Source organism: Pseudoalteromonas rubra, from assembly GCF_001482385.1.
In the GTDB taxonomy this organism is placed as follows: Bacteria; Pseudomonadota; Gammaproteobacteria; order Enterobacterales; family Alteromonadaceae; genus Pseudoalteromonas; species Pseudoalteromonas ardens.
Window position 1 is genome coordinate 115,343 of sequence record NZ_CP013611.1, and the last position, 57,671, is coordinate 173,013.

Here is a 57,671-nt window from a genome sequence, read left to right on the forward strand (position 1 = left end):
TCAGGCTGGCACGAGAGTGAATTGTGAACTCACCCACAAATGGCATCATCCAGCCACTGTCGCTCGATAACACGCCGCTTAATTGAGGCACTTTGCTGAAATCGGGTAGCAGATAGTCAGGCAGTACATTGTCGCCCACAGAATGGAGTGGCAGGTTGACCCCAATCTGACGCGTGTAGGAGACATCCAGCATCGCCTGTTCGGTGTGTCGGTTGGCCAGAGTTAACTCATGCTGGCCTGGCGTAATATTAATCGACACATCCGCAGCTTGCTTGGGGTACCCCCAGATCTCACGACCCGCCTTAATAGCAATGGGATTGTCGAGCATCAAGTGTTGATTGTACAGCGCATAGTTATGTGGTTTTCCAGCCGCTTGTTGCTCTGCGTTTGCTGTTGCCAACGCAGCGAGCACTTTACCAGTGAAATCCAGTTGTGCACTGGCAAGGGTCATATCTCCTGGGCAGGGTAAATCCGGATCAGTGCTGCCGCGGCGTTTAACATAAAAGCTTGATATCGTCTCGTTATACGCACCCGCAGGGCTGGTGGTGATTTTTTGTGTATACAGTGCACCTATGCCTTTTGAGGCGCTTCCTTCACAATGCAGCCTGACAGGCTCCCATTGCCAGTTCCATAAAAAGAACTTTGCAACATTGGCATCAATTAAGCCGACGACAGCACTGGTAGCTTCGCCTTTAACGTGAAAAGGCATGCTAACAGGGGTGCCATCAGACAGATAAGTGGTACTGGTCACCGGGTAGGTTTCACTGAGATCAGCGCCATAGCTGGTGTTGCTCATTGCCAGCATGGCACTGAGCAGAAGGGGTTTTATGTTCATTTATGATCCTTGTTTAGTTAGGGTTTTCCTTGCATGGAAATAGCCAATGCGGATTAGTTTAATTGTTAGGGCGCAAAAGCGGGACTAGGCTAACACGCTTTGGTGAAAAGTAAATGGAAGAGGGAAGCCAGAGGGTGGCACTGTGCAAAAAGTATAAGAGTGTAAATCAGCTATTCTCTCTTTTTTCGCAATATTGTACACTGCGCGACCATTTAAATGGGCTGGCCGAGCATAACGATCTGTTGTGTAGTTAGTTGCGTAATCAGGCTCGCTCCTGAGTCAATATAAAGAAGGTAGTTATGATCCCTTTCGTGGTGTTGATCACCGTGCTGGTGTGTTTTGTCGGCTATGGCCTTTGGCCGCTAGCCACTTCTGTGTTGGGGTACCTGATATCTGAGCAGGCGTCGGAAGCCATGATTCTGATGTTGTTCTGGTTAACTATGGTGTTTATCCAGTTTGTGGCGATGTGGTACATCGCAAAGAAAAAGCCTATCGGACGTAAGTTCTTTTTTTATACCGTGTGGATTTGTGTCTTTGTGCAGGGCGCCGACTTGCTGCTTGCAGCCGAGGACGAGATGCCCCTATGGGCGCTGGCGGATGTGTTTATCTATCCTGCGTTAGCGATGTGGGTGTTGTACGCCAGTGACGCAAAACAGTATTTTGAACAGTAAAACCTAATACACAGAGTAATAGTATGAGTAAATGTGGTAAATGTGGTAAATGTGACAGCGATATTTCTTTTATGTCGGTATTGAATACCCCGAATCCATTCAAGTTAAAATGTGGTAGCTGCAAAGCACCGATTGCGTTGAGTCTGGTGAGTGCGGGGCCTGTTGCGGGTATCCTGCTGGCAGTGATCAGTGCCATTTTGTGGCACTTCTACGGGTCAGAAGGTTACTGGGTCAAGGTCGTTTTACCGACCGTCCTGGCAGCAGAAGGCCTTTACTTTGCGGCCATACGTTTAGGGTTGGTGAAAGTCAAACCAGAAAAAGTAGAGTAAACAACGGGAGCCAGTGGCTCCCGTTTCATTTTTACCTTAGCTTAATTCAATCTTATAAGTCGGAACAGCATGAAGATGTTTGCTCAGGCGTCCGAGTATCAGCCACCAGGCAAACAAGGCCGCTAGCATCAGGACTATCCACATCATTGCCGACGCCCCGGCCGTGTCAAGTTGCCCGATTTGATAGACCAGTGTCGCCAGAATATAGGCAATGGAGGTTGTCCAGCCAATGACAACCCACATCCACACACTGCCCGATTCACGCTTAATGGCTCCCAATACCGCCACGCACGGGGTATAAAGTAAGATCAGTATCAGATAGGCAAACGCACCGAGCTGGCCATCGAATTGAGCAGCCATAGCACTGAGTAACTCGTTCCCTGCGTCGCCGCCCTCTTCAACGGCACTCAGACCCAGTGGATCGCCCAGGTTGTTGAGTAAGTCAACAGAATTGTTCCATAAGGTCATGACCGCTTCATTTGTAGCATCTTTGAGAGACCACTCACCGGTGCGTTCCTGCGCGCCCACATATAAGGCATCCATGGTGCCCACAATAGCCTCTTTGGCGAACAGGCCAGTGACTATCCCAACCGTTGCTGGCCAGTTATCTTCTGCGATACCCAGCGGTGCGAACACAGGTGTCACAACCTGCGCGGCTCTAGACAGTAAAGACGCCTCGCTGTTTTCATGACCAAAGCTGCCATCTGTGCCGATGGAATTGATCATGCTCAGCAGAGTAACCACAAATACGATGGTTTTCCCGGCACGGGTAATAAAGCTACGCAAACGCTGCCAGGTGGTCATAACCAGGTTACGCCAGACGGGCAGATGATAGGCTGGCATTTCAACAAAAGAGGGGACTTTTTCTTGTTTAAACACGCGTTTTCTGAACAGGTAACCTGTACCCACAGCCACCAGAATGCCAAACACATACAAGGCAAATACGATGTTGGCACCGTTCATCGGGAAAAATGCCGCAGCAAATAAGGCGTACACGGTTAATCGTGCGCCACAAGACATAAAGGGCGCCATGATCACTGTGAGCAGGCGATCCGACTCGCGGCTCATGGTGCGGGCACTCATGACCGCTGGGACGTTACAGCCGAAGCCTACGATCAGAGGGACGAACGCGTTGCCGGGCAATCCGATGGAGGACATCAGACGGTCGATCACAAAGGCGGCACGTGACAGATAACCACTGTCTTCAAGAATCGACAAACAAAAATACAAGACGGCGATAACAGGGATAAAGGTCGCAACCAGCTGTAAGCCTGCGCCAAAGCCGTCCCCTAACAGGACGCCCAACCACTGAGGGGCACCAATGTTGGCCAGCAGCAGCTTAGTCCCGTCAATAAAAATAGCGCCTACAAGAATGTCGAAAAAATCAATAAAGACGGCGCCGAAGTTGACCGCTATCGTGAACATCAGGTACATCATAAAAAGGAAAATCGGCACCCCAAGCCAGCGGTTTAGCACCAGTTTATCAAGCGAGGTGGTGAAGTCAGAGCGTGTTTGCGACATGATACTGACGCCATTGCTGAGCGTTTTGACGTTTTGGAAGCGCCTAACAGTGTCTTCAATGCTGGGATCAGGTTTAGGTGCTTGTTGATTGCGCTTTTGCGGGGGCTTGCCTGTGCAGTGTTCACTCAGTGCATCTGTCAGATGAATGAGCCCCTGACCGGTCGAGCCGACCATGGCGATGACAGGTACACCAAGACGCTGTGCTAACAGGTCCAGATCCAGCTCCTTGCCTTGCTGATGTGCCACATCGGTCATGTTTGCAACCACGATAAGGGGAGTACTCGTTTCCTGCATTTGTGTCGTCAGAACCAGATTACGTTCGAGGTTAGCGCTGTCGATCACGTTGATGATCAGGTCGGCATCCTGAGCAAGAATATAGTCAATGGCAATTTGTTCGTCCTGACCCGGGTCAATTTGGGTCATGCTGTACAGGCCTGGTAAATCAATCAACTCAACTTGCTGATTGTGTAAACTTAGCTCGCCACTTTTGCGCTCTACAGTGACGCCGGGCCAGTTGCCGACTTTTTGTCTGGCACCCGTAAGGCGGTTAAACAGGGTGGTTTTACCACAGTTGGGGTTGCCAACGAGGGCGATTCTCACGTTATCTTACTCCTTGAAATTAGCGGCTTAGCTGGATAAAACGCGCATCAGCTTTACGGATACTGATATAGGTATTGCCAACTTGGGTCTGAATGGGGCAGCCCAGCGGCGCGACATTTAAGACGGTGATCACCTCTCCGGGGATCAGGCCCAGTGCCATTATGCGGCTGATCAGGGCTGCATCTGGATGATTAATGCCTGCGATAATCGCTGAATCGTTTGGTTGTAAATCTGCAAGTGTCATAGGGCGTAATACAAACCTAGATAGGAATTATTTATTATTAGCTTGGCATGGTACCGCAACTTAAATGTCATAAACAAGCGAGTGCGGCAAAAGATATGCGTAATTTATTAGGTTGATAAATCTATATATTTTATATGGTTACGTGTATTAAGTGAATGTCACCAGAGTGTTGAAGGGCACTTCATACTCTTTGCACATTGTTTGCCATCTGTTTGCACATTGTCTCGCTTTGCTGATGATCACTGGCCTAACAGAAACGGAGACAGGCATTGGGATTAAAGAGCACAATAAAACAACCCGGCACACTGAATATACTGACTGCGATTATCACTGCCACGCTGCTTGGTGCATGCAGCTCTGGAGGTTCAGAGACGACCACGGGCACCAGTCAGAGTACTCAATCAAGCGTGGTTGATGAGACAAACACCAGCCAGTCAAATGCACATGCTGATACGGCTTCGGATAATTCGGACTCAGACACAGACAACGCCGACGGCGACACGGACTCGACGGCAGGTGAGGGTGATGCAGCGCCTGATCCTGGGGATGAAGATGAGGATGACGATGAGGGGATTCGGATACAGAACCTGACGATGATGAGGGCGACAGTGAGGAAACACCGGATAATCCGGACCAAACCGATACGCTAACGATGGTCTCAACCTGACAATTGACATCGCCAACTATGTGCTGAATTCGCCCGCGGTGGTGGAAAATGCACAACAGCTGCTGACAGGTCATGCCCATTTGTTCATCAATGGTGAGAAAAAAATGCGTGTATATGGTCAATACGTCCACTTGCCTGCCAGCTGGTTTAAGGCCGGTGTCAACCAGGTTGCGGTTTCTTTAAACAGCCATCAACATGAGAACTGGACCTGGCAAGGCAATACCGTGATGGGGTCGGTGTTTGTCGACCTGGCTGAGCCTCAGCTGGTATTGCATCAATTTTCTTCGCAGCCGTTGCTCAGCCACCATCACCATTGATACCCAACGTTGGCCACACAACTGTGGTCAGCGTTTAAAAGGTTTCTTTGAGTAAGTTAAGCATGTCCTCAACCGACAGCTTGCTGGCCTGTTCGTTGCCAGCCAGCAATTGGTCAGCCAGATCTCGCTTGTGTTGGTGCAGTGCGACGATTTTTTCTTCTATGGTGTTCTTGGCTATAAGGCGATAAATGGTCACCGGACGCTGCTGGCCCATTCGATGGGCCCGATCTGATGCCTGTGCTTCAACCGCCGGATTCCACCAGGGATCCATATGGATCACATAGTCTGCTGCGGTGAGATTCAAACCTGACCCACCGGCTTTGAGGCTGATCAAAAACACTTCGCCATTACCATGCTGAAAGGCATTGACGCGTTCCTGACGTTGTGCAGCCGGAGTACTGCCATCCAGGTACTGATATGGCACGTTACTTTGCTCTAGGAGATTTTTAATAATCTGTAGGTGACCCACGAATTGGCTAAAAATCAGTGCTTTATGATTGTTTTGCCGTAATTCATTAAGCAGCTCACTGAGCGCTTCCAGCTTGCTGCTTGGCAAAGTGCTTTCAGCCATGACCAATTGTGGGTGGCAGCAGGCCTGGCGTAACTTGGTGAGTTCTGCCAGCATTTTGATGCGTTGCTCTGCCGCCGAGCTGGTGCTGGAAGATTCCATGATCTGGTCAATGGCATGCTGTCGCAGCGCTTCATAAAAAGTCATTTCGTCCTCACTAAGCGAAACGGTGAGGTTAATTTCCGTTTTCTCTGGCAGTTCTGTGAGAACCTGGCTTTTCAGGCGACGCAGAATAAAGGGTTTCACCAATTGTTTGAGGCTTTGACGTGCTTTATGTGCCGCCAACTTGTCTTGCTCGGCATTTTCCATTGGCTGAGCAAAGCGCGTATTAAAGCGCTTCAGGTTGCCCAGTAAGCCCGGGTTGACGAAACGGAACAGCGACCACAGTTCGGTCAGATTGTTTTCTATTGGCGTACCTGTTGTGATCATTTTAAACTCGCCTTTCAGTGCACAAGCGGCCACGGTGCGTTTAGCCAGCGGGTTTTTAAGCGCTTGCGCTTCATCGGCGATAATGGTGTGCCAGTGTTTTGCTTTAAGCAGCTCAGCCTGGCGTTGCAGCAGGCCATAACTGATCACCACACAATCAAACGGGCCAGCCTGAGTTAGTAGCTGCTCGCGCTCTTGCGCACTACTGTGATCGCTGAACAAGGTCATGTTTAATGCCGGTGCAAATTTGCTCGCTTCCTGTTGCCAGTTAAAACACACAGAGGTCGGTGCGATGATAAGCGCAGGCCCTTCACTGGCACGTGCTAAGATCACAGCCAGCGCCTGTAGTGTTTTACCCAATCCCATGTCATCAGCCAGGCAAGCGCCGCCGCCCCAGTGGGCTAGTCGCATTGCCCAGTCAAACCCCGCCAACTGATAATCGCGCAATTGCGCCTGTAAGGTCGCAGGCACAGTGAGTGTCAGCGCATTGGCCTGGTACATTTTTTTGCTTTGCTCTTCCCAGGCGGGCAGGGTTTTCATACGCATGCCTGTTGTCGCTTCTGCGACCTGACCACTGGCAAGCGGATGAAACTGGCCCTGATCAGTTACGGTATCAAGCTGAGCGAGTTGATTGCGTAAGTCTTGGGACAGTGCCAGGATTTGTTCACCGTCGAGGCTGACAAAGCGGCCATGGCTGGTGGCCATCAGGCTCAGCAACTTTTTCAACTCTACGACTTGTGTATCATCGATCTGAAGTTCACCCGTGACGTCAAACCACTGATTTTGCTTACTCATCGCCAGGGCCAGATGTTGGGGTTCAAGGGTTTTGCTGAGGCGGAACTTCTTTCCGCGTTGCCAGCGCAGCCTTAAGGTGAAGCCCGGTATATCGGATGCAACACACCTTTCAATTTGCTCAAGCGCCTCGAGCGCCATTTCCAGGTCGTCCAGTTGCAAACGATTATCAGACATCGCCAGAAATGCCGGACAGTGTTCATCCAGTAACTCCAGCCAGCGTTGTTCCTGTGCTAAATCACGTTGGGTGGCCACCCGTTTATGCTCAATTTCTGTCGTCAGGTTGGTGCTGCCAATGCCCGGGTGCAACATGGGACCTTTATCGCCAAAGGGCATACTCACACAGTGAAACTCCAGGCCACCCTGATAGGGCGTGATGTTAATCACCAGTTCGTTGGCAGGTTTGACTGTGGTCAATCCGGTTTCAACGCCGTCCAGGTCGGATTGTATGTTCAGTAATGGCGCGATGGCAGTGATACTCTCAAGCAGTTTGGGCTTGGCGGCTCTGGGCACAATAAGACCACTTTCCCCGATGATCTCTGCAACCTGCAGATGCTGACGAGCGAACAGGGTAAACCCATAGCGATAGTCCTGAAGCGGGAAAAAGGCGTATTCATTCTGCCTTGCACGCTCTTCGAGTTGCAAGCGATAGTCTATGCCTTGTGGCAGGTTGGGTATCGACATCATCAGCTCATCGCCGTTGTCACGGATCTGAAGCTCGGCCGGGTATTCTGTCAGTTCTATTTCGCGACTGAAATCTTCGCCCAGATAGAGATTATGGGCACCAGATGCGGCACTCAGGGCGTTTGCTCCTTCCAGTTCAAAGGTGCGTCCACCATAATAGCCATGGTTTTCATACACCCGAATAGCTGCAATAATTTCTTTATCTTTATCGCTTAGGTAATCAAAGCTCTCGCGCTCATCGACCAGACGCTTCAGGGCCACATTACGGCCTTTACTCCAACCTTGCTTCCCCAGTTTTTGCTCTCTGGGCTTGAGTGAGAGTTCAAACCGAGATTGCTCAAGTTGCCAGACAAGCCGGTGGGTTTGCGACGATTTATCTGCGCTGGATGGTGGCGTGGACGCCAGGCTTTGCAGTTTTTCCAGTGCCAGCTCCCAGTCACTTTTTTGTTCTACCAGTTTGGCAAAATTAACGACCAGACGTTGTGGCAGTGGAGGCACAGGCGCCTGATGGAGCACCAGCAGATCGGCCCCCATACAGGCAAACAAAGGTTGCTGTATTGCACTGAAGGTATTGCAGGCCTCACTGAGACGCGTAAGTTGTTGGGCCTGTAACTTCCCCCCGGTCCAGTGCGTAGCCAGAGCAGTCAGTATTTGTAGCAGTGCATAGTCATAAGGCTTCGCTTCACCAAATGCTTCATACTCTTGATATTGATTAACGAATGTTTGACCACTACTAAGGCATTCTGCAAGATATTCAACCAGGCTCAAAAGGACATAATTTAACCCAGGCGCTTTTTTGTCAGCGGACTCTGCCTGCACCAGTTGACGCACCGATTTAAACAGCTGAGGCTGTCCCTTACTGGCCTGCACCAGCGTCGTCAATTTATGAAACAAGCCGGGCAGGCCAGCCAGATATTGCTGCTTACGCCGGGCAAGTTTGTTTTTAGCGACCATTGCCTGTTCAAATAATGCGTAAGCGCTTTGTTGTTCGCCGGAGCACATTGCAACCATGGCACGTAACTGAAGTGCATAGCAGCTGCTATCATTGCCCAACATGGCGACACTCTGATCCAGTTGCGCCCGATAAAGATATTGTTCGGCCAGCAAACAATGGAGCGTTTGATTATCTGTCTGACGTTCGCAAAGCTGTTTAATAAGCTGAAATGCTGCAAAATTGTTCTGACAGTCACTTTTTAAGCTGTGGATTAACGTCGAGCATGCCTGATACAGCAATTGCGATGGCAGTTCAGAAAGATGTTCAATGTCTGCCGGAAAGAACAGAGTATTGACCAGTACCTGATTGGTGTGGTGGTCAAGGTGTTGTGGATTTTTATGAAATGACAGTAAAGCGGTGGCTTTATCGTATTGACCCAAGATAAGCAAATCACGGATAAAGCGTTGCTCATCAGAGAAATCGCGCTCCCACTCATATAAATTGACCACAGGCACGACTTGTTCGGCGCAATTAAGTGTGCTGATAAAGCGATCCTGGCGAAGTGCATTGTGGCACAGTGAAATCTCGATCAGTGGCTGAACCCGGAGGCCTTTTTGGTTACTGATTAATAGCCCGGCTTCGACCAGTGCAGTTCTCTGTTCGGCCAGCATACCCTGACTGAGTGCGGGAATGTCGTGGATCTGGGCTTCAACCAGCAATTTCAGTAAGCGTTTTAACCTACTTATCGCAACCGGCTTACCAATCAGCGCCAGTACTTCCAGCATGATTTGTTGTTCAATGGGCAACTGTGCGTAGCGTGTCAGGAGTTCGGTGATGTGTGTCTGGCTGAAAGGAGTAAAGTGCATGCTGATAGACCGTTTCGGGCCTTGCTCCGCGAGTTATTATTCATTGCGGAGCAAAGTAGCAGAAGCGAGGTGTGTGCTCAAGTTAAACTATTCTGTTGGCAGGGTGTAATACAGTTGTGGGCCGGTATTACCCGGCTCAGACGGGCAGCATACAAAGCCGGCTTTTTCCAGCACTCTAATAGAAGCCGGGTTGTCTGCTGCAACGCCCGCATTAAGTGTTACATTGGGCTGAACTGTGCGCAGATGCACCACTAAACCCTGTAGCAGCTCACTGGCATAACCTCGTCCCTAGTGCGCTTCGCCTATCAGGTAGCCAAGCTGAACTATATTTTCGGTGACATACAGCATAACCAGGCCCAGAATATGTGTCTGTTTGTCTTGTACCAGTAGCAGCTCACAGTGCGTCAGTTTGTCCGTCATCCAGTCGGTTAGTTGGGCAGCATTGTGCGGACATTGTTGCCAGTCATCGGGCAAAAAATGTAGTGTGCCTGGTGTCAGCAAGTTGAGTAGCTGATGTGAGTGTGCTGCACTGAGTGTCGGTGTTGCAGGTATTATTGCTAATCTTGCCGTACTGAACTTATGCTTTGTCATGGGTGTGCTCCGGTGATGACTTTGCCTGTGTTTCAGACAAGCCAGTTTTAAATGACATGGTTAATTCGTGACCCTTGATGGCCGGTAATGCAAGCGCCTTTAGTGCCAGACTGCTAACCATGATCAACAGGGCCGTGACCAGGGCATCGAGACTCATACTGAGCACCGTGCCGGTCGCGCCAAATGTTGCTGTCAGAGACGACAGTTCAGGTAAAGTATAGATACCAGTAAGCTGCTGCAGTAGCAGGGCTATCCAGAACCCAAAGCAATATGGACAGCGCCATGCCGTGTATAGATAGCCCAAGGGGGCAGGTAAACGTGCCACTAAAGTCTTAAACCAGGTGCCCCAGTCGGGTAATTTTTCCCATAAAAGCACGTGGATCGACAGCCCCATTAAAACGAGTGAAAAAGTCATAGGTCTCTCCTATAAATCGGTGTATTGTTTTGTCGATGTCTATTATTCTCAATAAAGCCGTGCCACGTTATTGTCTGTTTTTTGAATTAATCGGCTTATTTTAAGATTGTGAGTGAAATAAAATGACCAATCATGTTGCCGCCTGTGGCCAGATGAAAGTAGCGACACTGGAACAGGAGCCTCACGGCACGCACAGCGAAAGTGTGTTGAGCTTTATTCGCTCAGGCTCGCTGGATATGTTACATGGCGAGACGTTTACAGCCACACAGGGCATGTTTGTACTGGTACCCGGCGGCATGCCTCATACTTTGTTGTCCGGGTCTGATTTGCATGTGCACTGGATGAGTTTTTGCCCGGACTGTCTGGGGCTCACGCCCGAATCCAGCTTGTTGCAGCCCTTTCAGCAGGTGCGTTTAGGTGCTTTACCCGCACTGGCGCTATCTGGGGAGCGCGTCGATTTTGTGCAGACTTTGTATCAGGAGTTTGAAGCCGCATTGCAGCATGCTTTGCCGCTTGACGTGATGAAGAGTTTTGTTTTTTTGCTGTTGCATGAGGTGTCCCTGGCACAACAGCCGGTAAGCTGGCGCGCAGGTATGCACCCTAAAGTCGTCGCAGCGCTTTCCTATATTGAAAGTCAGGGCTTAAAGCCGGTTTCTTTGCAGGATGTGGCGAGAACGGTATTTGTTAGCGCCCCTTATCTGGCGACCTTGTTCAAACGCGAAACAGGCTACTCCGTAGGGCAGTGGCTCACCAAAAAACGCCTGGGTGAGGCCTGTAATCGTTTGCTGCACACACATACACCGATTGCAGCGTTAGTTGAAGAGCTAGGTTGGTCAGATACAACGCACTTTATCCGCCAGTTTAAAGCGGCTTATGGCGTCACGCCTGCACTGTGGCGCAGACAGCACACTCAGGTGGCACAAACTCGTTAATAATCTGTGCTACCGGAGTTGCTAAATTCAGTGATGTTTGGGGCGTTAAATCGTTGATCTGAAGTTTCTAATCCCTTTCTCAGAGCAAGGGGACATGATAAGTTAGTCGTATAATGTTAACGGGTATTTATTTGCGTGCCTGCTATAATTGCAATCAAGGCCGAAAAAACCGGTCTATGTCGAGCCGAAGAATCACTGTAATAGGTAATATACTTTGTTTAAGGAAATTGAAGACCTGAGCGAGAGTCTGGTACTGATTGTTGAAGACTCAATGCTGACACAAAAAGTCATCTCTTGCTTTTTAGAGGGGATTTGTTCGGTCCATATGGTGACATCCGGAGAAAAAGCCATAGAGTTTTGCCGTGCTACACCGCCGGATCTGATCCTGATGGATTGGGTACTGGAGGGGATGTCTGGGGTAGAGGCTTGTAAACAGTTGCAGGAAATGGAAGGTCTGTCTGATATCCCTATCATTTTTGTGACCTCCAACATCAGTGAGCAACAGCAGGACTTGTGCTGGGATGCGGGCGCGGTTGATTTTATTCCTAAGCCTATCGTGGCAAAGACCCTGATGAACAGAGTTAAAACCCACCTTAAATACAAACAGCAAGCGGATACACTCAAGCGCTACTCATACTACGACGGGCTAACAAAAGTGTTTAACCGGCGCTTTTTTGATATGGAAGGAGCACGTCAGTTTAAGCAGAGCATTCGCCAACAGCATACCTGCTCTGTGGTGATGCTGGATATCGATCACTTCAAGAAATTCAATGACCGCTATGGCCATCTTAGTGGGGATGACGCCCTCAAAGCCGTTGCCAGTGCAATAGATGGGCAGATACGTAGACCAATGGATGGGGTATATCGCTATGGCGGCGAGGAGTTTGCTATTTTATTGCCAGACACAGAACCTGACGGGGCGAAGCAGCTGGCTAACGAGTTTGTTGATGCAGTAAAAGCATTGGCCATTGTGCATGAAGACTCGGAATTTGGTGTCGTTACGATTAGTGCGGGTGTTGCAAGTAATGATAGCGGAGAGCATTACCAGGATTTAGCTGAGCTGATTACGGCGGCAGACCAGGCTTTATACAACGCAAAGCATCAGGGTCGTAATCAGGCGTGTGTGGCAGAAAAAAAGGGCGCTTAGGCCCTTTTTTAATCATTCCACCCGAAGGTTGTTTAACCTGCCATGTTAAACAGCAGTGCCGAGACGGCTAAAATGCCGACCAGTAGAATAAAGTAGGTGCCAACATGATGGCGGTACTTCTGTAGTGCCGGTACTTTGAAAATGGCGATGGTTGGCATGATAAACAGGATCATGGCAATGATCGGTCCGGAAATGGCACCCATCATATCCAGAATACTCGGGTTCATCACAGCGCACACCCAGATGGCGATAAACATCAGGCCCACACCCAGTTTATCAATCAAGCCTGCCGACAGAGACGATTGCTTGCTGAGCAGACCATTGAAGCTCTCGCGAGCGCCCAGAAAGTGTCCAAGGAATGAAGATGTAATGGCAATGAAGGCGACCAGCGGACCCAGCATGGCAATAAATGGGTTGTCGTACACATTAGCAAGGTAAGACAGAACAGAAACGTTGGCCTCTTTGGCTTCGAGCATTTGCTCTGGGCTCAGGGACAGTACACACGAAAAGACAAATAACAGCACAAAAACGATCAGCATCAGTGAGGTATTACGCAAGATTGCTTCTGCTTTGTGTGTCGCACGGTTTGCATAATGGCGGCGTTGCGCATTGGCAAAACTGGAGATAGCGGCTGCATGGCTAAATGAAAAGACAATAATTGGCACGGATAGCCAGAGTGTTTCGCTCAGGCCTGCCATATCCGGTGTTGCCACAACCGGTGCTTGCCAGTGTGGGATCAGATAGAGTGACAGCATCAGCAAGATCCCAACTAACGGATAGACCAGCAGTGCAAAGGCCCGCAGCAGTAATTTTTCTCCGCCCATCATAATCGCAATCATGCCTGCAACCAGGAGTCCGGAAAGGAGTACCCGAGGTGGAGATGCCTGGTCCAACTGGTTAACCATGAAGCTGTCCACTGTATTGGTGAGGCCCACACCATAAATTAACAGAATAGGGAAGATAGAAAAGAAATACAGTAAGGAAATCAAGCGGCCAGCGGTGGCGCCAAAATGCTCCTCAACGACATCGGTAAAGTCACTGTCACTGTGTTTAGAAGACAACACAAAACGTGCCAGTCCTCGATGAGCCAGGTAGGTCATTGGAAAGGCCAGTACAGCCATGATCACCAAGGGCCAGAACCCGCCGATACCGATATTAATAGGCAGAAACAAAATACCGGCGCCCACTGCGGTACCAAACAGGCTAAGTACCCAATTGGTATCGTGTTGTGTCCAGCGTCCCCGACTGCTTTGGGTACTCTCTTTGGCGAATGCCTCTGTCGAGAGCCCTTCTGGGGTATTACTCATACTTGTTGTCCTATGATTAGAATTATATGCGCGCGGATAATATAAAAAATGCGGCACATATGCATGCTTTCGTCGGTAATCAATATAAAAGTGAATGAATATTCGACAGTGTTGTGTGTAATTTAATCATTTAACCATATGCGCTGTAGAAATCTCATCATGGCATTTGACTTCGTGACTATAAAAGGTACGATTAAGCTCAGAAAATAAGCTAGTATCATATCGAAGAACATAGTATTTTAGTCTCTATATCATGCCCGGTCTTAATATATCGACATGCGTCGTGTCGTGAAGCTGACAGGGTAAGCAAGGTAATATCACGTTATGGAAATAATTAATCTTGACCCGCATCACCCGGAAGTGTCGCAGTTACTGAGAGACATTGACGAGCTGATGAATACACTCTACCCACCGAGCAGTAATCAGCTGATCCCGGCAGATGAGCTGGCTGCGTCGGACGTCTATTTTGTCGGTGCCCGCACAGAGTCTGCGTTGATGGGGTGTGGTGCCCTTGTGCCAAAAACGGATGAGGCAGACTGCCTGACACCTTATGCTGAGCTAAAGCGGGTTTATGTGCAACCACCGTATCGGGGTCTGGGCGTGTCGCGGCACATTATGCAAACTTTGATTGACCATGCACGCGAGGTTGGCTTCAGCGTATTGCGGCTTGAAACCGGGATCCGGCAAACTGAAGCAATTGGGCTATATACGTCATTGGGGTTTGTACAGCGTGAAGCATTTGGCAGCTACGAGCCCGACCCTTTGAGTGTTTATATGGAATTAGCGCTGTCATAAAGAGGCCATATCTTTGCGGGCGACGCTTGGCATTTTTGCTATAATCCCGCCATCTATTTTTTGAGTTGTACAAAAAACATGTCTTTTGAATCTCTTGCCTTAGCACCTGCCTTGTTAGAAGGGTTACAGGTACTTGACTTTACTGAGCCAACAGCCATTCAGGCGCAAAGCATTCCCGTGATCCTGGCGGGGCACGATTTGCTGGCGTGCGCGCAGACCGGCACAGGTAAAACAGCCGCATTTATGCTTCCTATTATGACCCAATTACTCAGTCAGCCGGGCTCAGGTGTTCGCGCTCTGATCCTCGCGCCGACCCGAGAGTTGGCTCAGCAAGTGGCGCAGCACGCCAATACCTATGCCGCTCATTGTGAGCTGAAAACGGTGTGTTTGCATGGTGGAGCAAATATTGGGCCTCAGGAAAAAGCGCTACGTGAAGGGGCTGACATAGTGGTCGCCACGCCTGGCCGTTTGCTCGATCATTTAATCAAAGGCACATTGGAATTGTCAGCAGTTGAGTATTTGGTGTTCGATGAGGCCGATCGTATGCTGGATATGGGCTTTATGGGTGAAATACGTCGTATTATGCGCAAAATGCCACCTACACGGCAAACCTTGTTGTTTTCTGCTACCGTTGATGAAGCCGTTTTTAATCAGGTAAAAGACTGGCTGAAGGATCCAAAACGGATTGGCATTGAGGCTCAGAATCAGGCTGCCGCAAAGGTTGAACAGATCTTTTATGCCGTAGATGAAGAGCGTAAACGGGAACTGATTGCTCATCTGATCGGCAAACAAAACTGGCATCAGGTGTTGATTTTCACCCGCACAAAGAAGCAAGCTGATGACTATGCCAAGGAGCTAAATAAAGACGGCCTTAAAACTCAGGCTATCCATGGTGACAAATCTCAGGGGGCGCGAAACAAGGCGCTGGCGCAATTTAAGGATGGTGAAATTCGTGTCTTAGTTGCTACTGATGTCGCAGCACGTGGCATTGATATTCAACAATTGAATTATGTAATTAATGCTGAGTTGCCTTATGTAGCAGAAGATTATGTGCACCGTATTGGCCGAACCGGCCGGGCTGGTGAAGCCGGGACTGCTATTTCTTTGGTGAGTATTGATGAGCAATGGTTACTGGAAGAGATTGAAGTGTTGTTGGATGAGCGTCTTACGCCGCAATGGTTGAGCGGCTATGAGCCAGATCTCACCCGCGAGCCTAAAAATGACCGTCAAAATTCGGCCAAATCTCGTCGTCAGCGCGATAAAAAGCGCGTGCTGGGTCAGCGTGGTAAGCGCAGACGTTAACGCACTTAGTGGCTTCTAACAACCTATTGATAGGTCAGGTGATGACGAAAGTACAATGGCAGATTCATCAGGGGAGTATTGAACAGGTACTTTCTGTAGAGCAGCAGATCCCGGAATTTTCTCAGCCCAAGACGCAAGCAGATATCTTTGTGAGATTATCAGGGCGCACTTACCTGGCGCTGATAGCCAGTTGTGAAGGTCAGCCTGTTGCATATAAGCTGGGTTATGAGCAGGCCCCACAGCTGTTTTATAGCTGGATTGGGGCCGTCATGCCGGCCTACCGGGGCAGAGGGCTGGCGCGAGCGTTATTGCTGGAGCAGGAGCGTTGGTGCCGTGAGCAGGGATTCAGGCATATTGAAGTAAAAACGATGAACCGCTTTAAAACCATGTTGCAGATGCTTGTCAGTCACGACTACCATATCGCGGAACTGACACAGCCAGCAGCGCCGTCGCAGACTTTACTGGATATGCAGATCCGGTTTCGCAAGGCGCTTTAACGTAAACGTGTGTCAAAGTAATGATTGACGCCCAGGGCTAAAAAGATAATCGCGCTGCCAAGTCCCAGACTGACTAAATCGGCGGTGCGATTCCAGATCAGGATATTCACCAGGATCCCGGCAGGGATCAGCACATTGTTCATGACTGCCAGTGCTCCTACTGAAACTAGGGTGACGCCTTTATTCCAGATAAAATAACCAAGGGCAGAGGCAATGAGACCTAAATAAATTAAGATCCCCCATTGTAGCTGCGTCGAAGGGAGCCGGTTCAAATCACCAAAAAGAGCAAAACTTAACGAGGACACGGCCAGCGCGCCGATAAAGAAAAAGCCAAAGCACTGATGGTGGACTAAGGCATGTTGCTCAGCCAGTCGTTTATATAAAACCTGCCCCAGTGCAAAACACAGATTGGCACCCTGAACTACCATAAAGCCAAGCCAGAAGTCCGGGTTAGGCGTTGTCAGACGAATGACGACAGCGCCCAGTGTTGCGATTAATGCGACCAGCAAATAGCGTGCATTAAAGCGCTTTGCGAACAGGTCATTAAGTAAAGTGATGTATACCGGTGTCATAACAGTAAACAACAGGACTTCCGGTACAGTTAAAAACACAAAGGCATGGTAATAGAAACCATACATAGCTCCAATCTGTATTGCACCTATTGTCATTAACCGGAACATCACAGGGCGGGCTGTTTGCTGCCAGCGAATGAATGGCAGGAAAACCAGGGTTGCCAGCGCAATACGACTCAGGGCGGCGAACCAAAGGTCAACCGAACCGGCGAGATAAACGCCTATCAGGCTGAATGAAAACGCCCACAGCAGGGTGACAAAAATCAGATGATGCATATCAGGTCAGTCAAAATGGTGTGCAAGGATAGTGGCGATGATACCTCAGAGTGGTTTGATTTAACTAACAAAATAACAGGTGTATTGAAGGCTCAGTCGTTGCTATTTGCCGAACTTTGCTGAGCGGATGAGCGAAAACAAACGACGGAAAGCTAAGCATCGAAAATGTCGAATGAAAGGTGCGTTATAATATGATTTTATTTTATAACGGCCGAGTTAAAATGGTCTTGTTTTCACATTTATCCCTTCATGATTACCCATGATGTGTGTTGAGGCCGCTTTATGCGGCCTTTTTTTTGCCTGAATTTTCTGCTGTATTGGGCCCAAAGCATGAGGTTTTGTTGCGGGTCGTCTTTTCTCTTCACTGCCTTTTTCAGCAGCACAATATAACTCCATAAAAACAATAAGGGCATCGATGACAAAGGTATTGCCAGTAAGGCCACTAGATTAGGGAGTAAGCAAATAGGAGTAAGGAAAGTGACTCATCGAAAATACCGAGCTAAAGAAACGTTTTAATATGGTTTTATTTTATAACGGCCGAGTTACAATGATCTTGTTTTCACATTTATCCCTTCATGATTACCCATGATGTGTGTTAAGGCCGCTTTAATGCGGCCTTTTTTTTGCCTGCGTTTTCTGTTCAGCTGCGCCTAACCTGCCTACCCTTAAGATGACGTTTTTCTGCGGGCGGCGATTCAATTGCCTGCTTCTAACTGTAAAAGGAAAAAGGTATGCGTACAATTCCATTGCTGATGTCGGTTGTTTTGTCTGTGTTACTGAGCGCTTGTGCGTCTATGGGGCCAGGTGATGCTGTCCAAAAGCGTTCCGAAATTCAGAAGATGAAACGAGATACTTTAACCAAGCTCTATAGTAAAAAACCGGATGTTCGCGCCCAGCTGAGCAATGCGCCCGGATATGCGGTGTTTTCTAATGCGAATCTGAATATTATTTTTGTTGCCGCAGGCACAGGCTATGGTGTCGTAGAAAATAACAACACAGGCCAGTCAACTTATATGAATATGGCTGAAGGCGGTGTCGGACTGGGTCTGGGTGCAAAGGATTATCGTATCGTGATGGTGTTTCATACTCAGGCGGCGATGAAACAATTTGTGGAGTCGGGCTGGACGTTTGGCGGAAATGCCGATGCCGCGGCAAGGGCTGCTGATAAAGGGGCCTCTATTGAAGGCGAAGTCTACTATGGGGATGTGACAGTGTATACATTTACCGAAAGTGGCCTCGCGTTGCAGGCGACAGTGAAAGGAACGAAATTCTGGCAAGATAAGGAATTAAACTAATTTCACTTGCCCCTGGCAACGACACTTAGCCGGCCTGTTGGGCCGGCTGAAAAATCTACTTACCATTTGTCACATCTTTGTGCCTGTTTTCATTCACTCCCTTCACGTTACACTCCTGATAAATGACAGCCAAAGGATGCGTTATGATTTTAGTGATTGGAGCAAGCGGGGCGACGGGCAGGCTGGTTGTTGAGCAGCTGATGTTGGCACGGGGGCAAGTCAGAGTCCTTGTCCGGCAAAGCAGTGCACAACTGGAAACGTTCAAAGCTAACCCGCAACTGGATGTCAGGGTAGGCAATATTGCCGAGTTGAGCACCCAGGAACTCGAAGCGTTAGTGTCGGGCGTGAAAACGGTTATTTGTTGTCTGGGACATCGGGCAACGTTTCAGGGTATTTATGGCCACCCCCGCCGTCTGGTGCGTGATGCAGTGCAAAGTGTGTGTGAGGCAATTGAGAATAAGAGTGACGGGAGCCCTGTTAAATTTATCTTGATGAACAGTACTGGGTGCACCAGCGAGTCTTTGCATGAGCGGCCACCTCTGGCACATCGTGCCGTGGTGGCGTTATTACGTTTATGCCTGCCACCTCATCCTGACAATGAGGCTGCTGCGAAGTTTTTACGTGCCTGCTCCCCCGCAAAGGAAGGGGTTGAGTGGGTCGTGGTTAGGCCAGATTCGTTGACAAATGATGCTCAGGTCACAGCTTATGACGCTCATCCATCTCCAATACGTGACGCCATTTTTGATGCGGGAAAAACAAGCCGGATCAATGTTGCTCACTTTATGTGTCAGTTAGCGCTTGACCCGGCACTGTGGCAGCAATGGCAGGGCTGCTCTCCTGTACTGTATAATCAGGACCAGGGTTAATATTCAACCGTGGTTTTGTAGTCATACCTGAAGCCGATAGAAATGGAGTCGAAGTCATCGCCATTGACGAACGACTTGTTAAGGTACTCAAGGTGAATTCTGAGTACTCTAATTGGGCTCCACTCTAATGTCAGGTTATAGCCATCAAAGCCGCCTGCGGCCGGGTCTGAATCCTGGTATCCGTCATCAAAATCAAAGTAGCCTGCTTTCAGTTTGTAGGCTTTGGCCAGTTGGTAAGCAAAGGATAAATCGAAGGTGTGCCCACTGCGGTCTGCACCTGCGGCATCTCTGTTGTAATCCTTATCCTGATAAGCGACGGCGGCATAGAAGCGAGGTGTAAATTGATAGGCCAGCGAGGTTGCCCAGAGACTGTTATCTCCAAGCTGGACATCATCGGCATAAATGTCGTTTTGCTGGTAGGTGACAGCAGCATGCAAATCGTTAGCATCATAACTTAGACCTACATTGACCAAATCATCTGAATTACTACCTGACTCGCCATTAAACTGTGCCACCGCAACAAAAGTAAAAGGCCCAGGTGTAAGCCGGTAACTAATCAGGTTGTCAACAAAGAAGAGGCTCTCAGGGTCATACGCGAACGGACTGTTGCCATGATTGAAGATATCAACATACTCGGCAATGAATAGATATTGTGCCGGCCGTTGCTTACCAATGCCAAAGCGGCCGACAGGTGTGTTCAGCGCGGTGTAGGCCCGTCGGGAGCGACCAAAGTTGCCTTCATTAGCAACGTCAATACTCCACTCTCCATGCAGCTCTGCGCTCCAGTCTTTGTCAAATTCGTGGGTAACTTTGAGTCCGGCATGGGACAGGGCGTCACGCACGTCCCAATTATCCTCACCATTGGTCTCCAGGCGACCGTATGTCGGGCGCATGGTCGCATATACGTCCAGTTTGCGCTTTTCTTCAGTCGGCGCTGATTTAGCTGAACTGGCAGAGGAAGCGGCTTTTGCATCTGCACCAGCTGCTTTGTTGGGTGTTGGTTTAGCATTTTGTGTTGTTTGAGTGGCGGGTGGGTTTTGCCTTTCAAATCGGGCCTTGAGTGCTTTGAGCTGAGCTTCGAGCGCTTCGATGTCAGCCATCGTGACAGCGCGTTCGGTGTTAGCATGAGCACAGGTGAGCGGCACACAAAGTGCAACCAGGATGGCTTTAGCCACAGAAGAGATCGCGTTATTCATAGCAAATTACCAAATTTGTTGCGTTAGTTGCGATAACTGGAATTATAGACAACACTTTGATAAAGGGTGGTTTTATTTGGCCTAAATAATATGAAGATTCGCAGCAAATTCTCTTTGGCATCGGCGTTACTCATTTTTATGATCATTTTGGTGATCAGTACGACAACCTATGGGCTGGTCAATGCCTCTATGCAAAAGAAAACCACTGCGTATGTTAGTGATTCCGCACAATTGCTGGCATTGGGTATTGATAATTGGTTGGCAGAAAAAGCTGCTTTAATTCGATTACTGCGCAGTCAGATTGAAGCTGACTTTAGCCCTGAACAGTTTCAAAAGGGGCTGGAATCCCCCTATTTTAAAGACGCTTTTTTATTGTCATTTGGTACCTTAAGCACAGAGAGAGTTTTGCGTTCAAACAACCCCAACAGGCAAAACCCGCCAGATGTGGATTTTAGGGAACGAGGCTGGTACCGCCTGGCCAGAGACAAAGGGAAAACAGTGTTTACCAGCCCTTATACCGACGCAGCAACCGGTGAATTGTTGCTTTCAGTGGTTGCGCCTATTAACTCAGGAGGGCAATTTCGCGGCTCTATAGGGGGAGATCTTAGCTTAGATACAATAGCTAAAAGTGTGAATGCGGTGAACTTTGATGGAACAGGCTATGCGTTTTTAGTTGACAGTAAAGGGATTATTGTCTCTCACCAAAACGCCAAACTGAATGGCAAGCCGCTCAGTAGTTTGTCGCCACAACTGAATAAATCAGCTGAAAAAACATTATTAGAAGTGACGGTAAAAGGGGAAGCTAAGCTGCTCTATTTTTACCCATTATCGCAGCAGTACGGGACCGATTGGTATTTGGCCGTGTTGCTGGATGAAGCGCTGGTTTTCAGTGATTTAAGAGCGCTTTCAATGAGCACATTGATGTTGGCAGTGGTGGCCATATTGCTCGGAGCCTTTTTGAGTCGGGCTTTGGCGATTCAGTTACTGAGACCGTTGAAAGACCTTAATGATGCCATTACCAACATTGCGTCGGGTAGTGGTGATCTTACTCAGCGAGTGCGAATAAAACACGAAGATGAATGCGGTAAGGTCGCGCAGGAATTCAATCAATTTCTGGGGTCATTACATAGCCTGGTGACAGATGTGAAGCAACGTGCTGATCTGGTGGTTGCAAGTTGTGACGAAGCGAGTACGCTGGCGAATCAGTCCAGCTCGCAGCTCACTGAGCAGGTACAACTGATTGAAGGGTTGGCTGCGGCAATGCATGAGATGAGCACGACTTCCAGCGAGATTGCAGGCAGTGCCCAGAATGCCGCGACATCGATTACCTCTGTCAATGAGAGGGCGGCTGAAGGGCAACAAGTGTTTCAGAAAACCCGTGGCGAAATAAGTGCGCTGGCCGATGAGATTAATATCTCGCACGAAATGAGTACACAGCTTGCGGAATACAGTCAGAGCATTGAAAATATTTTGTCTGTTATTAATGGTATTGCTGAGCAAACCAATCTCTTGGCGCTGAATGCCGCCATTGAAGCTGCCCGGGCAGGCGAGCAGGGTCGGGGCTTTGCGGTGGTTGCCGACGAAGTACGTTCTTTGGCAACCAAAACGCAAGAATCAACAACTGAAATTAAATCAATGATTGAACAGATCCAGGCATCGTCTATTCAGGTCCAAAGTGCGATGGGCAGCAGTCGTGATAAAACGTTGCTGTGTGTTGAGCAGACTGAGCAGGCTACAGGCATGTTGAATGAGATTTCAGAAGCGGTGAAAGACATTATGGACCGCAACATCCAGATAGCAACAGCGATTGAAGAGCAAAGCGTAGTGATTGAGGAAATCAACAAAAACACCTCCAATATCAATGATATTAGCGTCGAAGTGGGGAGCTTTTCCGTTCGCCAGTTTGAGTCAAGTAAAGTGCTGACACAACATGCTCATGAACAAGAAGGGTTATTATCGAAATTCACGCTTTAGCTACGCTGCGGCAAGTTGTACACTTGCCGCATAGCAAACCGAATTAATGAGCCAGTTTTGGATAATAAGAAAAATATATGGGTGGACGCAGATGCATGCCCTGTGGTGATCCGTGAAATCTTGTTTCGTGCCGCGGTCAGAACCCAAATCCCAGTGACATTCGTCGCCAATCAATATATTAAAACGCCGCCTTCTCCTTATATCAATAAGCTACAGGTGAGTAGTGGCTTTGATGTGGCTGACAATGAGATCGTGCGCCGCATGTGCGCCGGCGATCTGGTGATCACCAGTGACATTCCATTGGCTGCCGAAGCCATTGAAAAAGGCGGGCTGGCACTGAGCACACGGGGTGAGGAGTTTACAAGAGAAAACATTCGATCGCGGCTAAATATTCGCGATTTTATGGATACCATGCGCAGTAGTGGCATGGTCAGTGGTGGTCCCCCGCCCTTAGGGCAAGCTGAAAAACAACAGTTCGCCAACAGCTTAGACCGCTGGCTACAGCAAAATAAAGTCTAATCTCAGGCACCGCGCTATGGTGCCTCTCCTTTGCTTTAATACCATTTCACTTATTACCTGTTCAATTTGAAGGAGCAAATATGACGCTAACGGTGTTAAAAATTTCTCATTTAGAACCTAATACCTTAGACATAGGCTCACAAATTTTTGCCTTGTTATCGACGATATTTTCTCGCCTCAAAATGGAACACTTAATTAAGCAAATTGGTATAAAGTGACATCCCTTTGGATTATAAACAAGCTGATACTCGGCAACCTTGATTGCGCGTTGAAAATACCATCGGTTAAAAGCCACTAAGTAACCGGCGTTTGACAACGTATTACAAATGCCCAGGGAATACGCAGATGACAGTAACGCTGCTTAACGAATGCGTTTTGTCTGTAATACTGAATTGGAGAAACCATGATAAGAATAATGACACAAAACGACTTTCAACATTTCTGGCTAACTTTTAAAGAAGTCATTGAGCAACAAGAGACTTATGCATTTGACCCGGATATGTCACAACAGCAAGCTTATGCGCTGTGGTGTCAAAAAGTAGACAATGCGTATGCCATGGTCGAAGGGGATGAGATCCTGGGAAGTTACTACCTCAAGGCCAATGCCATGGGGCCTGGCAACCATATTTGCAATTGCGGCTATATGGTTGCCCCCCAGGCAAGAGGCAAAGGCGTTGCTCGTACATTGTGTGAACATTCGCAAAGTGAAGCAATAAAGCTGGGTTATCGTGCGATGCAGTTTAATTCTGTGGTTGCCAGTAATCAGGTGGCGGTACAGTTGTGGCAAAGGTTGGGTTATCAGATTATTGGTACTATTCCAAAGGCTTACCGTCATCCCAGTTTGGGTCTTGTTGACAGTCATATTATGTATAAATGGCTCCAGTAACAATAATAATGTTATTTCATATCAATATGATAGGCTGAGGTGGGGCATTGACATCTACGCCTTGCCAGCATATATTGCTGGCAACTTAATCGACAGTCAGAGGGTAAGTTGCGCTTAATTCAGGGTCTGCTCACATTAATAATGGTATTACTGATTGGTATACAATCGGTGACTGCTGTGATCGATCCCGGCAACTTTCATCAGCCCACCAAAGCACATTTGCAAACCAATCATGTCCATGAAGAACGATATCCGGCCTCACAAAGCGTGATCTTTGACGAGCAGGGTCATGTGATTTCTGACTGTCATCATTGTGGCCATTGCAGCGGTAGCCATACAATCTGGATGTCAGTTCGCTTGTCTCCGATTTCTGGATTGATAAAACCCGATATCCCTTTTTCACCTGCAGATACTCGGGTTCGCCGGCGTATTGAATCTCAGTTTAAACCTCCCATCGCTTAACTCTGTTTCCTCCAAACTTTTTTAGTTCTTGTTATTTTTCCGTTTGACGGATCGCTTCTGCATGCCTGTTTTTATGCAATTCAGGACAGTGCGATTGGTCATGTCGATTTTTGCCTGAAACAGACAGGCAGTGGAGTGTGGTACGTCACACACCACAAATGAAGAGGTTTACACCATCATGAACAAGCGTATTTTGAGTTATGCAGCAGGGCTTTTACTGATCTCACTGAAAGCCAGTGCCATCTCGAGCACAGAATCAGGTCATAATCATGAGCCTGATGTTTCTTTCCAGGATGAATCATCTCATCAGCAAAGCGTGTTGCTCAGTCAAGCTCAACAGTCACAAGTCAACCTTCAGCTGGTGACACTACAGGCTCAATATGAGCAAACTCCGGTCTATGCGCCGGGCGAGCTTAAAGCAAACCGTTACACCAGTTATATGGTGACGCCGCGGGTTGATTCCGTGGTAGAGCGCCGCCATGCGAGTTTAGGTCAGATTGTCAGGCCCGGGGATAAATTGGTCACATTATTTAGTCAGGATATGGCCCAGGCGCAGGCGGACTATATGATTGCTGCCAGTGAGTGGAAGCGGGTTGCACGATTGACCGATGCAAGCTTGAGCGAAAATCAGCAACTGGTCGCCAGAGCTGAGTATAAAGCGGCGCTGGGTACGTTACTGGCGATGGGCATGAGTCATTCTGCTGTTGACCGCTTAGAGACGGGGCAAACTCGTTCTTTGGGTACTTATACTCTGTCTGCCCAACGTGAAGGGATTGTGCTGGAGGACGGCTTTGTGCAGGGGCAGCGCTTTGGTTCAGGTGAAGCCATTATGAAACTCGGTGACGAATCGACATTGTGGGTTGAAGTCAGATTAGCCGCAACGCAGCAGCGTTTGATTAATACCGATACACCCGTTGAGATTGAGCATAATCAGCGCAGATACCCGGCAAAGGTGATCCAGCAGGGACATACATTGGACCCATTAACGCGCACGCGGGTGGTTCGGCTTGAGGTTGATAATCGTGACGATACATTACATGCCGGTATGTTTGTCAGTGCGTACTTTTTGTTTTCGACGGCTCAGCCCGTTATTACCGTACCTGAATCTGCGTTGGTGCGCGATGTGGATGGCGGGTGGCAAGTGTTTGTGGAACATGATCAGGGTGAATACGTTGCCACCCCTGTAAAACGGGTTGCACCGACAAAAGGCGGAGTGATTATTGAGCCTATGCCGCTATTCGAGGGGGCAAAGGCGATTCGTTCTGGCACCAAGGTGGTGGCTCAGGGGGCATTCTTTATTGCGTCAGAAATGGCAAAAAGTGGCTTTGATCCACATAACCACTGAGGGCGAACAGGATGTTAGAGAAAATCATAAATGGTGCAATCGCGCACCGTGTTGTGGTGCTGTTTGCAACACTGCTAGTCTTGATCGTGTCAATTTGGCAAGTACCGCGTTTGAATCTTGACGCTTTTCCGGACGTGACCAATATCCAGGTGACAGTGAATACTGAAGCCCCTGGACTCGCGGCACAAGAAGTAGAGCAGCTCATCACGTATCCCATTGAAGCACTTATGTACGCGCTGCCGGATGTTGAGCAAGTGCGTTCTATCTCCAAAACCGGGTTGTCCGGGGTGACAGTTGTCTTTAAAGAAGGGACTGATATCTATTTTGCAAGACAATTGGTGTTTGAACGACTGCAGACAGCCCGTTCACTGATCCCGGATTCAGTCGGGATGCCGGATATGGGTCCTAATACCTCTGGGCTGGGACAAGTCTATCAATATTTGCTGGTGGCAGACCCCGATTCGGGAGTCGACGAAATGACGCTACGGAGTATCAACGACTGGCTGGTCAAACTTCTGTTGATGCCGATAGAGGGGGTGACTGAAGTGTTGTCATTTGGCGGCCAGGTTAAACAATATCAGGTGGACTTGGACCCTACGCGTTTGCTGGCATACAAATTAACCCAGTCGCAGGTACAGCGTGCCTTATCGGACAATAACCGTAATGCAGGCGGCTGGTATCTTGACCGTGCTCAGGAGCAGCTCGTGATCCGAGGTGTGGGTTGGTTTAGCAGTGGCGCACCGGGCTTAGAGCAAATTCGTCAGGTACCCATTAAGACGATTGATGGCACCGTAGTGAGAGTGGCTGACGTCGCTCAGGTCAAACTTGGCGGTGAGATACGTCAGGGGGCGGTCACTCTGACCTTGCGAGATGCTTCTGGGCAGGCAACTTCCCGGGGAGAGGTTGTCAGTGGTATTGTACTGAAACGGATGGGTGCAAACACGAAAGCGACGATCGACGGGATAAAAAGCAAAGTCGCACAGATCAATCGGGCGTTGCCACCGGGGGTCGAATTTGTGCCCATTTATGATCAAAGTATGCTGATTGATAAGGCCATTACTACGGTGGCTGATGCCTTGCTGCTAGCGTTCGTATTTATTGCTGTGGTGCTTTTGCTGTTCCTGCTCAATCTGAGAGCTGCCGTACTGGTGATACTCTCTGTGCCCGTTGCCATTATTCTGGCTCTGGGTTTAATGTCTTTGATGGGGATGCCTGCAAATCTGATGTCTTTGGGCGGGCTGGCTGTGGCCATTGGCATGCTGGTCGATGGCTCAGTGGTGATGGTTGAGCGGATCTTACAACAACAGGCAGCCCGAGGGGCAACGAACACCAGCACAGAGTCTTTTTCTGAGCTTGTTAGTCTGGCCGCGAAAGATGTCGCACGACCTATCTTTTTTGCATCTGTCATCATCTTATTGGTCTTTTTGCCGCTGTTTTCTTTTGAAGGGGTTGAGGCCAAACTGTTCACGCCAATGGCCAGTAGTATTATGCTGGCTGTGGTTTGTGCTGTTGTGATTGCCTTGTTGGTAATACCAGTTTTGGCTTGTTATCTGTTGAATAGCCATAAGCCGACACAGCGTCACGCTGTTTTAGAAAAAGCAGAAGGGATTTACCGGCAATCTTTAGAACTTGCGCAGCGAAACAGCAAAGCGCTACTAGTGGGAGTTTCGGCTCTGTTTGCCATGGCTGTGTATACATTGACGCAAATTGGTAGTGAATTTGTCCCTGAACTTGAAGAAGGGACGCTCAACTTGCGCGTAACACTGGCACCGTCTGCCAGTCTCGAAACCAGCTTATCCATTGCACCTCTGCTGGAAGAAACAATACTGGGCTTTGAGGAAGTGACTTATGCACTGAGCCGCATAGGTCGCCCGGAGGTTGGCGGTGATCCTGAACCGGTGAATAACATTGAGATCTATATCGGGCTCCGGCCAGTTGAACAGTGGAAAAATGCCAGCACTCGGGTTGAATTACAAGCTAAGATTGCGTCGGCCTTATCTGTCCACCCCGGCTTATTGCTGAATTTCTCTCAGCCGATAGCAACTCGGGTGGATGAATTGTTGTCAGGCGTTAAAGCTCAGCTGGCAATTAAATTACTTGGACCTGAGTTGCCGGTACTGATGCAAAAGGGGGAAGAGCTTGAACGTCTGGTAAGAGCCTTACCCGGTACCACGGATGTCGCTTTAGAGCAGCAAAGTGGTGAAGCTCAGCTGGTGATAACGCCTAACCGGGACGCTTTATCCCGCGTCGGGCTTTCTGTAAACGATGTTATGGACCTTGTTAGCAGTGGTTTAGGGGGCAATGTAGCTGGGCAAATAGTCAGGGGTAACGAAAGATACGATATCTACGTCAGGCTGGCCGAGTCGTTCAGACGCAATCCAGGGGCAATCGAGTCGTTGATGCTGATGTCTCCAAGCGGCGCCTGGGTTAGCTTAAATGAGGTGGCAAAGGTTGAGTTTGCTTCTGGTCCGGTACAGATCCGTCGTGATGATGTACAGCGCCGGATCGTTGTACAAGCCAATGTAACTGGCAAAGACATGGGCAGCGTAGTAGCCGATATAAAAGCCAAAATTGACAGCACACTGTCGCTACCACCCGGTTATAGCATTGAATTTGGTGGGCAGTTTGAAAGTCAGCAACGTGCACAGCAGCGATTGGCAATTGTGATCCCTGGCGCTCTGATGCTGATGGCGGTATTGTTAATGCTGACCTTTAGATCGCTTTCGCAGGCGGCGCTTGTCCTGAGCTGCATTCCTTTGGGGGTCATTGGTGGCGTCTTTTCGCTTTATCTGTCCGGGCAGTACCTGTCTGTACCTGCGTCGGTTGGCTTTATCACCTTGTTTGGTGTTGCTGTACTGAACGCAGTGGTATTGGTAGAGAGTATTAATCAGCGGATTGCTGCGGGAGTGGAGATAACCACGGCAATCAAAGAGGGAGCGACTTCGCGATTGCGCCCTGTATTAATGACTGCACTTACCTCTGCATTGGGTCTGATCCCGATCTTGCTTTCGACTGGTGTGGGGTCTGAGATCCAAAAGCCGCTGGCCAGCGTGGTGATAGGTGGACTATTTACCTCAACCTTGCTGACTTTGTTTGTGTTGCCCATTTTATTTGAGCGATTCTGTGCACAACGCCTTGCAAGGCGTCAGACTTAGCAACGAAAATACCAACAAAGCCGGGGGGTAAACCCGGCTTTCTTACTGCATCATTCAGATTTTGTGGCTTTTTTATTGAGCAGATAAACTGCGCACAGTGCACAGGCACCACCGACAGCTACGCCCAAACTAAGTTGCTCTGCAAAGTACCAAGCAGAAAGCCCCATTGCCGTCACGGGGACCACAAAGACAAAAGAGCTGGAACGATTAGGCCCCAGCTTTTGGGTTGCCAGGAAGAACACGCTAGTAGCAATACTGACTACGACAATCGATAAAAAGAGTAAATGGTGCCAGTAATATGTAGGGTATTGTGATGCACTGCTAAACGGATCATGCTGGTAGGCAAATAAATAGCTTAGTAAAGAGGCCCAGACATACATCAGTGTGCTGAAAGTAATGAAATCAGCGTAACGGGTTCCGCGCTGACTGATTAAAGTAAGAAACGCCCAGGTAAGTGAAGCGAGTATAAAGTAGGCGTTGCCTGAAGCCAGTATCTGATCCAGGTTAAAATGCCATACTTCTATCATTAACAGCCCGCCGCCTAAACCGAGTGCGAGTCCAATCCTCTGACGTTTGTTGATCGCCTGACCCAATAAAACGGCACTCAGAATAAAGGTAAATACGGGATTAGAAGTGGTGACCAGCATCCCGCCTTTACCGGGCAGGCCATCCGCCAGACCCATAAAAAACAGCTGGTTGTAAGCTGCGAGCAAAATACCTGCGGGCAAGGACCAGAGCAGGGCGCGTACGCTGTAATTCAGTTGGAGTAGCTTCAATTTGTGCAATATCCACATGATTGGCGGCATGCTTATGGCTGCAAGGAACAGTCGATAGAACACGGTAACCTGAGCTGGGGCGATATCAGCGATGATTTTTCCTGAGATCCAACTCATTCCCCAAAAAAGCATGGCTGACACGAGCGCCAGGACGATTGGTGCATCATTGGGCTGATCGTTGCAAGTTGTTGTCGACATGGTCTTCCTTTTGTTTAAGGTCATACGGCAGGAGGCGGTAGCGTATCAAATTTAACTAATGGTCAGTATATGTATTGCGAACATTCCTCTATATTTCTGAGCTGCAAGATTTTATTTATACACTTTGTAGATTCAGAAAACCTTAAGTTGAGCATTTAACCTGAAAAGATAGGATGTACTATACGGCCGTTATATCTAACGGCAGCATATATCAGGTTGATTTTAATTTGGTGTGTTTTATTGCCAGCACACAGTTTTACAAACTTGAATTTGGATCGGCATGCTATAGAGCAAGTAGCTAAAAGTTACTTGATTGCGCAAATCGAAGTGAGTCCAAAATTGATGGTATAAATAGCCGATGATGAGTTGGTAAAAAGAACCAACTGGCAGGGCAAAACGGATGGGGAATTTGTCATGTCCATGGATAAGGCTGGGTTGGTTAAGCTTGCAGCAGAATACAACGTGTCAGGTGAGCGTTTCGCAAAGCAGCCAAAGATGGAAATGAATGTGCTGGATCTTGATGAATGAATAGCCACTGTAAAGCTGACGACAGATGAATGGGTTGATTATATGCATTTATATAAAAATGCGTCGGGGGAGTGGCAGATCCTGAATGTATTGTGGCAGTTCCACCAAGTTGCAAGGCACCGTAGTGGTGGGTAACGTGCAAGAAGTCAAACTGTAATGGCCCGTAATTGCTTTTATCTGACAGAAATCTATAGTTTGCACATAGATTATTCAGTCAGGGAACGCCGCCGTGATTACCAATGTTGCAGTTACATACGAAAACAAAACATCAAAGCCAATTTTTGCCTTTTTATGTCAAAAAGGAGAGATCAAAGCGCTCACTTTAACGCAGATCTTTCCTGGCTCGACCTACAAGTTGTCTGTCGAATTTGAGGATCTAAATGATCTGGAAGTTGGGTTCGGTGACTCTTGGTCTAACCCTAAACTGGTCATGCCATTGACCGCTGTTACCGGGTGCAGTGAATTTCAGGTGTGCCTCGACGACAATAATATGATGGAAATTGAGCAATCGGGTGTTTCAGTAAAAAAGCACAAACGCTACTTTTATGATGCGGTTTGCGTATAACTTCAAATAGAGAGTTTGTTTTGTCGTTATAGATCACTTCTTAGTGTAAATCCTTCAGCATTTCTCTAGGGATTAATCGTTTTACAGATTCAACCGGGTTAACAAAGGGGATTAATTAATGCAGGCGTTTGCTTAATTTGATTCTGTTTTGTGTTAATTTTAATCATGTTGGTTTTATTTTGTTCGGTTGGGTGGCTTTTTTCACTTTTTCTCAAAAAAATGGTTGTGCTGAGTTTCGATTTCCCTATAATGCGCATCCACCGATACGGAGCGAAACGCTGAAAAGCAACGAGCTAGCGAGTTGGGAGTCAAATAAAGCTAGGTTGTTTTGAAATATATATCAAGCACAATCAAGTGTTGACATAAAATGGGAAGTGATTAGAATGCGCAACCCTCAGCGCTAACAGCGCAGCGACATTAAGTCGCACCGTTCTTTAAAAATATGAAGCAATCATCTGTGTGGGCACTCGTACAGATTGAGTTCTAACAGCGAATTTCAGTTTACTGAATGACGCACAAAAATTTAGAGTCTCAATTGAGCTGAGTGACCAACGGAATAAACATAGTTTATTCAGCACAGTCAATTCGATATCTCATCTTTTATAGGTGAGAAATCAAAATCAGAATTCAATGAGCACGAAACTTAGGTTTCAAAAAACTTTTAATTGAAGAGTTTGATCATGGCTCAGATTGAACGCTGGCGGCAGGCCTAACACATGCAAGTCGAGCGGTAACATTTCTAGCTTGCTAGAAGATGACGAGCGGCGGACGGGTGAGTAATGCTTGGGAACATGCCTTTAGGTGGGGGGCAACCATTGGAAACGATGGCTAATACCGCATAATGTCTACGGACCAAAGGGGGCTTCGGCTCTCGCCTTTAGATTGGCCCAAGTGGGATTAGCTAGTTGGTAAGGTAACGGCTTACCAAGGCGACGATCCCTAGCTGGTTTGAGAGGATGATCAGCCACACTGGAACTGAGACACGGTCCAGACTCCTACGGGAGGCAGCAGTGGGGAATATTGCACAATGGGCGCAAGCCTGATGCAGCCATGCCGCGTGTGTGAAGAAGGCCTTCGGGTTGTAAAGCACTTTCAGTCAGGAGGAAAGGTTAGTAGTTAATACCTGCTAGCTGTGACGTTACTGACAGAAGAAGCACCGGCTAACTCCGTGCCAGCAGCCGCGGTAATACGGAGGGTGCGAGCGTTAATCGGAATTACTGGGCGTAAAGCGTACGCAGGCGGTTTGTTAAGCGAGATGTGAAAGCCCCGGGCTTAACCTGGGAACTGCATTTCGAACTGGCAAACTAGAGTGTGATAGAGGGTGGTAGAATTTCAGGTGTAGCGGTGAAATGCGTAGAGATCTGAAGGAATACCGATGGCGAAGGCAGCCACCTGGGTCAACACTGACGCTCATGTACGAAAGCGTGGGGAGCAAACAGGATTAGATACCCTGGTAGTCCACGCCGTAAACGATGTCTACTAGGAGCTGGGGTCTTCGGACAACTTTTCCAAAGCTAACGCATTAAGTAGACCGCCTGGGGAGTACGGCCGCAAGGTTAAAACTCAAATGAATTGACGGGGGCCCGCACAAGCGGTGGAGCATGTGGTTTAATTCGATGCAACGCGAAGAACCTTACCTACACTTGACATACAGAGAACTTACCAGAGATGGTTTGGTGCCTTCGGGAACTCTGATACAGGTGCTGCATGGCTGTCGTCAGCTCGTGTTGTGAGATGTTGGGTTAAGTCCCGCAACGAGCGCAACCCTTATCCTTAGTTGCCAGCGATTCGGTCGGGAACTCTAAGGAGACTGCCGGTGATAAACCGGAGGAAGGTGGGGACGACGTCAAGTCATCATGGCCCTTACGTGTAGGGCTACACACGTGCTACAATGGCATATACAGAGTGCTGCGAACTAGCGATAGTAAGCGAATCACTTAAAGTATGTCGTAGTCCGGATTGGAGTCTGCAACTCGACTCCATGAAGTCGGAATCGCTAGTAATCGCGGATCAGAATGCCGCGGTGAATACGTTCCCGGGCCTTGTACACACCGCCCGTCACACCATGGGAGTGGGTTGCTCCAGAAGTGGATAGCTTAACCTTCGGGAGGGCGTTCACCACGGAGTGATTCATGACTGGGGTGAAGTCGTAACAAGGTAGCCCTAGGGGAACCTGGGGCTGGATCACCTCCTTATCGACTTAGAACTAATTTGTTCGAAGTGTCCACACAGATGATTGTTGATTAGAATTAGAGAACACAAACATTGTTTGGGTCTGTAGCTCAGCTGGTTAGAGCGCACGCCTGATAAGCGTGAGGTCGGTAGTTCAAGTCTACTCAGACCCACCACTTCTTCCCGATGCTGCGTTATTAAGCTCGTCGTTTAGAAACTACTAAACGTCCTCACTTAATGCCTTGCCTCGAAAAGAAGCTCGGTTCAGAACAATGTTATTCCTAGTAATGTGGGGCTATAGCTCAGCTGGGAGAGCGCCTGCCTTGCACGCAGGAGGTCAGCAGTTCGATCCTGCTTAGCTCCACCACTTTACTACCTACTCCTCATAGATAAACACTCTTACCAACGACTTGGTACTCTGAGAGTTTTTAACTCTGAGAAGTAATTCTCTTGCTCTTTAAAAATTTGGAAAGCTGATATTAAATTCTCTGAATGACAATGAAAATTGTTGTTCTATAGAGTTTTCGAAAGAAAAATGCCGATAAATTCGAAAGAATTTATTAGCGTCTACTTTAGTATTACTTAACTTCTGGCGAAGTTAAAACTGTCTTTGACACTACAATTCAAAACTATTTTGGGTTGTATGGTTAAGTGACTAAGCGTACACGGTGGATGCCTTGGCAGTTGGAGGCGATGAAGGACGTACTAACTTGCGATAAGCCTAGTTGAGCCAGTAAGAGGCGCTTGAGACTAGGATTTCCGAATGGGGAAACCCGGCCCTTTGGGTCATCATGCAGTGAATACATAGCTGTATGAAGCGAACGCGGAGAACTGAAACATCTAAGTACCCGTAGGAAAAGAAATCAACCGAGATTCCGAAAGTAGCGGCGAGCGAAATCGGATTAGCCCTTAAGCTTTAATGTAGTTAGTGGAACATTCTGGAAAGTATGACGATACAGGGTGACAGTCCCGTACACGACAACTTATTTAAAGTGAAATCGAGTAGGTCGGAGCACGTGAAACTTTGACTGAATATGGGGGGACCATCCTCCAAGGCTAAATACTCCCAACTGACCGATAGTGAACCAGTACCGTGAGGGAAAGGCGAAAAGAACCCCTGTGAGGGGAGTGAAATAGAACCTGAAACCGTGTACGTACAAGCAGTAGGAGCCCCTCGAGGGTGACTGCGTACCTTTTGTATAATGGGTCAGCGACTTATATTCTGTAGCAAGGTTAACCATTTAGGGGAGCCGTAGCGAAAGCGAGTCTTAACTGGGCGCTTAAGTTGCAGGGTATAGACCCGAAACCCGGTGATCTAGCCATGGGCAGGTTGAAGGTCAGGTAACACTGACTGGAGGACCGAACCCACTAACGTTGAAAAGTTAGGGGATGACCTGTGGCTAGGAGTGAAAGGCTAATCAAACCGGGAGATAGCTGGTTCTCCCCGAAATCTATTTAGGTAGAGCCTCGGACGAATACTTACGGGGGTAGAGCACTGTTAAGGCTAGGGGGTCATCCCGACTTACCAACCCTTTGCAAACTCCGAATACCGTAAAGTACTATCCGGGAGACACACGGTGGGTGCTAACGTCCATCGTGGAGAGGGAAACAACCCAGACCGTCAGCTAAGGTCCCAAAGTGTATGTTAAGTGGGAAACGATGTGGGAAGGCTAAAACAGCTAGGAGGTTGGCTTAGAAGCAGCCATCCTTTAAAGAAAGCGTAATAGCTCACTAGTCGAGTCGGCCTGCGCGGAAGATGTAACGGGGCTAAACATACCACCGAAGCTACGGCTGCGAACTTAGTTCGCGGGGTAGGGGAGCGTTCTGTAAGTGGCTGAAGGTGTGCCGGGAGGCATGCTGGACATATCAGAAGTGCGAATGCTGACATGAGTAACGATAATGCGGGTGAAAAACCCGCACGCCGGAAGACCAAGGGTTCCTATCCCATGTTAATCAGGGTAGGGTGAGTCGACCCCTAAGGCGAGGCTGAAGAGCGTAGTCGATGGGAAACGGGTTAATATTCCCGTACTTGGTATAAATGCGATGGGGGGACGGAGCAGGCTAGGCAAGCATGGCGTTGGTTGTCCATGTGAAAGGCTGTAGGCTGGTGACTTAGGAAAATCCGGGTCGCTAAGGCTGAGAGTCGAGACGAGCCACTACGGTGGTGAAGTTGTTGATGCCCTACTTCCAGGAAAAGCCTCTAAGCTTCAGTTTATATCGAATCGTACCCTAAACCGACACAGGTGGTCAGGTAGAGAATACTAAGGCGCTTGAGAGAACTCGGGTGAAGGAACTAGGCAAAATTGTACCGTAACTTCGGGAGAAGGTACGCTCTTACTTGTGAAGACTTCGCGTCGTAAGCAGGCGAGAGCCGCAGTGACCAGGTGGCTGGGACTGTTTATTAAAAACACAGCACTGTGCAAAATCGTAAGATGACGTATACGGTGTGACACCTGCCCGGTGCCGGAAGGTTAATTGATGGGGTTAGCTTAGGCGAAGCTCTTGATCGAAGCCCCGGTAAACGGCGGCCGTAACTATAACGGTCCTAAGGTAGCGAAATTCCTTGTCGGGTAAGTTCCGACCTGCACGAATGGTGTAACCATGGCCACGCTGTCTCCACCCGAGACTCAGTGAAATTGAAATCGCAGTGAAGATGCTGTGTACCCGCGGCTAGACGGAAAGACCCCGTGAACCTTTACTACAGCTTGGCACTGAACATTGACCCTACATGTGTAGGATAGGTGGGAGGCTTTGAAGCGCAGTCGCTAGATTGCGTGGAGCCGTCCTTGAAATACCACCCTTGTAGTGTTGATGTTCTAACTTAGGTCCCTGATCGGGATTGAGGACAGTGCCTGGTGGGTAGTTTGACTGGGGCGGTCTCCTCCCAAAGAGTAACGGAGGAGCACGAAGGTTGGCTAAGTACGGTCGGACATCGTACGGTTAGTGTAATGGTAGAAGCCAGCTTAACTGCGAGACAGACACGTCGAGCAGGTACGAAAGTAGGTCATAGTGATCCGGTGGTTCTGAATGGAAGGGCCATCGCTCAACGGATAAAAGGTACTCCGGGGATAACAGGCTGATACCGCCCAAGAGTTCATATCGACGGCGGTGTTTGGCACCTCGATGTCGGCTCATCACATCCTGGGGCTGAAGTCGGTCCCAAGGGTATGGCTGTTCGCCATTTAAAGTGGTACGCGAGCTGGGTTTAGAACGTCGTGAGACAGTTCGGTCCCTATCTGCCGTGGGCGTTTGAGAATTGAGAGGGGCTGCTCCTAGTACGAGAGGACCGGAGTGGACGAACCGCTGGTGTTCGGGTTGTCATGCCAATGGCATTGCCCGGTAGCTACGTTCGGAATCGATAACCGCTGAAAGCATCTAAGCGGGAAGCGAGCCTCGAGATGAGTTCTCACTTTAACTATAAGTTAACTGAAGGGCCGTTGAAGACTACAACGTTGATAGGCGAGATGTGGAAGTGGTGTGAGCCATTGAGCTAACTCGTACTAATTACCCGTGAGGCTTAACCATACAACGCCAAAGTGGTTTTGTTTGTTAGAAGTTAAGAAATAAAGTAGACGATAAAAATTTAATACGCTTTTCCAGATTTTAGTGAGATGTTGATAAACATCTTGCACACAGAATTTCCTGGTGAACATAGCATTTTGGAACCACCTGACCCCATGCCGAACTCAGTAGTGAAACGAAATAGCGCCGATGATAGTGTGGGGTTTCCCATGTGAAAGTAGGACATCGCCAGGGCCTAATAAAAGAAAGCCCGATTCGAAAGAGTCGGGCTTTTTTGCGTTTGAAATTTTAAAAAGCGTCGATGAAGCTGTAGATAGAGTAGCGTTGTCTATTCATCCATGAAGTTGGTATCTAGCAACCTTTGGACACACTTTCTTGTGGAGGGCTCTTTTTTGCTATGTGCGATTTAAAAGCGTGCCGAGGAAGCTGTAGCTGCAGATAGAATAGCATCACATTGTCTATTCATTCATGAAGCTGGGTTGGATGTTGGAATAGGTCTGCGTTCTCTAAAAAGGCTCATTTCACCTTGCGCAAAGTAAATGTACTCGCGTTGCTCGCTGTCATTGTACTTTACACTTAATTCATCCATGAATCTCATCGACATTCGTACTTCCATGTACGTCAAACCCGTTGCAGCAATGCAGCGGGTTTTTTGCTATGTGCGATTTAAAAACGTGCCGATGAAGCTGTAGCCGTAGATAGAATAGCATCGCCTATTCATCCATGAAGGTGGGTTCCATCGCGCATCTCGATAATTGCTCCTGCATTATACTACTTCCCCACATCCCTGTGGGTCCATGCACTCACTTCCTCGAACTGCGAAGCGGTGCTTCGGTTTCTCGTCACCCTGACAATCATAACGAGGTTCATCATGCTAGAGAGTGTGAGCTTACTGGAAGGTACAATGCACAAAATACTCACCCTGATGCATTTTTTGTTTTAGTCCGCCAGTGAGTTGCTGTGCGACTAACTCCGGGCTGCCTGCAACAGAGTGGAGCGTACAGCCATGTGACTGTAAATAGTTTGGCATTTGGCTGCTGTCTATATCCCACACGATTGGCTCCCCCAGCTTTTCCAAATGGTGATACAGTAATTTAGGTATCGTGTTCTTGGGGCTTTCCTGGGGTTCCAGAGTGGAAAAAATAAACTGAGTGTCACTACCTGCTAAAATTCGGATCGAATCAAAAAGCAGATTGACGTCCTGTTCGCTTAAATACATTAAAACACCTTCGCAGATAAACAGCGTTAAGCGTTCTCGGTTGAATGCGCTAAATTCGGCGAGTACCGTGTTTAATTTTTGATGAGAAAAATCCACAGCCAAAAAATGGATATTCTGATCCTGAGCCGCTCCCTTTTCGAATGCCTTGACCTTGAGAGCTTGAGTGGAAGGGTGATCAATTTCAATAAAGTTAACCTCAGGGTGGACTTCTTGAAGACGCCAACATAGCGAGTCAAACCCTGCGCCTAATACTACAACTTGATTGACGCCATTTGAGATAGCATTCAGCGTTAGTTGCTCAATATGCCGCTTGCGCAGAACATAGTGCAGAGAAATACCCGGTAGTAACAGCCGCTCCTTTAATTTTGAAAGTTTGCAAAACCACCAACTATCGAGTTGTTTGAGCCTGTGGCGGCCATGCTGGCTGCCTTGCAGTATCTGGCGTGATACGGAAATCACGTTCTCGTCGACTAAGTTTCCGTGTGGAGAGTTTTTAGCGGCAAATAACAGGCCCTGAGCGACGGTAAAAGCGGTAGAACTAGCTTCATTGTCTTTCATTATCTGGCCTCACTATAAAAAACAATGCTGTTTTCTGTCAGGCCGATACAGCCTGCCTGAGCCTGGCGCTCCAAAAAGGCCTGGCTTTCATCACGCTTAATCCCTGATATTACAGAAAACGCATGTCCGCCCATTCTGACAACACGTTGATGCGGCTTTCGCAGCATAGGTTGTGCGGTTTTTGCCAGTTGCTCCAGAAAAAACGCTAATCTTTCCTCCCGCGAGGCATGTGCATAAATGAGGGCTCTGCGGCCTACGTCTCGAAGTTTTTGTTCCATCACTTGGAGGACCACTTTCATATAGCTCTGATCTTGATTGACCTGGTGCCAGAAGTCTTTTTTCTTTAGTACCAATAGATCGGTGTTAACGATGGCTGTAGCGTTGACTGTGCGTGCCTGTTCATCAAACAGACATGATTCACCGAATAACTCTCCGGCCGTTAGGGTCGCAAGGTCAAAGCCCTGCTGTTCGGTCGTTGTGTCCATGGTGATGCTGATGGCGCCACTGCTGATAAGGTAAGCTTCATTCGCATTTTCATCTTCAGTGTTAAAAATCGCTGTGCCGGCGCTGACCAGCAAATACTCATAGCATTGTGAGAACAACTCTGTCAGTTTTGAGTGTGCTCTTGGGCCACCAAATGCCCATTGCGTGATCTGCTGCATGGTGCAGTGCATAGGCACCATAGAAACGGAAATGTGTTCATGGCGGACTTGTGCGCCCAGGGCTTTCAGGCCCATGCGTTTGTATAGGGCCAGCGTTTCTATGTTCGCGGTCGTGATTATGTCAGTGACGCCTCTAACTTCGCCGATATCACAACTCAGTTTAAAAAGCGCTCGAAATAAATCGCGACGATTTCGCCATTTGGCATCAATCGCAAACATCCCCGAGTTTGCCAGCAAGGGGAGGGGCAAGTCCTGTGATTGGGCTTGTTTAATAAGCTGCATACGGTATTGGTTGAAATCGTACATCTGGTCCGCTGGCAGTCTTAGCGCACCATCGATAACCACACGTATTGTGCCAACCGGTGTTTCGCCATCATAGGCGATAATATTATAGCTATCAGGCATACCATCAAACATATCCATAATAATTTGTTGCGGATTTGCCTGCATATAGGCGTATTCTTCCACGTAAACCCGATACCGGAGTTGGTATACATGATTAAGCTCAACCGGCGTAGTAGCAACTTTGACTCTGATAGACATTGAACAAGACTTTATATTGTTTATTGTAAAGCTGTATTCTAACCTTTATTCATTAAAAAAATAAAACGAATAATGAAATAGTCGTGGGGAGGAGAGAGTTTAGTGACCTGACCACAATGACTGGCGGGTATATTACTTTTTCGGACACAATTGCGAAGTGCGTATATTCTTTACGCACTTTAAAATTTAGCACTACCTGACAAAGTGGAGTTGAAGATCTTGTTTGAAGAATAATCAGTATAACGCTTTCTGAGAGGTAATGGGTCACGCCACATAGAAAGCAAGCTAGCAGAGATATTCTGAATTAATTACATTGCTCTGATATACCAAATTTTCATCTAATATTAGCTCGGCTTCTTCTTTGGACGCTGCTAGCTCACCCCGGCTTAATGCGTGTAGTTTTAAAAGATCATAAACAGATATCTGGTGGAAGTTTAAAGATGCTTTGAGCAGCGTTTCAATATTGGCGCGATTGTTGTGGACATTATTACAAGACTCAAGCTGGTTAGAAGAACCGGCCAGATCAAGCCAGATGACCTCTCGTTCCTTAATATCGAATACCGCAACCATGCATGAATGACTTGCCGCACTAATGGAGATTCTTTGCTCTACTGTCGTTGCATCAAATATTTCACCGGCCTGGCCTTGCTGCTCTCGAAACATCCACCCTGCATTGGCTTGTTGTTCGGGTAATGGGCCACCTGAATAAACTCGAACATCCAGCGTGATATAGCGAATACTGGTGTCTGTGATAGAGTCGAGCTCGATATCAATAAATTCGCACGCGCCATGCGGCTCTGGCGCATGGGTTATGTCGCCACTGTGGACAGCCCTGTAGTTGTTACAAGACCCGTCGCTACGAAGTGCGTAATAGGCAATTTCTGAGTGAAAAGTCAGTGACTCGGTTAAAAAACATGCTGACAAGTCGATGTCGTCTCCGATCCAATGGACAAAAAATCGCAGCACATTTTTATCGCCCATCGGTAACCTGGTTCCGCGTTGAACAATCTTCAACCCTTCAGCAGCGGTTCGCATTTGCAGTGGTACCGGCGCTTTTGCTAATGCCGGAGCAAGCCAGACTTTACCGAGGTTGGGCAATCGCGAGAAGCGTGCCATAAGTGCGTTGGTTATCATCTCAACTAATCTTTGCAGTATCGACGAGGCAATCCGTGGTAAGTCACCGTTAAGCACTATTGCTTTGGCTATTTGGCCTTTTGGAATCGTGACCCGAGTCATTGTTACAGTGTTCTGTTCAGCGCCGCTTTTTACGCTCTCACAGGCGTTACGATGGTTAAAGTGCCCCAACATTTGTACCAGAACCCGAGTATCGACATCTGAAATTACCACTGAAAACCTGTCCAGTATGACTTTTGCTTCACCTTCGCAGAACAAACGAAGTAGGTGGTCGACCCGCCTGGCAAACTCTCCGGGTTTTTTAGCAAGCAGCTCTAAAAGAGGGGTCAGCGACCTATCTGCCAGTGCTTGTTCAATAATGCTATTGAACCCCTGAAGCTTGCCTTTTCTGAGTTTGGCTGCGATTTCTCTGCTAACAGGTGCCTCTTCGAATGTTCCAATGTGTAAACAATGAAACAATCGTTTCCATTTTCCCTTTTGTCGAATGATGTCATCTATGTTGATAACTGGCTCCAGCTTTTCGACAAGCCAACGGCGATTTGCTTTGCTTAACTTGAACTTCGTATTTGAAGCCAGTGATATGTCACCTTGAGACAAGTGCGCTGCAACGCGCAGGATATCTGTTGCAGTGGCAAGAGGAAGCTCTGAAATTGACGGCATATTGGCCAGTCTGCCTTCAGCGATTAGCTGGCAGCGCGTCTCCTTAAATGGAATGTCATCTGGTATATGTTTTTCCAGCATCTGTTCATCAAACTGGCTGACAAAGTGACGAATAATTTCCCGGTCAAACTCGGGAAGTGACGCATTGCTGGAAAGTATTTCACTGAATATACGAATATACTCGTTACTCGAAATCAGTCCAATGGGCTTTAGCTTGACAGCCTCTGACAGCGGCAATCTGAGTTCTTTTGTGTAATCTGGTTGCCAGACTCCCTGGCTAAAATAGTGCCCAGTGGCATTAAAGAAGAGTTCGACTTGGTGTGCATCATAAACTTGCTTTGGGAAATTGGGATATAGTGGCTCCCATACCTTATCTGCCCCCACTAATGTCTGAAGAGTCTGAAATATCGATGCGCTTTGTTGGGGATTATAGACAAGTGCATTGAGTGCCTCGTCCTCAAAAATAAATCCCAGTTCGATGGCTTCAAGTTGAAGTTGCATTTTGCTTTCTTCCCGGCTCGATACCAAAGCAGGCAGTACAATTGACAGCTTCTTGCGTATGGCTATTTCCTGGACAGGAAAGGGGAGATACGGGTTTGAATCTGGATTATCTTTTGAGGCATCTTCCCCGGTCAAGTGCGTTGTTTCCTAAATCATTGAACTAATTTAGCCTTATGTGATCAGATCTCGAAAGCAAACACAGAGGCTGAACTTTGAAAGAAAAGCGTATCACCAACTGGCGCGAATACAACAAAGCCCTTATCGCCAGAGGTAACATCCAACTTTGGTTTTCCGAGGACGCGATTGAACAGTGGAACAACACGCAACATCACGGCGGTAAAGGCCGGGCTAATCATTTCTCTGAACTGGCAATTGAGACCTGCCTGACTTTGCGGGCTGTATTTCGCTTGTCTCTTCGAGCTGCACAGGGTTTTGTTTCGTCACTAATATCAATGATGAAGCTTGATTTGGATACGCCAACTTATAGTTGTTTGTGCAAGCGTAGTGCAGAGCTGGCAGTTCGCTATAGGCCACACTCCAGTGCATCCGGAGGCATTGATATTGTGGTTGATAGCACTGGTTTGAAGGTGTACGGAAATGGTGAGTGGCATGCAAGAAAACATGGTGCAAACAAGCGCCGAACATGGCGAAAGCTACACCTGGCAGTTGATCCAGATACGCACCAAATCGTAGGCGCTGAGTTGTCCACAGTGTCTGTAGCTGATTCAGAAGTTTTGGGTGACCTACTCAGACCATTGCGCAGGAAGATCAGCTCAGTTAAAGCAGATGGTGCCTATGATACCAGAGGCTGTTATGCCGAAGTAGCAGCTAAAAAGGCCGAAGCAGTGATCCCACCAAGGAGTAACGCACAGTTGTGGGAGGATGGACATGCTCGCAACAGCGCGGTCATTTTAACAAAGCATATAGGCAGCAGTGAGTGGAAAAAATGTGTGAACTACCATCAACGTTCACTGGCGGAAACGGCAATGTACCGATACAAACAGCTAATGGGTGACAAGCTGGTCAGTCGTGGATTCAATCAGCAACACACTGAAGCGATGATCAAAGTGAAAGTACTCAATAGAATGACTAGGCTAGGTATGCCTGAATATCAGGGAAGCAGTTGAAATCTCGGTGTTACCTAAGTTATCTGGATTTGATCAACAAGGCCCCGGTCAAGTGCGTGTGCAGAATTTTTGCCCAGAAATCATCTTCCAATATTTGTGACATAATTGAATGGCCCCGAGTTTATCGGAGACCATTTAGTTTAATGACCCTATTACTTTACCATAGTAATCTGCTTAATATTGAGTAGGGATTATTAAACCAATTTACCCATTATTGGGTTGCGTAATCAGCAACATCAACATTTTTCCATTTGTTAATCCAACCTGTAGTAGCCAATTGAACCTAATCACAAAAATCGAATTTCACCCTAGACAAAAATCCGATATCATTGTACCTAATAATAAGTAAATGAAGGAGAGTTCATGAAGGAATTTAGACTTAGGGTGCCTGCTTTTGTTGCACTTACATTGGCCTCATTGGTCAGTGCGAGCGTTCAAGCTGGGGTAGCCCCCACTCCACCAAGCCGATACATCGGTTCTAACATTGGGGACATTCCAAGAACGGGAGAGCCTGATTCATGCCATACCGCTGGAAACCCAATAGACCGACGAACAGGTAACAAATTTCAAAGGGAGACTGATATACCAAGCAGTTCTGCCAGTGGGTTGCGTTTTGAACGGTTTTATAATAGTCGTGTGACTACACAAGGCAACCTTTGGAAGAGAGCGCTTAACGGCAAAGAGTATTTTACATATGCGCCTGAAGGTACTGTCCTGCCAACGCTGGATGGTGCTGTGGATGAGATAGAAAAGTCAGCATATGGATATGGAGGCGTATGGAGCCATTCTTATTCACAACACATCAAAGTTAAGAAATCTACCTGGAGTCTGACTGTACATGTAAAAACCGAAGATGGTGGTTCTATTTATGTCTCGCGGCACGACGGTGGGATGGACACATATCCTGAGAGACAAAGTATTAATTATGATCAAGATGGCTATCAAGCAAGCCGGTTAGAGTATTTTCACCAAGATGAAACCTGGAAGCTCACAAACAAGAAAAACAATACGGTAGAACACTTCAATAGTGAAGGGAAACTTACCCGTATAGACTTTAATGATGGCAATCAGCACTCGGTTGTGTATGACGGTAATTCGACAGAGGTTACAGATTCATTTGGAAACAAGCTCACATTGGTTAAAAATGACCTAGGTCAGCTTCAGTACGTGACCATGTCAGATGGAACGGCTGTTCAATATGAGTGGAATGGAAGTTTGTTAGCAAAAGCGTACTTTCCAAGCGACGCGCAGCGCCAATCTGATATGAGCATTGATACAAACGCCCCACATCGGACTTATCATTACTTAGCTTATGAACCGTCATTAGAGGAATTCAAGGTTGGCCCTCTTTCTGGTACTTATTGGGCGGAGTATACAGCATTAACCGGTATCACGGATGAACTTGGCCATCGTTATGCCACCTGGGGTTACAATTCGGATAAGAGCAAGACGTATTCGACTCTAGAGTTCGCTAGAGCGGTTTCCTATAAACAGGGCGAGCGTTTCAATCCAACACAAGTCAATGTTGAGTCTCCATCTAGCGGAGACGTATTGAATATCTCAGTTACGACGGGGGAAGATTTTAAAAGCCGGTATACCTATGATGGTAATGAGCAACGATTCATGAACTTAACGGATGTTCATCATGACAGAAATGCCATCGGCTGTGAACTGGAGGGGTTCACTGGTCCGGGAACCCAAAATGTTCTACTGGGTTATAAAAAAACCAGTACACCCGGTCGCATTGAAGGCAGTGGTTATGCGTACTCAAAGAGGGAATACTCTGGCGGTAAAGTCGTTACTCATGATTATAAAAAACACAATATCTACTATGCGGCAAATGGACCGTCTTACCCTTTTCGTCAAAGCACAACAGATTTGGAATACGTAAGAGAGAGCATTCCGACAGTTGCTAATGGCGGCTACGGAACATGTAGTGGTGACCATGAAGTATGTGCTTATAGATTAACCAGATTTCAATTTAGTACTGTTGATGGCAGTTTGGTCTCAACCTCAATGGCCGGACAAAAAGAATTCAATTATCTGAAAAATGGATTGCCACAAACGAGCTATCTCGAAGATGAGCTGAGCTACAGGTATGATCATGAACCTTATCAAGTCACTGTAAAAAAAAGGCAAACAGATTACACCTACACTGATACTGTTGCCGGACTGCCGCTGAAAAAGATCTTGACGATAGACGGACCTAGAACAGATGTGGAGGACGTTACCCAGTATTCCTATTATGAGACAGGTGAGGCGTATCCAGGCCTACTAAAGCGCATAGTCAATCCTGCTGGTCATACAATAGAAATTACGGCGTATGAAAACGATCGACCAACGGAAGTGACAAACCCTAATGGCTCTGTAACTAGTTACGGCTACCATTACCGTGGATGGCTTACTTCTGTAACTGAAGCAGGTGATACGACTCGTTACGATTATTATGATAATGGGTATCTGGAAAAAGTGACATTGCCAGACGGGTCTTACAGTAAATTCACATATAACAGTGCGAATATATTGACTCAAATTGAAAATAATTTGGGTGAAAAGACCGTATTCAGTAATTTTGATGCCTATGGTGTGCCCAGAAAAATTGAAGGCAAAGATGCATCGGGCTCAGTTCGTTCATTAGTTAGTTTGTTGACAGATCAGCTCGGCCGGGTCAAGGCTTTGACAGGTAATGATGGCCAGAATACCGAGTTTACCTATCATATGAACGGTAGCATTGACGCAATCAATGAACTAGCCAATATCGTGGCTAATAGCAATGGTCAAAGTGAAAATGTAGTAAATACAACTGGCAATAAGTATGATTCACTAGGCCGCTTACGCGAAATTGCACACCCTGACGGTGGAGTGATTTATCTTGATTACGATCAAAGAGACAATGTGACAATGATCACAGACCCAAATGAGGCTGTGACAGAATACACTTATGATGGCCTTGATAATATTATTCAAATCAAGAGCCCGGATTCTGGCACTACCGTATACTGGTATGATGCAGCTGGTAATACAACTAGAAAGCTTGATGCCAACGGGTTTACAACCGAGTACACCTATGATGTTTTAAATCGCCTGACGGGGAAACAGTTTATAGACTCTCCAGAGCAGAATATTACGCTTAATTACGATGAAACAGAGAATGGTAAGAACGGTATTGGCCAGCTGACGAGTGTTATTGATAGTAGTGGTACGCTGGACTATTTTTACGATGACAAGGGTCGTTTGATAAAGCAGGTACAGCAAACTGCCTTGCAAACCAGTGTGACAGAGTTTGAATATAATAAACGTGATCAGATCACTCACATCACTTACCCCAGTGGCCGCATTGTGATCTATGGTTATGATGCCATCGGACAGATAGAGTCAGTAACTACGCAAGCAGATGCCTATGCGACACCTGTGGAGCTGGCGGTGTCAATTGGCTACCTACCATTTGGACCTATGCAGTCAATGGAGCTGGGCAACACTTTAATTAGTAAGGTAACCTACGACAAAGACTTGAGAATTGAGGCATTGGAGCTTAAAAAAGGCAATGTCGATGTTCTGAACCAGACTTATACCTACGAGCTCAACAACGACATTGATTTAATCAGTGATCTGGTTGATTCTACGAAAACACAGGATCTTGCATACGATAAGATGCATCAGCTGAGTGAAGCTGTGGGGGGATATGGCGTATTCGAGGTCGATTACGATTTAGCAGGTAACCGTACCACAGTTACCAAAGACACCCAGGTACAAACTTATAGCTACTCAGGTAGTAATCAGATTCAGACAATCACGGGTCACAATGCGAATAGTTTTAGCTATGATGCGGCGGGCAATCTGATGAGTGATGTACGTCGAGGTCATATCTATACATTTGACAAGCAGAATCGACTCGTTGCTATTACTAAAGCTAATTCAGTGATTGCTGAATATGCTTATAATGGCCTGAATCAACGTGTTGCAAAGTTTGCGTCAACAAGGAACACGATATATCACTATGATAATAATGGCCTACTGATAGCTGAGTCCGATAATGAAGGGGTCGTCTATCGTGAGTATATCTATCTAAACGGTCAGCTATTGGCGATAACAGATCTGGGTGATGTAAGCTGGCAAGGATATGATTTGAATTCCGGTGCGGTTGTGGCTGCTTTGACTGCCTCACATGGTGGAATGACCCTTTCAGGTGCCAGTTCGGCCAATTCGTTCTATCATCATGAATTAAATGGAGATGGCTCCATTGGCGTTAATGTTGAAGACTTTAACGCCCCGCTAAAGGAAAGGGCTTCCGTGGGATTGATGATTAGAGGAAGTAACGCACAAGATGCTGCGTACGCGTCTGTGCGTTTGAATGCAAACTCAAAGTTTATACCTATTGCAGGTAAGATCTTTGTGCCACTCTTTGCTTCTTTGCCAGAGCTGGAGGTCAGCTACAGAGAATTTGCCGGAGGGCCCGTTGTCAATGAAACCGTGCGCTTGTATGGAAGGCACATCAAGCTGGAAAAGTACGGTGCTGCGGTTAATTTGTATAATTCAGCGGACGGCTTAAACTGGCATCGGGTAAAGTCCGTGTCTGTTAGCATGAGCACGAAGTCCCTTATAGGGGTCACTCAGAGTAATCTGCCCGAAGATGAGCGAGTTGCACTGAGTAGCATTAAGGTGACAGGACATGCTCCGAGCTCGGAAGCCTATGCAATCGGATATGTACACAATGATCATATTGGGATGCCCAGCGTGATTACAAATGATAGTGGAGAGACCATCTGGCGTGCAACGCATACTCCATTTGGTTACTCGGTCGTTGATGGAGATGTTGATGGGGATGCCAATACAACAATACTGAATGTACGGTTCCCAGGTCAGTATTATGATGCAGAATCGGGCTTGCATTACAACTGGCATCGTTATTATGACCCTGCACTTGGACGATATATTAGCAGCGACCCATTGGGATTAGCTGATGGCGTGAATATTTATGCGTATGGTAGGAATAACCCGGTAGCATCTGTGGACCCAACGGGCCTGTTCTTAACGACTCTGGATGCGGCTTGTTTACAGAACCCTGCCTTATGTGCAGATATTGTAGGTGATATCGCTAAAACGCCGGGAGGTATTGCTAAGAAAGCTAATATGTGTCAACCCGGTGGTGCTGAATCCTTTAATCAAGCACTTGATTATGGTGTGAAAGGGTTAAGGGCCTATCAAAAAACAATGTCAATTAAGGCGGCATTACAGGTTCCATGGAGGGTAGGGAATGATGCGTTTAGGGCTTATAAAAAGACAGGGTCAATGATATCGGCAATGAAGGCTCCATGGAGGTCAGGTCGTGGCAAGGTTAACGCTGTTGATAGTGGAGCTGATCTGGTTGATGGTTACAATTCGGCGGTTGATCTATTTACCGGAGGGTTTACAACCAACCCTACAACGATTAACCCTGCCAAATATTTCGTTTCACTTTATCAGAGAGTGGACTCACGCGTACCACGTCGATTTACCTGGTATTATTCTTCTCAGGAAAAAAGGCCTTAAAAGAAAGCGCTTATAGTTTAAACTTTCACGATCAGATATGTAGTGTTTCTAAACTACATATCTTTTTGGTCAGCCCGCTTATCATTACATCATAGAGTCAAAAAGCACGCGGAGACGAATATGCAGAGGAGATCTTTCCTTAAGTTATTGGCGCTATCTTCATATCCACTCAGTCTAAAGGAAAGTTATGCATTTCAAACGCATTTGCCTTCCTCGAAAACTAAAAGAATACTTGTTAATTTGATTGATACCTTGATCCCCGAAGATGGCCACCCTGGAGCTGTTCAGCTTAATATACCTGATAAATTTCAGGAATCATTAACCAGGGTTGAGCGTGTTAAGTTAACCGAGTTTTTGTCTTTGCTCGATACAAACTACCCGCAACTATTTAGTAAGGTCAGCACAACGCAAGTTTCACTTAGGAACCGTGTTGTAGAACAAATGTTTAGGATGAACCGCTTACGCTACGAGCATCGATTGTTAAGGTTTATTTTGGAGCGTTCGTATGACCTGTACTACACCCACCCTGATATCAATAAACTGTATCTCGGGCAGATCTCACCCCAACCAAATGGATATCGTTTATGACCGAGTGCAGTCCAGAATTTGATGTTGTCATCGTTGGGAGCGGAGCTGGCGGTGGCGCGAGTGCTTACGCTTTAGTGCAAAAGGGATTGAAAGTACTCTTGTTAGAGTCTGGTAGAGCCTTTAATCCACAAAGCGACTACAAACTGCATCAAGCAGACTGGGAAACTAGACAGTTTCCCCACGATACAGGCACTGAATTTGAGGTGTCATTTGCTAAGATGCAAAGACTAGAAAACCGTTATGCGATACTAAAATCATGGAACCATAACGGTGGCTACCTGAGTCAATCTCCATTTCGAGCAGGTTGGAAATACCATCATGTTGCCGGGCTGGGCGGTAGTACATTACAGTACACTGGAGAAGCACACCGTCTGAACCCTAAATCAATGAGGATGAAATCGTCATTTGGCGTTGCCTCAGACTGGCCGTTGAGCTATGAAGATTTGGAGCCTTTTTATGTCAGGGCAGAAAATGTGTTAGGTGTTTCCGGACCAGCTCGTCAAACCTATAGGCCTCGCTCTGCAGCCTACCCATTGCCACCTCACAGACAAAATCACAGCAGTCGATATCTGGGACAGAGCTTTGAGAAATTGAAGCTAAACTGGGAACCCAATTCGGTTGCTATCTTATCTAAGCCCTATGACGGCAGGCCATCTTGTAACTATTGTGGAAACTGTAATAGAGGGTGCCCCAGGCGAGACAAAGGCAGTGTTGATGTAACGTTTCTTGCCAAAGCCCGCACTTATGAGAATTTGACAGTCAGAACAAATTGTACAGTGATTCAACTGATACAAGGGTCTGATAGCCGTATCCACTCGTTGGTATACGCCGATGAAAATGACGTGATTGTTAAGGTCAAAGTCAGCACTATTGTATTGAGTGCTGGACCAATCCAGACTCCGAGGCTCCTGCTTAGTTCAGCCTCGGAGCATGCACCGAATGGTATTGCGAATAGTTCTGGTCAGGTTGGGAAGAACTTAATGGAGACCTTGTCATTCGTCTCAAGCGCTATTGCATCGGAAAACATAGAGAGCTTTAAAGGGCTCCCCTCTGACCATATCTGTTGGACTTATAATAATCCTGACGCGGTTGAAGGTGCGATAGGTGGGTGCCGTTTCAGTATCACTGCGGCTGAAGCAGATTTTAATGGGCCGCTAAGCTACGCCAAGCGGGTTGCTGCTGGCTGGGGTCTTTTTCATAAGCAGCAGATGAAAGAGTACTTTGGCAAAGTTCTCTCTATAGGTGGTGTGGCAGAGAAGCTGCCAAATGCAGGTTCCTATGTGAGCTTGGACCCAAAAAAACGTGACAAATATGGCACGCCTTTACCTTTGATACACAGCGAAATAAGTGAAAATGATGCTAAATTGCTTTTGTTTATGCGTAATAAGTGTCGAGAAATACTGAGCACAGCAGGTGTGACCAAGGTTTTTGAAGAATTTAGCAGTTATGATTTCTTTAATTCGACGCAAACGCTAGGAACTTGCCGAATGGGCAATAATAAGAATGAGTCAGTGGTAGATGAATATTGTCGCAGTCATGATGTTCATAACCTCTACATTGTTGATTCAAGTGTTTTTCCCAGTAGCGGAGGGGGAGAGGCTCCTTCTCTGACTATTCAGGCCCTGGCACTCAGAACAGCAGATCATATTGCGCAAAATAAGCTTGAGATGTGTGAAATATCTTGAGGATACGTTAGTAAATTCATGTTTTGGAGCTGTGTAATATTTATTGGTATTGAGACGCTTAGGTTATTGCACGAGATACCCAAAGCTTAGTTAGGCAAAGATGCAGAGATTTCTTTTACTTTTGGTTGAAAATTAACCGCTGGTGCGAGGCTCCCAACATAATGTGGTTTTTAGGGTTTTGCTTGTAGTTTTCCTTGTTTGATCAGACGGAGCTGACCCGACCTGTCCGTGACCAGCAATTCCTTGTCATTTAGCCAGACCATGCCCCAGGGGATCTGAATGCCTCTGGCTACCAGATCCAGCTGATAGTTGTCCGCGCTCTTTGTCAGCTCAATGGTCTGCGGCTCCACAGCCTGAACGCTTTGAGCAGAGATAAATAATAAGCTTAGCGCAATTTTGTTTAGTATTTTCTTCATGCTTGTTCAAATTAAGTCCACAGAAAGATACTCACAGGTTAGCGTGTTTTGGTAAAAAATGTCGGTAGGTGCGGTAAGTGACAGGTATCCTTTAGGGGGACGTATGGACGAATTTTTGCTCACTTAAGTCAATTGAGTAGAAATGCCGCCAGAATGGCTCATGACTCTATCATTCCTAACCTTTCTTTAACTTTGTCGGTGTTGGTTACAACTAAGTTGTCTTTAACTTATTGATAGTTATTGTGAACTATTTCATTTCGGTAACTTTGCTTGGGTTTGGATAAAAACAGCCTGACTGCATTTTCACTACAAGTTTTACAAACGCAAACGCTAATTCCGAAGTCTTTAACATGCCTTACATTGTTGCGAATTTCTTTAATTTGAACGTGTCAGCGTTGTCATATAGGCTTGCGCGAATTTTTTAGCTTTCCCCGGAATGTGTACCTATGTCATTTAGTTTTCGACATACAGCTTTGCTTTCGAGCGCCTTATTGATGGGCTCTTCACCTGTTTTCGCCAATACCACTGAACTGGATACACTCAAGCGTGAACCGGCCAGCCTGGAACAAAAAGTGGCTCAGCTAGAGGCACAATCTGATAGTGCCGATATACACACAGAAGAACCTGAAAAAGGTGTTCAGGTCGGCGGAGCAATCCGTTTTAACTATAGTATGAACTCTTATGATCAGGACAGTGAACGTCGCGGTGGTGACATAGATTTTGATTTGGTTCGTATCAATTTATCCGGAGAAGTTGCTGAGGTTGGGATCAATGCGGAAGTGCGCTTTCATGACTATATGCGCGTTGTTAAGTTTGCTTACCTGGACTATGACATCACGTCACAGTGGCAGGCTCAGTTGGGCTTAGCGCCGGTCCCGTTTGGCAATACACCGGTTGCGTCACACAGCTATTTTATGACGCCAAATTACTTTGTGGGTCTGGAAGAGGACTATGACTTAGGTTTGGTGTTTAGGCGCGCTATGCAGGACAACTGGCAGCTTGATTTGGCGTTTTTTAAAAATGATGACCATGGAGGGATTGACGGGTCGGCAGAAGATCGTCAGGACCGCTACTCTGTAGATCTAGTTGGCCTGCGCGGTGCAGGTGAAGGGGTCTATGATGCGCCCGGTCAAAAGCTAGCTGAGTACAATACGCTGGCAGGACGCTATGCATATCAGTTTGAGCATGCGCTCGGGCAAACCCAGGTTGGCGTGTCTGCGCTACATGGTGGTCTTGATAATGGAATTTCCCGCGCTGGTGACTATCAGGCCTGGGCAGTACATGCGTCCAACCGGTTTGAGCAATGGTATTTCCACATTCAACATACTGAGTATGATTATCAGGTTGATGCGTCAACGCAACTGGTTGTGGCGGCAAATGCCATGTACGACACTATATCGGCAAAAGCTTCCTCAACCACTTTGGGCGTGTCTTACGATTTATCGGTGGCATTGGGACCCATCGAAGATCTGACTCTGTATAATGATTTTGGTTTGATGCACGATAAGTCTGATGACAGTGCTAACACCTGGATGAATATTACCGGTGTATCTGTCGCTGCGGGTCCAATATTTGCCTATATCGATCTGGTACATGCTCAAAATCAGCCCTTTGTTGGTGGCACGCTTGTCGGTGACAGTGATGACTTTGAGCGTCGTTTTAACATCAACGTAGGCTATTACTTCTAATCCTGGGCATCACGCAACCTCTGAGCATTCAGCTCAGAGGTCGCGTCGAGCAGCGTGAATTACAGCTTGCAGTAATCCCCAGAGCAAGCCAGCTTTGAGCACTGCTGCGAGCAGTCTACCATCGACGTAATCACACATAATATGCCTGCAGAAATAGATGCAGCTTCCTGACCGCCAGCAACCTGAGGTGTAGCGTCCTTTGCCAATCCAGCGTGCTTATCCGATAAACGTTTTAATTGGGTTTTTTTAACCTTTAATTTCATGATTATTCCTTGTTGATATGGGTATTTAATAGTCTCGGACAGCGTCTTTTTTTTGGGTTGATTAGGTGCGCCGCCCACTGTATTTAATCGCATACAAATTAATTGGTCAAACATTTTTACTAAATAAAAATATATCTAATAAATACAGTTGGATAGTGTGTTTTTGAGTCAGTAATTCAAGGAAGGCTAGTCGACTTACGAAGTGATTGGGAAAACCATTTCCCATCGTGTATCGTTCTTATTGTGTCATAGAACAATGCAATTTGAAGTAAACCTGTGTTGAGTGCAGAAGCGTGTATCGATTGAAGTGGGTTGGTTTATCGCGGCGCCGTTTGGAGCACGGCGCCTGAGGTTGGTTAGTTGTCTAACCCAAATGGATCGTCGATTGACTGTGCAGGTTGTGTAAACCACTTTGGTCCGTTTGAGGTCATGTAAAAATGATCTTCCAATCGGATGCCAAATTCACCCGGAAGGACCAGCATAGGTTCGTTAGAAAAGCACATACCTGCCGCCAGCGGCTGAGGATTGTCTTTTACCAGATACGGCCATTCATGAATGTCCAGTCCAATACCGTGTCCGGTGCGGTGTGGACAGCCAGGTAACTGATAGTCAGGCCCCAGGCCTTGTTCGGCCAGATAGCTGCGGGCAGCGAAATCGACATCACCACACGGAGTGCCAATTTGCGCGGCCTCGAATGCGGCGAGCTGGGCATTTTTTTCGTGTTGCCACATGCTGCGTTGATGCGCTGTTGGTTCACCAAATACATAGGTCCGAGTAATATCACTCAGATAGCCATGGAGCTTGCAGCCGGTATCTATTAAAACGACATCACCTTGTTTCAGTGTTTGTGGATCTTTCACACCGTGAGGAAAAGAGGTCGCTGTGCCAAACAGCACAATACAGAAATAGTTACCTGTTGCACCTACTTTACGGTGCGCTTCGTCAATAAAGGCTTCTACTTCTGTTGTAGTGATCCCTTCATGGAGTATCGAGGCGGCCGCTTTATGCACGGCCAGCGTCATGTCCATAGCTCGCTGGATCAGAGCCAGTTCACCAGCAGATTTATGCATACGACAATGCGCCGTGACACATTTAGCATTGATCAGGTTAAGTGCAGGCCCTGCCTGGCGTATACCATCAGCGATAAAAAAGGCGGCACTTTCATCAATACCCAGCGTGGCATCGGGTAAGATGTTTAAGTTGTTCAGTACTTTGACAAGCAAACTGTAAGGCGACTGCTCCTCCTGCCAGGTATGCATGGGACCTTCAATGACCTGATAGTCTTTGATTGAGCCAACTTCGAAAAAGGGCACAATGAACTGGACGTCGCCTTGTGCCGGTAAAATTGCCCCGACCATACGCTCGCTTGGGTACCACTGCAAGCCAGTAAAGTACTTCAGGTTGGTGCCTGCATTAAGATAGACAGCGGCAATCTGATGCTCGCGCATATAGGCTTGCGCTGTTGCGATACGCTGCTGATATTCTTCTGGTTTAATTGCAACTACGTCCCGGGTCATGTCTGTCAGTGCAGCCAGTGCCGCTTCGCGATTTTGGTAACCTATGCCTTTCATAGTGATTCCTGTTTGTTATTCGTTATTGAAAACGCGCAATACTGTACGGGCCAATATCCAGCGTTGTGGGTTGGTTTGCAATGCATTGTGCGATGAGCTCACTGGTGATTGCGGCCTGAGTAAGGCCCAGGTGCTGATGCCCCAGTGCAAAAAAGATGTTTGGGTGATCCGGAGCCTGTCCAATAACAGGTAAAGAGTCAGGGAGTGAGGGCCTGGGACCCATCCAATGTTCGCCTTGTACTAACGTGTCGCTTCCTTCAAGCAAAGCCCGGGCATGCGTCAGTAACATATCCGCACGCTCATAGTTGGGTTGGGTGTCCAGCCCGGCAAATTCCACTGTGCCTGCGAGGCGCAGACCGCCTTGCATGGGGGTCATAATAAATTGTCTGTCTGCCGAGGCAACCGGGCGGCTGAGATTGCTGGAGATGGGTAGCATATTGTGATAGCCGCGTTCTGCTTCAATAGGAAGCTTGTAGCCCAACTGTGTACATAGTGTTTTACTCCATGCCCCGGTTGCCACTACGAGCCGTTCAAAGGTGTGGCAGCCATGTGATTGCGTTGTTACCTTTATCTTTGCACGCTGAAGATCATTTGTATCTGCATTAAGTGGCGCTATCTTATCAACTTTGGCTTTAACAAAGGTGCCACCAAGCGCGGTAAACTGTTGGAACAGAGTTTGGCTCAGCTGGTAAGGGTCTGGTGTGTGGCCGACTTGAGTAAAATAGAGGGCATACTGAATTCGCTTATCCAGGTCGGGTTCAAGGGCAAAAAGTTGAGTGCGGTCCAATAGCTCAACGGCAACGCCTTGTTGCTGATATTTCTGTTGTAGAGCGCGGATCTGCTCAATCTTATCATGCTCAAAGGTCAGCAAACTGCCACGCATGCTGATGTTGTTTTCGAAGTCTTCTTGCAGGAGCTGCTTAAATGCTGGCAGGGCGGCTTCATTCAGCGCGCGCAGTGCCCGGGTGTGGCGTTTAAACCGACCCGGTAACATATTAAGGCAAAAGCGGCTAAACCAGGGAAATGCTTTAAGCAGGTATTTATGGTCAATCCGTAGTGGACTGAGCTTATCCAGCAGCATCATGGGTAAGCGGGGCAGCAGGGCTTTGTCTGCTAGCGGAAATACTTGCTCTGTTGCGAAATGGCCGGCATTACCTCGCGAACATTGCTCGCCAATACCAGCCGGGTCGTAAAGTGTGACCCTGTGCCCCTGACGGGCAAGTTGCAAGGCATTACACAGGCCAACGACTCCGGCTCCCACAACTGCAATTTGAAGTGAATGTGTCATTTTTATTCTCGTTTGTCAGATTGCATTTTACCTACCAGAAGTCCCCGCGAAGCACGTGAAAAAATTAACCCCATAAATTTCATTGGTTTACTAATTTTAATGCCCCGATTTTTGACATTCTGATCATTTTCTTAAATTTGGATATTGATTATTGTATACAATATACCTATGATGGCAAGCACAAACTAAGTAGAGGACTTATCATGAAAGTAGATTGGCAGGGTGTTTATCCCGCAGTAACGACCCAGTTTAATGACGACGAAAGCATTAACTTTGAAACCACCAAAACCATGATCAACACCCTGATTGAAGAGGGCGTGCATGGCATCATCGTGCTGGGAACAGTCGGTGAAAACTGCTCACTACGTGCAGAAGAAAAACGTGATGTATTGCGTGCAGCAAAGGAAGTCGTTGCCGGACGAGTACCAGTTATTTCTGGTGTGGCTGAAACCACGACTGCACTGGCCGTTGAGTTTGTGCGTGACGCAGAGGAAATCGGGGTCGATGGTTATATGGTACTGCCCGGGATGGTCTACCGTTCAACAGAGCGCGAGGCCATTCATCACTATCAGCAGGTAGCTCGTAACACAAACCTGCCTGTCATGATTTATAACAATCCGGTGACCTATGGCGTAGATGTGTCTATCGAAGGCATGAAAGTGCTGTCAGAGGAAGCCAACATTGTTTCAGTGAAGGAAGCGACTGAAGATACACGCCGGATCAGTGAACTGTTTTCTGCTTTTGGTGACCGTTACGTGGTGTTCGGTGGCGTGGATGACATCGCGCTTGAAAGCTTAATGCTTGGTGCAACGGGCTGGATCTCAGGTCTGACAAATGTATTCCCACGCGAATCTGTCGCTATTTACAAGCTGGCTCAGCAAGGTCGTTACGAAGAAGCTCGCGAGTTGTGGCGCTGGTTCCTGCCTTTGTTACGTCTGGATACTATCCCGACTCTGGTTCAGTGCATCAAGTATGCTGAACAACTGGCGGGTCGCGGCAGCGAAGTAACACGTTCACCACGCTTGCCACTGACCGAGGAAGAGAAAGCTTATGTGCGCCGTTTGTATGATGAAGCGCTCACAAACCGGATTGATTTAAGTCAGTTTAATCTGGATTAAGTCTATGAATAAGGGAACATTCTTTTGCATTGACGGGCACACCTGTGGCAACCCGGTAAGACTGGTCACCAGTGGGCATCCGCAGCTTGAAGGCGCAACTATGAGCGACAAGCGTCAGCACTTTCTGGCTGAGTTTGACTGGGTGCGCCGTGCGCTGATGTTTGAGCCGCGTGGTCACGACATGATGTCCGGGTCATTCCTGTATCCACCTACTACAGAAGATGGTGATGTAGCTATTTTGTTCATTGAAACGTCTGGCTGCCTGCCCATGTGTGGGCACGGCACCATAGGCACAGTGACTTTTGCGCTACAGCAAGGCCTGGTGACACCAAAAGAGCCGGGACGGTTGCGGCTCGATACGCCTGCGGGTCGTG

At 47.5% G+C, this 57,671-nt stretch carries 43 protein-coding genes, 2 tRNA genes and 3 rRNA genes (2 of these 48 running past the window's edge); 30 read left to right on the plus strand and 18 right to left on the minus strand.

Annotation, left to right across the window (positions count from 1 at the left end; genetic code table 11):
* On the minus strand, positions 1–835 hold the 5' portion of the coding sequence (locus AT705_RS00555; RefSeq protein WP_058795044.1) for an acetoacetate decarboxylase family protein. 98 nt of this gene lie to the left of the window's left edge; the window shows 835 of its 933 coding nt (coding positions 1–835); the start codon lies at positions 833–835; its stop codon lies beyond the left edge, outside the window.
* 299 nt (positions 836–1,134) lie between these two features.
* On the opposite strand from AT705_RS00555, the gene AT705_RS00560 reads away from it, so the two are divergent.
* Together AT705_RS00560 and AT705_RS00565 are read left to right on the plus strand one after the other, a co-directional pair.
* Positions 1,135–1,506: a hypothetical protein gene (locus AT705_RS00560; protein WP_058795045.1), complete on the plus strand. Its 372-nt coding sequence runs from the start codon at positions 1,135–1,137 to the stop codon at positions 1,504–1,506.
* Positions 1,507–1,529: 23 nt separating this feature from the next.
* Positions 1,530–1,835, plus strand: coding sequence for a hypothetical protein (locus AT705_RS00565; RefSeq protein WP_058795046.1), 306 nt, complete (start codon positions 1,530–1,532; stop codon positions 1,833–1,835).
* A 36-nt stretch (positions 1,836–1,871) separates the two neighbouring features.
* Here the strand turns inward: AT705_RS00565 and feoB are convergent, their stop codons facing one another.
* Together feoB and AT705_RS00575 are read right to left on the minus strand one after the other, a co-directional pair.
* On the minus strand, positions 1,872–3,956 hold the full coding sequence (gene feoB / locus AT705_RS00570) for a ferrous iron transport protein B (protein WP_058795047.1): 2,085 nt from the start codon (positions 3,954–3,956) through the stop codon (positions 1,872–1,874).
* 19 nt (positions 3,957–3,975) lie between these two features.
* Positions 3,976–4,200, minus strand: a complete 225-nt coding sequence (locus tag AT705_RS00575) for a FeoA family protein (protein WP_058795048.1) — start codon at positions 4,198–4,200, stop codon at positions 3,976–3,978.
* A gap of 269 nt (positions 4,201–4,469) precedes the next feature.
* On the opposite strand from AT705_RS00575, the gene AT705_RS00580 reads away from it, so the two are divergent.
* Positions 4,470–4,850 (plus strand): hypothetical protein, encoded by a 381-nt coding sequence (locus AT705_RS00580; RefSeq protein ID WP_058795049.1) that lies wholly within the window; start codon positions 4,470–4,472, stop codon positions 4,848–4,850.
* A 37-nt stretch (positions 4,851–4,887) separates the two neighbouring features.
* Positions 4,888–5,184, plus strand: a complete 297-nt coding sequence (locus AT705_RS00585; RefSeq protein ID WP_208856749.1) for a hypothetical protein — start codon at positions 4,888–4,890, stop codon at positions 5,182–5,184.
* Between the two features lie 34 nt (positions 5,185–5,218).
* Here AT705_RS00585 and AT705_RS00590 read toward each other — a convergent pair whose 3' ends face one another.
* The 4 genes from AT705_RS00590 to AT705_RS00600 form a co-directional block, all read right to left on the minus strand.
* The gene (locus AT705_RS00590; RefSeq protein WP_058795050.1) at positions 5,219–9,454 is read right to left on the minus strand and encodes a DEAD/DEAH box helicase; all 4,236 of its coding nucleotides are present in this window, start codon (positions 9,452–9,454) and stop codon (positions 5,219–5,221) included.
* Positions 9,455–9,541: 87 nt separating this feature from the next.
* Complete coding sequence (locus tag AT705_RS24735) at positions 9,542–9,703, minus strand: GNAT family N-acetyltransferase (protein WP_167551965.1); 162 nt, start codon at positions 9,701–9,703, stop codon at positions 9,542–9,544.
* Positions 9,704–9,742: 39 nt separating this feature from the next.
* Positions 9,743–10,045 carry a hypothetical protein gene (locus AT705_RS00595; RefSeq protein ID WP_058795051.1) on the minus strand — a complete coding sequence of 101 codons (303 nt, stop codon included), beginning with the start codon at positions 10,043–10,045 and terminating at the stop codon, positions 9,743–9,745.
* Positions 10,032–10,460: a hypothetical protein gene (locus AT705_RS00600; protein WP_058795052.1), complete on the minus strand. Its 429-nt coding sequence runs from the start codon at positions 10,458–10,460 to the stop codon at positions 10,032–10,034. Before AT705_RS00600 ends, AT705_RS00595 begins: the two co-directional genes overlap by 14 nt.
* Positions 10,461–10,582: 122 nt before the next feature.
* Here AT705_RS00600 and AT705_RS00605 point away from each other — a divergent pair, with 122 nt between their 5' ends.
* Positions 10,583–11,392, plus strand: coding sequence for a helix-turn-helix domain-containing protein (locus AT705_RS00605; protein WP_058795053.1), 810 nt, complete (start codon positions 10,583–10,585; stop codon positions 11,390–11,392).
* Positions 11,393–11,606: 214 nt separating this feature from the next.
* Positions 11,607–12,539: a GGDEF domain-containing response regulator gene (locus AT705_RS00610; protein ID WP_058795054.1), complete on the plus strand. Its 933-nt coding sequence runs from the start codon at positions 11,607–11,609 to the stop codon at positions 12,537–12,539.
* A gap of 32 nt (positions 12,540–12,571) precedes the next feature.
* On the opposite strand, the gene AT705_RS00615 is transcribed toward AT705_RS00610, so the two are convergent.
* Positions 12,572–13,846, minus strand: a complete 1,275-nt coding sequence (locus AT705_RS00615) for an aromatic amino acid transport family protein (RefSeq protein WP_058795055.1) — start codon at positions 13,844–13,846, stop codon at positions 12,572–12,574.
* Positions 13,847–14,170: 324 nt separating this feature from the next.
* On the opposite strand from AT705_RS00615, the gene AT705_RS00620 reads away from it, so the two are divergent.
* From AT705_RS00620 to AT705_RS00630, 3 genes are all read left to right on the plus strand, one after another.
* Positions 14,171–14,641, plus strand: coding sequence for a GNAT family N-acetyltransferase (locus AT705_RS00620; RefSeq protein ID WP_058795056.1), 471 nt, complete (start codon positions 14,171–14,173; stop codon positions 14,639–14,641).
* 78 nt (positions 14,642–14,719) lie between these two features.
* Positions 14,720–15,943: a DEAD/DEAH box helicase gene (locus tag AT705_RS00625; RefSeq protein WP_058795057.1), complete on the plus strand. Its 1,224-nt coding sequence runs from the start codon at positions 14,720–14,722 to the stop codon at positions 15,941–15,943.
* 41 nt (positions 15,944–15,984) lie between these two features.
* Positions 15,985–16,440 carry a GNAT family N-acetyltransferase gene (locus tag AT705_RS00630; RefSeq protein ID WP_058795058.1) on the plus strand — a complete coding sequence of 152 codons (456 nt, stop codon included), beginning with the start codon at positions 15,985–15,987 and terminating at the stop codon, positions 16,438–16,440.
* Here the strand turns inward: AT705_RS00630 and AT705_RS00635 are convergent.
* A complete protein-coding gene (locus AT705_RS00635) occupies positions 16,437–17,288 on the minus strand; it encodes a DMT family transporter (RefSeq protein ID WP_058795059.1) in 852 nt (283 codons plus the stop codon). The two genes, AT705_RS00630 and AT705_RS00635, sit on opposite strands and share 4 nt — an antisense overlap.
* Positions 17,289–18,019: 731 nt before the next feature.
* On the opposite strand from AT705_RS00635, the gene AT705_RS00645 reads away from it, so the two are divergent.
* Both AT705_RS00645 and AT705_RS00650 read left to right on the plus strand, forming a co-directional pair.
* A complete protein-coding gene (locus AT705_RS00645) occupies positions 18,020–18,583 on the plus strand; it encodes a YSC84-related protein (RefSeq protein ID WP_058795061.1) in 564 nt (187 codons plus the stop codon).
* 143 nt (positions 18,584–18,726) lie between these two features.
* Entirely contained in the window at positions 18,727–19,449 is a 723-nt protein-coding gene (locus AT705_RS00650; protein ID WP_058795062.1) for an NAD(P)-dependent oxidoreductase, read from the plus strand.
* On the opposite strand, the gene AT705_RS00655 is transcribed toward AT705_RS00650, so the two are convergent.
* Complete coding sequence (locus AT705_RS00655) at positions 19,446–20,645, minus strand: porin (protein ID WP_058795063.1); 1,200 nt, start codon at positions 20,643–20,645, stop codon at positions 19,446–19,448. The two genes, AT705_RS00650 and AT705_RS00655, sit on opposite strands and share 4 nt — an antisense overlap.
* 90 nt (positions 20,646–20,735) lie before the next feature.
* On the opposite strand from AT705_RS00655, the gene AT705_RS00660 reads away from it, so the two are divergent.
* The 6 genes from AT705_RS00660 (at position 20,736) to AT705_RS00685 (ending at position 28,986) form a co-directional block, all read left to right on the plus strand.
* Positions 20,736–22,619: a methyl-accepting chemotaxis protein gene (locus AT705_RS00660; protein WP_058797872.1), complete on the plus strand. Its 1,884-nt coding sequence runs from the start codon at positions 20,736–20,738 to the stop codon at positions 22,617–22,619.
* A gap of 57 nt (positions 22,620–22,676) precedes the next feature.
* Complete coding sequence (locus AT705_RS00665; RefSeq protein WP_058795064.1) at positions 22,677–23,138, plus strand: YaiI/YqxD family protein; 462 nt, start codon at positions 22,677–22,679, stop codon at positions 23,136–23,138.
* Positions 23,139–23,541: 403 nt separating this feature from the next.
* Positions 23,542–24,024 carry a GNAT family N-acetyltransferase gene (locus AT705_RS00670; protein ID WP_058795065.1) on the plus strand — a complete coding sequence of 161 codons (483 nt, stop codon included), beginning with the start codon at positions 23,542–23,544 and terminating at the stop codon, positions 24,022–24,024.
* Between the two features lie 177 nt (positions 24,025–24,201).
* Positions 24,202–24,486: a hypothetical protein gene (locus AT705_RS00675; protein WP_157576623.1), complete on the plus strand. Its 285-nt coding sequence runs from the start codon at positions 24,202–24,204 to the stop codon at positions 24,484–24,486.
* Positions 24,487–24,664: 178 nt separating this feature from the next.
* On the plus strand, positions 24,665–25,831 hold the full coding sequence (locus tag AT705_RS00680; RefSeq protein WP_058797873.1) for an efflux RND transporter periplasmic adaptor subunit: 1,167 nt from the start codon (positions 24,665–24,667) through the stop codon (positions 25,829–25,831).
* 11 nt (positions 25,832–25,842) lie between these two features.
* Positions 25,843–28,986, plus strand: coding sequence for an efflux RND transporter permease subunit (locus AT705_RS00685; RefSeq protein ID WP_058795067.1), 3,144 nt, complete (start codon positions 25,843–25,845; stop codon positions 28,984–28,986).
* A 50-nt stretch (positions 28,987–29,036) separates the two neighbouring features.
* Here the strand turns inward: AT705_RS00685 and AT705_RS00690 are convergent, their stop codons facing one another.
* Positions 29,037–29,960, minus strand: a complete 924-nt coding sequence (locus AT705_RS00690) for a DMT family transporter (protein WP_058795068.1) — start codon at positions 29,958–29,960, stop codon at positions 29,037–29,039.
* Between the two features lie 757 nt (positions 29,961–30,717).
* Here AT705_RS00690 and AT705_RS00695 point away from each other — a divergent pair.
* The 6 genes from AT705_RS00695 to rrf all read left to right on the plus strand — a co-directional run bounded on the left by AT705_RS00695 (position 30,718) and on the right by rrf (position 36,981).
* Entirely contained in the window at positions 30,718–31,053 is a 336-nt protein-coding gene (locus tag AT705_RS00695; RefSeq protein WP_049865791.1) for a hypothetical protein, read from the plus strand.
* A gap of 662 nt (positions 31,054–31,715) precedes the next feature.
* A 16S ribosomal RNA gene (locus AT705_RS00700) occupies positions 31,716–33,248 on the plus strand.
* Positions 33,249–33,324: 76 nt separating this feature from the next.
* Positions 33,325–33,401 (plus strand) — tRNA-Ile (locus AT705_RS00705).
* A gap of 115 nt (positions 33,402–33,516) precedes the next feature.
* Positions 33,517–33,592, plus strand: a tRNA-Ala gene (locus AT705_RS00710).
* 278 nt (positions 33,593–33,870) lie between these two features.
* Positions 33,871–36,750: ribosomal RNA gene (locus AT705_RS00715) — 23S ribosomal RNA — on the plus strand.
* A 116-nt stretch (positions 36,751–36,866) separates the two neighbouring features.
* A 5S ribosomal RNA gene (gene rrf / locus AT705_RS00720) occupies positions 36,867–36,981 on the plus strand.
* The 16S, 23S and 5S rRNA genes sit together here with 2 tRNA genes alongside, the layout of an rRNA operon.
* A gap of 655 nt (positions 36,982–37,636) precedes the next feature.
* Here the strand turns inward: rrf and AT705_RS00725 are convergent.
* The 3 genes from AT705_RS00725 to AT705_RS00735 all read right to left on the minus strand — a co-directional run bounded on the left by AT705_RS00725 (position 37,637) and on the right by AT705_RS00735 (position 42,024).
* Positions 37,637–38,524: a class I SAM-dependent methyltransferase gene (locus AT705_RS00725; RefSeq protein ID WP_058795069.1), complete on the minus strand. Its 888-nt coding sequence runs from the start codon at positions 38,522–38,524 to the stop codon at positions 37,637–37,639.
* Positions 38,524–39,729: an N-acyl amino acid synthase FeeM domain-containing protein gene (locus AT705_RS00730; protein ID WP_082668883.1), complete on the minus strand. Its 1,206-nt coding sequence runs from the start codon at positions 39,727–39,729 to the stop codon at positions 38,524–38,526. Before AT705_RS00730 ends, AT705_RS00725 begins: the two co-directional genes overlap by 1 nt.
* 285 nt (positions 39,730–40,014) lie before the next feature.
* Positions 40,015–42,024 carry a hypothetical protein gene (locus tag AT705_RS00735; protein WP_237113759.1) on the minus strand — a complete coding sequence of 670 codons (2,010 nt, stop codon included), beginning with the start codon at positions 42,022–42,024 and terminating at the stop codon, positions 40,015–40,017.
* A gap of 212 nt (positions 42,025–42,236) precedes the next feature.
* Between AT705_RS00735 and AT705_RS00740 the strand changes: the two genes are divergently transcribed.
* The 4 genes from AT705_RS00740 to AT705_RS00755 all read left to right on the plus strand — a co-directional run bounded on the left by AT705_RS00740 (position 42,237) and on the right by AT705_RS00755 (position 50,953).
* The gene (locus AT705_RS00740) at positions 42,237–43,151 is read left to right on the plus strand and encodes an IS5 family transposase (protein WP_058795072.1); all 915 of its coding nucleotides are present in this window, start codon (positions 42,237–42,239) and stop codon (positions 43,149–43,151) included.
* A 363-nt stretch (positions 43,152–43,514) separates the two neighbouring features.
* Complete coding sequence (locus tag AT705_RS00745; protein WP_082668884.1) at positions 43,515–48,680, plus strand: RHS repeat-associated core domain-containing protein; 5,166 nt, start codon at positions 43,515–43,517, stop codon at positions 48,678–48,680.
* A gap of 120 nt (positions 48,681–48,800) precedes the next feature.
* Positions 48,801–49,268: a hypothetical protein gene (locus tag AT705_RS00750; protein WP_058795074.1), complete on the plus strand. Its 468-nt coding sequence runs from the start codon at positions 48,801–48,803 to the stop codon at positions 49,266–49,268.
* Positions 49,265–50,953 (plus strand): GMC family oxidoreductase, encoded by a 1,689-nt coding sequence (locus tag AT705_RS00755; protein ID WP_058795075.1) that lies wholly within the window; start codon positions 49,265–49,267, stop codon positions 50,951–50,953. Before AT705_RS00750 ends, AT705_RS00755 begins: the two co-directional genes overlap by 4 nt.
* 170 nt (positions 50,954–51,123) lie before the next feature.
* On the opposite strand, the gene AT705_RS00760 is transcribed toward AT705_RS00755, so the two are convergent.
* Positions 51,124–51,369 (minus strand): PQQ-dependent sugar dehydrogenase, encoded by a 246-nt coding sequence (locus AT705_RS00760; protein ID WP_058795076.1) that lies wholly within the window; start codon positions 51,367–51,369, stop codon positions 51,124–51,126.
* Between the two features lie 446 nt (positions 51,370–51,815).
* Between AT705_RS00760 and AT705_RS00765 the strand changes: the two genes are divergently transcribed.
* Entirely contained in the window at positions 51,816–53,057 is a 1,242-nt protein-coding gene (locus tag AT705_RS00765) for a hypothetical protein (protein ID WP_058795077.1), read from the plus strand.
* A 59-nt stretch (positions 53,058–53,116) separates the two neighbouring features.
* Here AT705_RS00765 and AT705_RS00770 read toward each other — a convergent pair whose 3' ends face one another.
* From AT705_RS00770 to AT705_RS00780, 3 genes are all read right to left on the minus strand, one after another.
* A complete protein-coding gene (locus AT705_RS00770; RefSeq protein ID WP_010385530.1) occupies positions 53,117–53,320 on the minus strand; it encodes a hypothetical protein in 204 nt (67 codons plus the stop codon).
* A gap of 356 nt (positions 53,321–53,676) precedes the next feature.
* The gene (locus AT705_RS00775; protein WP_058795078.1) at positions 53,677–54,891 is read right to left on the minus strand and encodes a M24 family metallopeptidase; all 1,215 of its coding nucleotides are present in this window, start codon (positions 54,889–54,891) and stop codon (positions 53,677–53,679) included.
* Positions 54,892–54,913: 22 nt separating this feature from the next.
* On the minus strand, positions 54,914–56,179 hold the full coding sequence (locus AT705_RS00780; RefSeq protein WP_058795079.1) for an NAD(P)/FAD-dependent oxidoreductase: 1,266 nt from the start codon (positions 56,177–56,179) through the stop codon (positions 54,914–54,916).
* A 203-nt stretch (positions 56,180–56,382) separates the two neighbouring features.
* On the opposite strand from AT705_RS00780, the gene AT705_RS00785 reads away from it, so the two are divergent.
* A complete protein-coding gene (locus AT705_RS00785; RefSeq protein ID WP_058795080.1) occupies positions 56,383–57,297 on the plus strand; it encodes a dihydrodipicolinate synthase family protein in 915 nt (304 codons plus the stop codon).
* A gap of 4 nt (positions 57,298–57,301) precedes the next feature.
* Positions 57,302–57,671 carry the 5' portion of a 4-hydroxyproline epimerase gene (locus AT705_RS00790; RefSeq protein ID WP_058795081.1) on the plus strand. The gene runs 632 nt beyond the window's last position, so only the first 370 of its 1,002 coding nucleotides appear in the window; its start codon is at positions 57,302–57,304; its stop codon lies off the right edge, out of view.

What these genes read in the sequence shown, in the direction of transcription:
- AT705_RS00685 (WP_058795067.1), top strand. Translation starts at nt 25,843, where the DNA reads ATGTTAGAGAAAATCATAAATGGTGCAATCGCGCACCGTGTTGTGGTG.
- AT705_RS00605 (WP_058795053.1), top strand. Translation starts at nt 10,583, where the DNA reads ATGACCAATCATGTTGCCGCCTGTGGCCAGATGAAAGTAGCGACACTG.
- AT705_RS00630 (WP_058795058.1), top strand. Translation starts at nt 15,985, where the DNA reads ATGACGAAAGTACAATGGCAGATTCATCAGGGGAGTATTGAACAGGTA.
- AT705_RS00590 (WP_058795050.1), bottom strand. Translation starts at nt 9,454, where the DNA reads ATGCACTTTACTCCTTTCAGCCAGACACACATCACCGAACTCCTGACA.
- AT705_RS00625 (WP_058795057.1), top strand. Translation starts at nt 14,720, where the DNA reads ATGTCTTTTGAATCTCTTGCCTTAGCACCTGCCTTGTTAGAAGGGTTA.
- AT705_RS00650 (WP_058795062.1), top strand. Translation starts at nt 18,727, where the DNA reads ATGATTTTAGTGATTGGAGCAAGCGGGGCGACGGGCAGGCTGGTTGTT.
- AT705_RS00765 (WP_058795077.1), top strand. Translation starts at nt 51,816, where the DNA reads ATGTCATTTAGTTTTCGACATACAGCTTTGCTTTCGAGCGCCTTATTG.
- AT705_RS00775 (WP_058795078.1), bottom strand. Translation starts at nt 54,891, where the DNA reads ATGAAAGGCATAGGTTACCAAAATCGCGAAGCGGCACTGGCTGCACTG.
- AT705_RS00595 (WP_058795051.1), bottom strand. Translation starts at nt 10,045, where the DNA reads ATGACAAAGCATAAGTTCAGTACGGCAAGATTAGCAATAATACCTGCA.
- AT705_RS00615 (WP_058795055.1), bottom strand. Translation starts at nt 13,846, where the DNA reads ATGAGTAATACCCCAGAAGGGCTCTCGACAGAGGCATTCGCCAAAGAG.
- AT705_RS00635 (WP_058795059.1), bottom strand. Translation starts at nt 17,288, where the DNA reads ATGCATCATCTGATTTTTGTCACCCTGCTGTGGGCGTTTTCATTCAGC.
- AT705_RS00735 (WP_237113759.1), bottom strand. Translation starts at nt 42,024, where the DNA reads ATGCAACTTCAACTTGAAGCCATCGAACTGGGATTTATTTTTGAGGAC.
- AT705_RS00690 (WP_058795068.1), bottom strand. Translation starts at nt 29,960, where the DNA reads ATGTCGACAACAACTTGCAACGATCAGCCCAATGATGCACCAATCGTC.
- AT705_RS00760 (WP_058795076.1), bottom strand. Translation starts at nt 51,369, where the DNA reads ATGAAGAAAATACTAAACAAAATTGCGCTAAGCTTATTATTTATCTCT.
- AT705_RS00660 (WP_058797872.1), top strand. Translation starts at nt 20,736, where the DNA reads ATGAAGATTCGCAGCAAATTCTCTTTGGCATCGGCGTTACTCATTTTT.
- AT705_RS00750 (WP_058795074.1), top strand. Translation starts at nt 48,801, where the DNA reads ATGCAGAGGAGATCTTTCCTTAAGTTATTGGCGCTATCTTCATATCCA.
- AT705_RS00645 (WP_058795061.1), top strand. Translation starts at nt 18,020, where the DNA reads ATGCGTACAATTCCATTGCTGATGTCGGTTGTTTTGTCTGTGTTACTG.
- AT705_RS00730 (WP_082668883.1), bottom strand. Translation starts at nt 39,729, where the DNA reads ATGTCTATCAGAGTCAAAGTTGCTACTACGCCGGTTGAGCTTAATCAT.
- AT705_RS00770 (WP_010385530.1), bottom strand. Translation starts at nt 53,320, where the DNA reads ATGAAATTAAAGGTTAAAAAAACCCAATTAAAACGTTTATCGGATAAG.
- AT705_RS00620 (WP_058795056.1), top strand. Translation starts at nt 14,171, where the DNA reads ATGGAAATAATTAATCTTGACCCGCATCACCCGGAAGTGTCGCAGTTA.
- AT705_RS00725 (WP_058795069.1), bottom strand. Translation starts at nt 38,524, where the DNA reads ATGAAAGACAATGAAGCTAGTTCTACCGCTTTTACCGTCGCTCAGGGC.
- AT705_RS00755 (WP_058795075.1), top strand. Translation starts at nt 49,265, where the DNA reads ATGACCGAGTGCAGTCCAGAATTTGATGTTGTCATCGTTGGGAGCGGA.
- AT705_RS00670 (WP_058795065.1), top strand. Translation starts at nt 23,542, where the DNA reads ATGATAAGAATAATGACACAAAACGACTTTCAACATTTCTGGCTAACT.
- AT705_RS00655 (WP_058795063.1), bottom strand. Translation starts at nt 20,645, where the DNA reads ATGAATAACGCGATCTCTTCTGTGGCTAAAGCCATCCTGGTTGCACTT.
- AT705_RS00600 (WP_058795052.1), bottom strand. Translation starts at nt 10,460, where the DNA reads ATGACTTTTTCACTCGTTTTAATGGGGCTGTCGATCCACGTGCTTTTA.
- AT705_RS00680 (WP_058797873.1), top strand. Translation starts at nt 24,665, where the DNA reads ATGAACAAGCGTATTTTGAGTTATGCAGCAGGGCTTTTACTGATCTCA.
- AT705_RS00560 (WP_058795045.1), top strand. Translation starts at nt 1,135, where the DNA reads ATGATCCCTTTCGTGGTGTTGATCACCGTGCTGGTGTGTTTTGTCGGC.
- AT705_RS00745 (WP_082668884.1), top strand. Translation starts at nt 43,515, where the DNA reads ATGAAGGAATTTAGACTTAGGGTGCCTGCTTTTGTTGCACTTACATTG.
- AT705_RS00565 (WP_058795046.1), top strand. Translation starts at nt 1,530, where the DNA reads ATGAGTAAATGTGGTAAATGTGGTAAATGTGACAGCGATATTTCTTTT.
- AT705_RS00575 (WP_058795048.1), bottom strand. Translation starts at nt 4,200, where the DNA reads ATGACACTTGCAGATTTACAACCAAACGATTCAGCGATTATCGCAGGC.
- AT705_RS00780 (WP_058795079.1), bottom strand. Translation starts at nt 56,179, where the DNA reads ATGACACATTCACTTCAAATTGCAGTTGTGGGAGCCGGAGTCGTTGGC.
- AT705_RS00785 (WP_058795080.1), top strand. Translation starts at nt 56,383, where the DNA reads ATGAAAGTAGATTGGCAGGGTGTTTATCCCGCAGTAACGACCCAGTTT.